We start from the raw sequence: 48692 nt of genomic DNA, 5'->3' as shown, positions 1-48692 counted from the left end.
TCGAGCAGCACCGGGTCGTCGGTGGTGACGAGCGCGAGACGTGCGGGCATGCGGTCTCCTCGGCGGCTGGGGGTGCGCGGTAGGCAGTCGCCGCCAAGGATATCAGCGCAGCGCGCTGGGAACGCTGGCCGGATCCAGCACCTCGGACCTTCGCCCCTCACCGCCCGTGAGGGTGCTCGCCGCCGAAGTGTGCCTTGGCCCATGCCTCTTGCGCCGGGTAGTTGAAGTTCACTCCGAACAGGAAGAAGTGGGCGACCGACTCGCCTAGGAAGGCGAAGCGCTTGTGCAGGTCCTTGATGAGCAGGTCGTTGTCGCTAAACGACGCCAGGTACTTGTCGACGCCGCCGAACTCGCGATCGACGTTGATCAGCTCGCCGGTGTTGCGGACGATCGCCTCGATCTTCTTGCGGTTGCGGATGATGCGCGTGTCGGTCATCAGGCGGTCGACATCGGCGGGCGTGTAGCCAGCGACCGTTAGCGGCTCGAAGTCGTCGAATGCCGCGCGGATCCCGTCCCACTTGGCGTCGATGACCTTCCAGTTGATGCCGGACACGAAGACCGCTCGGGCCATCGAGGCCACGTAGTCGGCGAGGGTGAGCTCGGTGGTTATCGGCTGCCAGTTCACGGTGACTCCTCGGCTCGGGTGCAAGGGCATGCGTGTTTCGTACCCGCCTACGGCTCGGAACCCCGCCGAGACACCTAGCGCGCCCAACCAACCCCCGGATGCGAGCCCTACCGCTGTGCGAGCACGACTGACGTCTCAACCTGACGCTCGGGGATGTCCCAGTAGCGCTTCAGCAGTCGCTCGGTCTCCTCGCGGCTGGTGACACGAAAGCCGTGCTTCTCGTAAAACGCGATCGCCCAGTCCGCTGCCGCCCACGTGCCGATGAGCACCGACTTGTCGGTCTTCGCGAGCAGCGAGCGCAACAATCGTCCACCCACGCCCCCGCGCTGCGCATGCGGCGACACGTACGCATGCCGGATGAGTGTGACGTCGTCGACGTCCTGCACGCCCATCACGCCCAGCAACTCGCCGTCGGACTCGTAGCCCCAGAACCGCACTTCAGCGGCGATCTCGCTCGCCAGATACTCCGCCGAGAAGTACGGGTCGTGCCAGCGGTCCGCCGGAATGACGCCGCGGTAGCGCTGCGCGGCATCGTTGATGATCGCCAGGACGGCGTCGTGCTCGTCGGCGCGAATCGGGCGGATGCCGCGCCGGCCATCGGCGGCGCCGACGCCGACGCCGATGGCAGCACCCGCCGCAGCACCTCGCGCGGCGGGTTGTGCACCAGCGTCCGCGCGTGGGCCGGCGAAGCTGCGGGCCTTGGGCGTCGAGCATTCTCGGGAGTTGTCGCACATGCGAGCAGGATAGCGCGACAGCGCTGCTCGGCGGACAGCCGGTGCCTGCATTCCGTCTCCGTGTGCTGGTGGGTAGGTACCTCCTGCACGCGGTCACACAGGACCGCGAACGATGAGGAAGCGAGGTGCGTGATGGCAGGTCTCAGTAGTTATCCAGCGGTGGCCGTGTTGCGGGCCGACAATCTGGACCGGGCGACCAAGTTCTACACCGAGGTGCTCGGCTTCGCACTGGACGCGGCGCAAAGCGGCAACGGCGTAGCGATCATCTCGGCGGGTATGGGTTCGCAACTCTCGCTCTACGAGCGCCCTGGCATGCCCGCGCCCGCCAACACGACGCTGGCCATCCCGGTGCCCCCCGCCGCGTTCGACTCCACCGTCACCGAGATGCGCGGTCGCGGCGTCGTGTTCGAGGAGTACGACATCCCCGAGATGGGGCTGAAGACCGTCAACGGCGTCGCCGACACGGGCAGCACCAAGTCGGCGTGGTTCAAGGACACCGAGGGCAACATCCTGAACCTGGTCTCGATGTAGCGCCGGCGCCACGCGCCAAGCAAAGGGCGGTCCTGTGGGGCCGTCTTTCGCGTTCTTCTCCCCCGGTACCAGCGCAACTCTCTCCCCCGGAGCGATGTGCCGGCCCTCGGCGAGCGGCACGATGGGACTGTCATCCACGGAAGGACAGTCACATGCCAATCATCGAGGTCGACAACCTCACCCGGCGCTTCGGCGAGTTCACCGCCGCCGACGCCGTCTCGCTCTCGGTCGAGTCCGGAGAGATCTACGGGTTCCTCGGCCCCAACGGCGCAGGGAAGTCGACCACCATCAACATGCTGTGCACGCTGCTCAAGCCCTCGGCGGGTAGCGCGTCTATCAACGGACACGACCTCGAGCGCGAGCAGCATGAGGTGCGCCGCTCGATCGGACTCGTGTTCCAGGACCCCACGCTCGACGAGCGCCTCTCGGCGTGGCAGAACATGAAGTTCCACGCGATGCTCTACTCCATGCCGGCCGCGGAGTTCGAGCCGCGTGCTCGCGAGCTGCTCGCGATGGTCGACCTCGCCGACAAGGCCACCGCTCCGGTCGCCAAGTTCTCCGGCGGGATGAAGCGGCGTCTCGAGATCGCCATCGGGCTGCTGCACCGCCCCAAGGTGCTGTTCCTCGACGAGCCCACCATCGGCCTGGACCCGCAAACGCGCCGCCGCATCTGGGAGTACGTCAACGCGGTGCGCGAGACCGAGGGCCTGACCGTCTTCCTCACCACCCACTACATGGACGAGGCCGAGATCTGCGACCGCATCGCCGTCATCGACCACGGCAGCATCGACGCGTGCGACTCGCCCAGCACGTTGAAGAGCGCCATCGGTCGCGACCGCGTGAAGTTGTGGACCGACGGCAACGACATGCACGACGCCGCCGCGCTGCGCCTCGCCGAGATGGGCGCGACCGTGCTGCCCGACCGCGTAGACGGCGCGCTGGCGCTCGAGGTGGCCAACGGCGATCGCTTCGTGCCCGAGGCGATTCGCGCGCTGGACGCCGCGCTGGGCACCGGCTGCGTCTCGGCGATCTCGCTGGAGCACCCAACGCTCGACGACGTATTCGTCCAGCTGACCGGCCGAGCCATCCGCGACGAAGGCCCGAGTGCGAGCGACTCGATGCGCGCAGCTATGCAGGCGCATGGAAGGGGTGGCCACTAATGACGGGCTTCTCGGATTTGATGGCTGGGGCGTACACGGTCTGGTACCGCGACGTACTCGGCTTGTTGAAGGACCGCTCGCGAGTGATCGGGACCGTGGTCATGACAGCGATCATGATCATCGGGTTGGGCTTCGGCTTGGGCGGCTTGATCGGCAAGGTGGGCGCCAGCGGAGGCGGCCCGATGGGCGGCATGAGCGTTCCCGGCGTGCCCTTTGTGCAGTTCATCTTCCCGGCGATGCTGGCGATGACGGTGCTGACAACGGCGATGCAGTCGACCATGTCGATGGTGTACGACCGTGAGTTCGGGTTCATGCGCAAGATCCTGGTCGCGCCGGTGTCGCGCACGTCTGTGGCGCTGGGCAAGGTTGCCGGCGGCATGACTATCGCACTCATACAAACGCTGTTGATGCTGCTCGTGGCGCCGTTCATCGGCATCCACTTCTCGTTCGACTCGACGCTGCTGGTGCTGCTCGTGCTTCTGGTACTCTCAGCGACCGTCACTTCGCTCGGCGTGCTCGTCGCGTCGCGGCAGACATCGCAGCAAGGATTCATGCTCGTGAACATGCTCGTGATGATGCCGATCATGATGCTCTCGCTGGGCTCGTTTCTCCCGTCGTTCGGGAGCGGAATGATGGCCTCGGCGTTCAGAATCGTCTCGCAACTCAACCCGGTCACATACGGCATCGATGCGCTGCGACAGGCGATGTTGGGCGCTGCGATGCCCGCGAGCCTGGTGCTGCACTCAATAGTGCTCGACATGCTGGTGCTGTGCGTACTGTTCGTAGCGTTCCTCGTGCCTGGCGTCCGACTCTTCGCAAAGCAGGACTAGACAATGATCTCGCTCGCGAAGGTCCGCTCGAAGCTGCCGCTGATCATCATGCTGGCAATCGGCTTCCTGAGCACGATTAGCATGACGATCGTGCTGCCCGTGCTGCCCTTCATCATCCAGAACCACGTGCACGACGCGAAGAACGTGGCGCTGTGGGTGGGCGTGCTCGAGGCGGTGTTCTCGGCATGTGCGCTTTTCTCGGGGCCGCTGCTGGGTGCACTGTCCGACCGCATCGGCCGCAAGCCCGTGCTGGTTGTCAGCCTGCTGGGATCGGCCGCGGGCTACGTGCTCTTCGGCCTCGCGGGCGGCCTCGGCATCCTTTTGGTGTCGCGCATCATCGACGGCATCACCGCAGGTGACCGAGCCGTCAGCATGGCCTACCTCGCCGACATCACCCCTCCTGAGGAGCGCGCGGCGCAGTTCGGGCTCGCGGGAGCCGTGGGCGGCATAGGCTTCATGTTCGGCCCGGCCGTCGGCGGCCTGCTCGCGCAGTTCGGCTACTCCGTGCCGGTGTTCGTCGCGGCAGCAATCACCGTACTCATCGCGCTGATCTCGATGTTCGTGCTCCCCGAGACCATCACCGCCGAGAAACGCGCCGCGAAGCTCGAGGTCGAGAGCCCGCACCTGCTTCAGACGATCCGCGACGCGTTCGACCATCCCGACTTGCGCCCGCTCCTCTTCGCACTCACCCTCGCCGCGGTCCCGTTCGGATTCTTCGCGCTGAACGCCTCGGTTCTCGCGAAGGACGCGATTGCGTGGGGCCCGACGCAGATCGGCTTGCTCGTCTCAGTGATCGGCATCCTCGACATCGTCATCCAAGGCGGCCTCGTCCGGTTCCTCGTCCCGAGGATCGGCGAGCACCGCGTCGCGATCGGGGGGCTCTTGGGCCAGGTCGTCGGTTGTGGACTGCTCGCGCTCGTGGGGTCGTTCCTGCCTCTCCCGATCGTCTTCATCGTCGGCGTGCTGCTGTTCGGCGCTGCCGAGGGCGGGACGACCGCCGCCGTGCAAGGGCTCATCTCCCGCTCGGTCCCCGACGACGAGCAGGGCGCGCTCGCCGGCGGCCTGGGCTCGATCCAGTCGCTGATGGGGATGCTCGTTCCGCTTCTAGGCGGCTGGGCGTACTCGCGCCTCGGCGAGTCGGTGCCGTACGCGCTTGGCGTGTTGTTCCTGCTGTCCGCGATTGCCCTGATCTGGCCGCTGCTGGGCAGGGCAAGCTCGATGCCGCCCAAGCCCGAAAGCGCTGTAGCGTAATCTTGAGGACACGATGATGAACGATCACCCCAAACCCAGCCGAGCCGAACGCCGCGCACTGCGTGACGCCCAGCACCGCGCCAAGCACGAGGCCGACCGAGAGTCCGTGATAGACCGGCTTGAGAACCTGGCGACCGACGACGACATCGACAATCTCGTCTTGGAGGGGCGTCAGGATCACCGCGATATTGGGAGCGCCATCGCGCTTGCCGTACTCGCGGTCATCCAGATCGCCATCGTCCGCTCGCTCGCGTCGTACCCTGCGATCGCGACCCAGCTGCATCTGCAGCTCCATCCCGGGCTCTGGCCGTACGTGGCTGCGGTCGCCTGCTTCCTCCCTCTGATGTACCGGCGCCGCTACCCCGGTCCCGTCTTGCTCGCAACGGCCATCTTCACCGGCCTGTATCTCGCCATGCCGTGGCCACCAGCCATCGTCATCCTCGCGCCGATGACCGCACTGTTCACGGTCTCCGAGCGCTACGGCGGCCGCCGAGCAGTGCCGATCGGCATCGTGCTGGGCGCCATCGTGCTTGGTGTCTCGGCGATGACCGTGTCGGTCTCCTACACGGTGGCGCAGGTCGTCGCGATCCTCGCGCTGCTGGCACTCTCGGCGGCGCTTGGGCATACGGCGCAGACTCGCCGAGAGCTCTTCGTGGAGGTCAAGCGCAAGCGCGAGGAGGAGTCGCTTCGCCGCGTTGAGGAGGAGCGCCTGCGCATCGCCCGCGACGTGCACGACATCATGGCGCACTCGCTGACGCTCATGACGCTGCAAGCCGACGCCGGATCGACCACCGTCGACGACGCCGAGAAGTCGCGCGCCGCGTTTACCGTGATTGGGGATACCGGCCGAGCCACCCTGCGCGACCTGCGCTCGATGCTCTCGGTGCTCGCCGGCGACTCGGGCGACGACTCGCCGCGCCAACCCGTGCCGGACCTGGGAGAGCTCGACACGCTGGTGCGCTCGGTGCGTGAGACCGGCCTCGATGTGGCGCTGGCAACGAGCGGCGACTTTGAGTCGGTGCCCAGCGCGGTGGCCGTCTCGGCGTACCGTATCGTGCAGGAGGCGCTCACCAACGTGGTGCGTCACGCGCACGCCGAGCACGCGACCGTGCGCGTGGACGTGAAAGACGACAAGCTGGCACTGCTCGTGATCGACGACGGCGCTGGTGCAGCCGCCGGCGCTGCGGCGAGCGCGGGCACGGGTCGCGGGCTTATCGGCATGCGCGAGCGGGTCGACGTGCTCGGCGGTACGATCTCGGCTGGGCCGGGCGAAAGCGGCGGCTTCGAAGTGCGGGCAACCATCCCGCTGACGAGGAGCAAGCGGTGACGATTCGAGTAGGCATCGCCGACGACCAGGAACTCATTCGCGCCGGGCTTCGCGCGCTCGTGGAGGCTGGCGGCGACATCGAGGTCGTGGGCGAGGCTGCCAACGGCGAGGAAGCCGTGGCTCTGGCACGGACGACGCCACTCGACGTGCTGCTGATGGACATCCGGATGCCGGTCATGGACGGCATCGAGGCGACCGTGGCGATTGCGGCCGAGTTCGGTGAGGCCGGACCGCGCATCGTGATCCTGACCACATTCGACACCGACGAGTACGTCTACGAAGCGCTACGCGCCGGTGCAAGCGGCTTCCTACTCAAGGACGCCGGCCCTGCTCGGCTGCTCGACGCGATTCGCGTCGTGGCCCGCGGCGATGCGCTGCTCGACCCGCTCGTGACTCGCAGGCTGATCGCGCACTTCACGCAGCGTGCGGACGTGCTGCGCGCGCACCCGGAGGCGCTCGCGTCGCTCACCGAGCGCGAGCTCGAGGTGCTGCGGCTGGTCGCCGAGGGGCTCTCCAACGACGAGATTGCAAGGCAGCTGGTGGTCTCGGAGTCGACCTCGAAGAAGCACGTGAGCAACGTGATGCTCAAGTTGGACGCCCGCGATCGCGCCCAACTTGTGGTCATGGCGTTCCAGAGCCGCTTGGTCGTGCCGAGCGACGTGGAGTAGTGCGCGACCGCGCCGGACTCCGGCGACCCGCTACTTCGCGCCGAGCTTCAGGCCCTTCGCCAGCTGTGAGTGGCAGTCCTCGTAAAACGCCTTCTTGTGGCATGTCGAGCAGTGCTCGACCGGCCGAGCAACCCGCTCGGGGATGCCCTCATCGGTGAGGTCCTTGGACTCGGCGGTTGCGATGCCGAACTCCTTGAGCGACTCGGCGGCGGCTGCGGCATGTCCGCCGGGGAGCCAACCGGCGGCGCGGCGACTCGCCGGCGTGAGATCGAAACCAGGAGTGTGGCAGGTGGCGCACTCGCCAGGCGCGTCGTGCTTGCCCTCGAGGGCGTGGCAGCGGAAACACGCGTCCATCTGCAGGAAATCGGCGTGCTTCTCGTTGCCTGCGAGCTTGAGCGTCAGCCCAAGACGATCAGCCAGACGCCGGTCCACATGATGGCGCGCGGACGAGACTTCGGGTTGCGAAAGACGGCGAACATCCCGGCGCGCTTCTTCACGGATTCCCCCACGCTAGGCAGATCTGCTCTTTGCGCGGGTGCGAATCGCGTCTGGTGTCTCTTTCGCCGAGAGGTCAGGGAGTTCCTTCCAGCCGCGTCCCCTACTCGGCTGGGTCGAAGACGCGCACGCCGAGATCCTCGACCAGCGAGACGGCTTGGCGGGAGGTCAGGATGACGCCGTAGGGGCCTCGACGCAGGTCGAGCCCGCGGATGCGCGAGCCGCTCAGGTCGGTGCCGCGCGTGGTCGCGCTGCTCCAGTCGGCGTCAGTAAGGTCGCACTCGACCAAGCTCGCGTTGGCGAGGTCGGCTCCAGTGAAGTCGCACTCGCGCATCGAGCAGCCGGTGAACTCGACGCCCGCTAGATCGGCGGCGCGGAAGAGCGCGTAGTCGAGGTTAGTGCGCACGAACGTCGCTGCGTCGAAGCGGGCGCCGCGGCCGAAGTCAAGGCCCATCATCTTGCACTCCACGATGGTGGCCGCGAAGAAGCTGATGCCCTGGACGCCGGCGCCCGCGAACTCGCATGCGCGCACGGTCGAGGTGTTGAAGCGGGCATCGGCAAGCAGGCAGTCGCGAAACGAGCACTCCTCGATCACGCGGTCGGAGAAGTCGTAGCCGGCGAGGCGCAGCCCCTCAAACGAGAGTCCGCGAAGCTCGGACTCCTCAGCGAGGCTGGCGAGATCGGATTGCGCGAGCTGCTTCACGAGTTGGTGCCCCATCCATGTGGCGGTGCCGGTCGGTCACCCGATTCTAGCGCGACTCGAGCCCAGACAAAGTTGGATCCCGCGAGGCGGTGACCTCCGGGATCCGTGGCCATCCCCGGGCGAGCGGTTCAGGCAGGTGGAGTGTAGCAGGTGGAGCGGCTTGCCGCCCCCGGGGGCACCGGCGCGAGGGGGGACGCGCCGGTGCTTGGAGGGAGGTCAGCCATGGACGGGCTCGGTCGCCGGTGCGTACTCCTTGATGAAGGCCAAGGCGCACTCGGCGACGTCCTGCCATCCGTGATCGATAACGAGTGAGTGACCGCGGTCCGGAATCTGCCGGATCTCGGTCTCGCCAGGATTGCGCAGCTGACGCTGGTACGCCGCGCTCACCACGGCCCACGGCACCGTGTTGTCCTTCTCACCCGAGATCAGCAAGATCGGCCCGCGATCGGGATTTGTGGTGTCGACGCGGTCCTCGGTCCACGGGTTGATGTTCGCGAACGCCGCCGAGAACAGCGGCCGTCCGGAACCAGGAACGTGGAACTCTTCGAAGAGCTCTCGCGCTTCTCTCTCGTCGAGTTCGTTGGCCCAGCCGTACTTGAACTGGTCGAAGCTCAGCGAGACGGCTCTCGCGTAGTTGGCCGGGTTGTTGAGCACCGCCGCCGAGCTCTTCAGCGACGAGGCGGGCACCGGCAGCACGCCTCTGAACGGCGCCGGATCGATGGCCACGGTGGCCGCCGAGAGCCCCTCGCCCGCGAGTTCCTCGGCAAGCATGCCACCGAAGGAGTGGCCCACAAGAACGGGCTCGATCGTAAGAGCGCGAATCGCCTCGGCGTAGTGGGCGGCGATGATCTTCAGCGACGTCTTGGCGAACACCTCGGGGTGCTCGCGTGCCTCGGCAACGGTGTCGGGGTCGTCGGGCCAACCCGGTGCGATGGTGGTGTAGCCGTGCCGCTCGTAGAGTTCGCGCCACCGGTCCCAGCTGCTGGGCAGCAGCCACAGGCCATGCACGAAGACGACAGGTTGCAGACCCGAATCGTTCGCGCGCTCGATCTCCTGCAACTCGGTGGGCATAAGCGGCATCCTGGCGACCCCCATGTATTTCGGTAGCTAGACTGGCTTCGTCACTTTTACTTAGCCCATACTAAGCGATTCGAAACCTGCGGGTGCGCGTGCCCCGCAGTCGACCTTCCTCCCCTCGCGCCAGGTGCCGGTTGTCGCGCCTCGCACGCCCTTGCACGCGGTTTGTCGGGAGCCTAGTCTGACTGACAGTCAGTCACACACTCTCTCGCTTGGAGTCCCACATGCCCCGCGTCGTCGATCGTGCCGCCAGACGGACCGAGCTGGCCTCGGCTGCCTCTCGCGTCTTCGCCGAGCACGGCGTCTCCAACACGTCGGTAAGCGACATCGTGAAAGCGGCGGGTGTAGCGCAGGGCACCTTCTACCTGTACTTCGACTCCAAGGACGACGTTGTGCTCGCCGTGGTCGAGCAGCTGGTCGACCGGATGGCCTCGGCGATCGAGGCCGCATCCGCGGCGGGCAACGCCTCGGCGGTGGAGCGGATGCTGGGCTTGGGCGACGTGCTGTCGAGTTTCGAGCGCGACCCAGGCGCCGACGAGCTGATCGATCTCCTCCATCACGCGGATAACCGCGCCCTGCACGACCGCCTCGCCGAGAACCTCGTCCCGCGCCTTATCCCGCTGGTCGAAGCGATCGTCGAGCAAGGCGTCGTCGAGGGCTCGTTTCGCGTCGACGACACGCGCGCAGCCGCCTGGTTCGTCCTCGGCGGGCTGCAGAGCGCGGAGCTCGCTGGCACTCCGGCCGCCGAGATGCCGGCGGCGCTTGCGGTCGCCACGAAGCTCGCGCTCAGGGCGCTGGGCTACGAGGCGTAGCGCGCATCTGGCCCGTGGGCCGCGCCTGCACCGTTGTGGGAGACGAGGGCGCAATCGCCTCGCGAGCATGGACTCCAGTGACGGGCGTGTTATTATGACTGACAGTCAGTCATAACTACCCGTCGCGCAGATACCGTCTGCAATGGAGCGCCACCTGTGACAACCTCCCCCGCCATCGCCACCCACTCGCTCACCAAGCGCTACCACGACCTTCTCGCCGTCGACTCGCTCGACCTCGACGTCCGGCGCGGCGAGATCTACGGCTTCCTGGGCCGCAACGGTGCGGGCAAGACGACGACCATCCGCATGCTGCTGGGCCTGATTCGACCGTCCGGCGGCGAGGTCGAGGTGCTGGGCCGGCGCGTTGTGCCCGGCGAGACCAGCGTCTTTGGTCGCGTCGGCTACCTGGTGGAGTCCGCGACCGCCTACCCCAACCTGACGGTACGCGAGAACCTCGACATCCAGCGCCGCCTCACCGGCGCGCCTCTCACCTCGATCGCACAGACGCTCGCGCTGCTGCGCCTCGAGTCGTACGCCGACCGCCGAGCCGCACAGCTGTCACTCGGCAACAAGCAGCGCCTCGCGCTCGCTCGCGCGCTGCTGCACTCGCCCGACCTGCTCGTGCTCGACGAGCCCGCCAACGCGCTGGACCCGGCGGGCATCGTCGAGATCCGGGAGCTGCTGCGCGCCCTCGCCGACGAGCGCGGCGTGACCGTCTTCATGAGCAGCCACATCCTCGCCGAGGTCGCGCACCTGGCCGACCGTATCGGCATCGTTCACGGGGGACGGCTGCTTGAGGAGTGTTCGCGCGACGAGCTGGCGGCTAAGGCGCGCTCGTTCACCGCCGAGGCGCTGACCGAGCAGGAGCGCGCGGACGCGGCGTTGACGATGGACCTCGAGCGCTACTTCCTCTGGCGAACCGGAGGCATGGGATGAAGCTGGACAAGCTGGACTTCGTGCGTCTGACGTATTGGCTGGGCGCAATCGTCGACGCGCTGGCGGCGGTGCAGCTGCTGCTGCCGACGGGCACGACGCTGCTCGGATTCCCGGGGCTGCGCGCACCGGGCGCGGCCGGGCAACCGGCGATCATCGCGGCGGTGCTCATGCTCGGCTTCAGCGCGATTCTGGTGTGGGCACATCTGCGCACGCGGGAACGCCGAGGAGTGCTTGCGATCACGCTCGCAGTCATCCTCGCGCTCGCCGCGAACAACATCGCTCTCGGCACGACCGGCACGCTCCCTTGGGCGCAGCTCGTGCCGCCGCTCGTAATCCAGGCTGTGCTGGCGACGCTGTTCGCGTCCTCGCTCGTCGCAGCCCGCGCCGCCGCAATCGAGCGAGGTGTCGCATGATGAACGGGTTCTCGACAGCGCTCAGCACGGAGTTCCTCAAGCTGCGACGTAGCAAGGTGACGTGGGGCACGTTCGCCGCGCTCTCAATGGGACCGCTGGCGCTGGCACTGTTCATGTGGATCGTGCGCGAGCCTGGCCGTGCTGCGCAACTCGGCCTCCTGGGGACGAAGGCCAATTTGTCGGGGCTCACCGCGACGTGGCCGTCGTACGCCTCGTTTCTCACGCTTGTCATCGGGATGGGTGGGATGCTGGTTCTCTCGTTCATCGTCGCCTACATCTTCGGGCGCGAGTACGCCGAGGGGACCGAGAAGAACCTGCTCGCGCTGCCGGTCGCGCGCCACTGGATCGTGGTGGCGAAGTTCGTGGTGGCGGCGGTGTGGTGGGTCGTTCTCGTGCTGGCCGTGGTCACCGAGGGGCTGATCGTTGGGCTCGCGCTGGGACTGCCGGGGTTCTCGGCGGGAATCGCGATGGGGCTGGTCGGCAACTCGCTGCTTGCGGCGGGAATCGCATTCCTGCTGGTGCCCGTGGTGGGGTGGATCACCACACTTGGGCGCGGGTACATGCCCCCGCTCGCGTTCGCGCTGGCCGCGCTGGCGCTGGGCAACGTCTTCGGCAAGACCGGATGGGCCGAGTGGTTCCCGTGGTCGATCATCCCGCTGCTGATCGGCGCGGTGGGACAGCCGGTCGCGGGGCTTCCCGCTGGCAGCTACCTGGTGCTGGCCGCGACGTTCGCGGCAGGTGTCGCGGCAACGATCGCCCAGGTGCGCTGGGCCGACAACGCGCAGTAGCGCGGCGTCCGCGAGCGAGAGGAGACGCCGCGGCGCGGCAGGCGCGACCAATCACGAGCGCGTCCCGCAGCCAGCTGCTTGGCCGCGCGGCAGCCCGCCGAGCCTCTCGACGACGCGCACGGTGCCTGCCGGCAGGAAGGCGCGCCAGTCGCCGTCCTCGGCGAGCAGCGCCCGGACCTGCGTGGCGGTTATCGACTTGGACCGCCCGGCGTCGATCTGCACCACCTCGTAGCCGTGAGCGCGTAGCTCGGCGGCCTTGCGCTCCTCCCACTCCGAGAAGAACCGCATGAAGTGGGTAACCGTCCCCGGCTTGGGGATGTAGTACGGCCACTGCTCGGGGTCGAGCACGTGAAACGGGACGAAAGCGATGCGCGACAGGTCCACGCCTTCGTCGACCAGGCTCTCGCGGATCATCAACTGGCGCTCGTTGTACGAGAACGGGTTGGCCTCACGCAAATGACGGTGGTCGCTTTCCTCGGCGGCCACGAACTGGCTGGCGTCGGGGTTCGTGATCCCGATGACCAGCTGATCGCAGCGCTCCAGTGCGTGCAGGACATAGCTCAGGTGCTCGAGGTGGAACAGCTGAAAGCGCCCGTGCACCATGCCGGTGGAGACCGTCGCGCCGGTTGTCTCGGGTGCTGCGCCCATCGGATTCCTCTCGGCCTAGACGACTCTCGGCATTGTAGGACGTTGTGGTCGGGCGCGGCAGCAGCGCGTCTCGGGGCACATACCCTGTACGCGCGGCCGTCGCTGTTCGCCGCAAAGCTGTACACTCGCCAACCCGGCCCGCTCGGCGAATGACGCCAGCGAATGGCCGCCACACCTTAGGAGAACCCCCGTGTCTGCATCCGACGACCGTCAGCCCGCATCGCTTCGCAAGCCCACGGCGAGGACGCCGCAGATCGTCAAGGTGCCGACGACGCGCTTCTTGATGATCGACGGCACCGGCGACATCGGCAGCGAAGCGCATCGCGAGGCAGTCACCGCGCTCTACGGCCTCGCCTACCCCGTGAAGTTCGCGGCGCGCAAGAAGCTGCACCTGAGCTACAAGGTCGCCGAGCTCGAGGGCCTCTACTGGCACGACGGGGACTCCACGGGATTCAACCCCGCCGACCGCCGCGCGCTAGCTTGGACGCTCATGATCTCTATCCCGGACGAAGTCACCGCGGAGTTCGTCGAGGAAGTCCGCGCTAAGGTCGCGACCAAGAAGGACATCGCGCGCCTGGCCGATGTCCGCGTGCAGACGTTCTCGGAGGGCAAGTCGGTGCAGATCTTGCACGTCGGCCCGTATGCCCAAGAGGCGCCGACCATCGCACGACTGGTCGCGTGGGCCGCCAACGGCCACTTCGAACTCACGGGTCGCCACCACGAGATCTATCTCGGCGACCCAAACCGCGCGACCGCCGAGAAGCTCAAGACGATCGTGCGCTACCCGGTCCGCAAGGTGAAGAAGTAGGCGGACGCGAGACTCGGCGGCAGCGGGCCGAGAAGTGCCGGCGTCGGTTGCAGCTACGCGGGGGTAGTAACTTCCAAACCCCTCGGCGAGGAGCAGCCATGGACATCAGCAAGTCCTACTTCATCGACGCGCCCGCCGAGAAGGTCTGGGCCGCCCTCACGCAGCCCACAGTGATCGACAGCTGGGGCGGCGGCCCGTCCGTCATGGCTGCCGAGCCGGGCTTCGAGTTCACCCTCTGGGGCGGCGACGTTCACGGCACCGTGCTTGAGGTCGACGCAGGCAGGCTTCTTGTCGAGGAGTGGTACAGCGGTGAGTGGCCTTCGCCGTCGATTGCGCGCTTCATCGTGCGCGCCGAGCCCGACGGCGGTACGCGACTCGCGCTGCTCCACACCGGCGTTCCCGACGACGAGGCGGCTGACATCGACATCGGCTGGGGCGAGTACTACCTGGGGCCCATTCAGACGCTGCTTGAAGCGACCCCCGCCTAGCAACGACGCGGGCGCACAACTCCGCCGCGCTATCATCAACGTATCGTCCCGCTGCCAGAGGAGATCCTCGCATGAAGCGAATCGCACTGCTCGGCGGGATGAGCTGGGAGTCGTCGATCGAGTACGAGCGCGTCATCAACACCGCGGTGCGCGAGCGGCTGGGCGGGGCGCACTCGGCGGATCTGCTCGTGCGCAGCTACGACTTCGATGCGATCGAGTCGATGCAGCAGCACGGCGAGTGGGACGCGATGGGCGAGTTGCTCGCAGGCGACGCGCGACGGCTCCAAGACGCAGGCGGCGAGTTGCTCGTCATCTGCACCAACACCATGCACGTTCTCGCGCCTCAGATCGAGGCCGCAATCGACATCCCGCTCCTACACATCGCCGACGCCACCGCCGACGCCGTCCACGCCGCCGGGATTCGCACGGTTGCACTGCTCGGCACGCGCTACACGATGGAGATGGGCTTCTATCGCGATCGACTCGCCGAGACCGGCATCACCGCGCTCATCCCCGACGAGCCCGACCGCACCTTGGTGCACGACGTCATCTACGACGAGCTGGTTCGCGGCATCGTCTCGCCCGAGTCGCGCGCCGAGTACCTGCGCATAATCGAGGAACTGGTGGAGCGTGGCGCCGAGGGCGTCGTGTCAGGCTGCACCGAGATCGAGCTGCTGGTGCGCGAAAGCGACCTGGACGTCCCGCTGTTCCCTACCGCGAAATTGCACGCGCTGGCGGCTGTCGACGCGGCGCTCGCCGAGTAGCTCGGCGCGGCTTTACGCCCGCGCTCGGAACCACTCCACGGTCTCTCGCATGCCCTCGTCGAGCGGTGTTGCGATCAGCCCGAACTCGCGCTCGATCGCACTCGAGTCGACCACAAACGGCTGGGTGAACTCGTAGAGCATCTCGAGCGACTCGCGCGCCACAGGCATGAACAGCGCGCCGATGCGCATCGTCGTTGGGCCGATCGCGCCCACTCTTTCTGGCTTGCCAGCGGCGGCGAACGCGCGCGCAATCGTCGCACGGCCCGTGCGAGCCGGCGCGTGGGGCAGGTTCCACACGCGCCCGAACGCCGCGTCGCTCGTGCCGAGCACCGCGAGCGCCCTGCCTACGTCGACGATGTAGGCGTAGGAGTGCGGCACGTCGGCGCTGCCCACGAGCGAGACCTTCTTGCCGGCGATCAGCGGCTCGAAGATCATCGCGCCCATCGCCGAACTCGTCACACCAGGCCCGTAGTAGTCGGCGGCTCGGCCGGTCGCGATCTCCAACTCGCCAGTCTCCGACAACGCTCGCAGCTCCTCGGCCATCGCGGCGCGCGTCGCGCCCTTGCGCGAGTTGGGCCGCATCGGCAGGTCCTCGGTCATCGGCCCGTCGACCAGCCCCAGCCCGTACAGGTTCTCCAGCGACACGTAGCGCGCGCCCACCGCTCTGGCCGCCGAGACAACGCCGCGTTGCAGCGGCGGGAAGAGCTCCGGCCAGCGGTGATACGCGGGGTTGAGACACTGGTAGACCACGCTGGCACCATCGGCGGCTTTGGTCGCAGCGGCGGCATCGGTGGCATCTGCGACGGCGACGACCTCGCACTCGGCGGGCAGGAACTCGTTGCGCGCACCAGAGCGATTCACGGCCCGCACGCGACAGCCGGCCTCTACGAGCGAAGCTGCCGTGCGCGAACCGGCCGGGCCGGTCCCGAAGACTACGTGAAGGTCCGACATGGCGGCTCCCTGATCGACGTCGGGCGAAGCGGGCTATCGAGCAGCCGGGGCGTAAGGAGCGTTGAAGCGCCGGTCCCACGCGCCGTTCTTCTTCAGCTGGCCGGTCCAGTAGAACTGCCCCACCGGCAGCTTGAGCGCCAGCGCCATCGCTGGCGCCGTGACCGCCGAGAACCGCTCGTTCCCTGCGACGCGCGCGAGCGTCTGCGGGTCGAAGCGGTCGTCGCTCTTCAGCTGCCCGCCGAGCTCGGCGAGCTGCGTGAACAGGCCGCGCAACGCCTCGTCGGGCATCATCTGGAGCGACTCGCCGCCGCCTCGCACGATTGTTCCCGCGTAGGCACAGCCCAAGCGCACGGTGAGTTTGGCCAAGTAGCGCTCCAGACCGCGCGAGTGCAGCGGCTCCATGAACCCGGACTGCACGAGGAAGCCCATCCGCGGGTTGTCGCTGCGCCCAACGCGCGGCTCCAGCGCCTCGATGAACTCGGCGACAAGGCCGGGCATCGAGTCGGTGTAGAGCGGCATGCCGAGCAGGACGGTTTCGGCGCTGGCGAACTGCGCGACCGCTCGCTCGAAGTCGGCGCGCTTGGCGAGATGCAGCACGAGTGGATCGGCGCCACCTGCGACCTGCCAGCCCTCGGCGACGCGTGCCATCATCCGCATCGAGTTGGAGCGAGGGCCTCTCGGCGAGCCATTAAGCAACAGCAGCGAGTTCATCTGCGGCCTCCTTTGCCGATGTGGTCGGCGCGATGGTGGTAAACGCGATCGACGACTTCATGTTGCGCGCCATCCGCGCCCACAGGTGCGAGGTGATCTCGAGGTCCTCCGCGTCGGCGTCGGCCCCCGGCGCGAGCAGCAGCCCCATCAGCGGGTAGCGGGCGTAGCGGGCGCGATGGTGCATCTCGCCGTGCTCGATCACGATGTACGGGTGGACGAGCGGAATCATCTGGTCGGCGGCCCGCTTGAGCAGCGAGCTGGTGAATCCCATGCGCATGGGCGCCGCCATCACCGCCACGTCGCTGTTGACGAACGCTCGGCACACCCGGGCGCTACCGTCGTCCTTCACGCACTCGCCGGGTGTCTTGACCCAGCAGCCCCAGCATCCCGAGCAACCCTTGAGCTCCAGATCGCGCAGGTCGAGGCGCGTGACCTCGTGGCCGTTGGCGACAAGCTGCGCGGCGTACTCGCCCACGTAGCCATCGAACGCGCTGGTCGCGTCGGGTTCACCGTTCAGGATCGTGATACGCATAACGACCTCCCTCCCGTTGGCGGCTTCGCAGGAACATCTCGCTCCGGCTCAGCCCGCCGCCTTGGTTCTACGCTGTAGAACATGACATACCCGCATTCTACGATGTAGAATCAGAGTGTCAAGTAGGAGGTGCGCACCGGCCGCCCGCATTGAGCGCCACGACCCGACCCCACGCCGAGGAGCCCCGCATGACCGCCGCACGCAAGAAGTCGCCCGAGACCCCGCTCAGCCGAGAGCGCATCGTGAGTACGGCACTCGCGCTGGTCGATCGCGAGGGACTCTCGGCGCTCTCGATGCGACGCCTAGGCGCTGAGCTGGGCGTGGACCCGATGGCGGTCTACTACCACATCCCCAACAAAGACGCCCTGCTCGACGCGATCGTCGAGGCCGTCATGGCCGACATCGACCTGACCGTCGACATCCCGTCCGACCCCGCCGAGGAGCGCATCGTGTGCGCGGCACGCGCCTATCGCGACACCATGCTCGCCCACGTCAACGCGCTACCGATCGTGCTGTCTCGCGGTCCGCGCACGCCGGGGGCCATGCGTCCGGTAGAGCTGCTGATCGGCATCCTTCGCGACGCCGGACTACCGCCGTCACAGGCGATGGCCGGCATGAACGCGATTGCGGCCACCGTGCGCGGCACCATCGCGATGGTCGCCGATGATGCAGCGGCGCCGCCGCAGCCCGAGGAGCTCGCGGCGCTGGCAGCCGAGTTCCCGCCCGAGGAGTTCCCGCACCTGCTCGAGGCCGCCGCCTGCCCCAGCGACTTCCTCAACGAGGACTTCGAGTTCGGAGTGCGCGCGCTTTCGCGAGGGCTGCTCGGCAGCGTCGAGAGGCAGTAGCTCCCGGCGCCAGGCTCGCGAGCTACTTGCGAACGACGACCTTCAGCCGAGACACGCCCGTCACTCCGAGGTCGCTACGCACCTTCACCACGAGCGTGTACGTGCCTTTGCGCGCGTAGGTGTGCTTGAGCAGGAAGCGCTTGTACCTGGAGAACGACAGCCGCTTTGTTCCGTGACCGTCGCCATAGTTGACGGTCGCCGTCCACGTCTTGGCTGCCGAGTCCGAGAATCGACCCCAGCGCGAGAAGGCGTGTTTCGCTCGCGAGCGGACAGCCGAGCCCAAGCTCACGATTGGCGGGAGGGGCTTGGCTGCGGCGGGGGGCTGCGGAAGCGCCGCCGTGCCTGTTGTCTCAACAACCTCGAAGTCGCTGCCTTTGACCTGCGAGATCGCGTGCAACGCGTCGTCGTTCCAACGTGAGTCCGGCGCGCCGCTCACGTACCACGCGCTGCCATTGTCCGCCACGATCATGCCGTACCTCTTGAGCGCCCGCAGGATGACCTGGACCTCCGCTGGAAAGCCGGAGACGTCGTAGTTCGCCTTGAGGCGGACGCGCAGGCCCATCGGCGGAAGGCTCGGGTCGGTCGACGAGCTGGCGTAGTGCGTCGCCGGATACACGTACGCGCGCTGGGTTCTCGGCACGGTGAATCGCAGGGCGTGGGTGATCTCGCCAGCTTGGACTTCGTCGTAGCGGACGAGCCCGGGCAGGATGGGTAGGCCAGCCGCATCGGCCGAGGTCCAGCCGTCGGGGCGCAGCGCATTGCTGTCGAGATGCCAGATCGCGCCGGAGCCCGCCGTCCACGAGCCCGTAGCAGCATCGTAGTGCGCGTCGTAGACCTCGTAGAGGATGTGATTGTCGACGTCGAGCGTCAGCACGTGGCGATCGCCGTCGCTGCTCGCTCCGCCTTCGATGGGAGCGCCGAGCGGTATCGGATAGGGACCGGGATCGCTCTCGTCGGCGTAGTAGAAGGTGATGGGCACCTTGGGCTGAGTGCCGCGCACTACCACGTACGGGATGCCGATTGGCGCGCCGTCCCACACCGTGCCGAAGTCCGGGTGCAGGCCGGTGCTAAGACCGATGCTTGCAAGATACGCGGCCGAGTTGCGCTCGACCGGCAGCGCCGAGATGTCGGTATTCCACGAGTTGTCGGCCGGAAAGAGCTGAAAACCGATGGGGGCGCCGGGCCCGGTTGGCGGAACCATCGCAACGGCCGAGCCGGTTGGGGTCGCCGAGGCCTGGCTTGGCGCCACGCCCGTCATCATGGCGAGCGTCGCGCACGCGCACATCGCCAACCCGAGAGAGAAGGCCAGGATGCGCGGCGCGCGTCGGGTAGCTTGCTCGGTCGTTCGGCGCATCATCGGGTCACAGCCTCCTCTTCCTCGTTCTCGGCATCGGTGCGCACAGGCAGTATCTTGACCCATCGCGCGGCGGCGCATGTGACCTCGGATACATGAGTCGGACGGGCGTCGCCCATGGCAGCCACGGCCCCAAGCCGGGTAGGAACACTCGGCACGCACCGATGACGGGAGGCACGGATATGGAGCGCACGAAACCCGGCTCGCTGAACTGGGTGGACCTGGGCGCGTCGGACATCGAAGGCCAGACGGTGTTTTACGAGGGACTATTCGGGTGGACTCACACCGACGTCCCATTCGACCAAGGCCCCGTGTACAAGATTTACGCGCTGGACGGCAAGACGGTCGCGGGCGGAACGCAGATTAATCCCGCCGCTGCCGCAGCAGGCGCACCCACGGCGTGGAACACATACATCCGCGCCGACGATGTCGATGCGACTGCAAAGGTGGCCCAGGAGCTTGGCGGCCAGATAGTCATGCCGACCATGGACGTGCCGGGCCAAGGTCGCATCGTGGGCATCGCCGACCCGACCGGCGCGACGTTCTTCTTGTGGAAGCCCCTCCAGCCAGACGCCACGACGCAATACATGGAGGCTGGCACGTACGGATGGGCGCAGCTCAACACGCGCGACCCGCAAACTGCTGTCGAGTTCTACGAGAAGCTTTTCGGCTGGGAGCTGGTGCTCATCGACTGGGATCCCACGCATCCCTACTGGCAGGTGCTCGTCGATGGCGAGGGGCAAGCCGGAATCGCGCCCATGCCCGAGGCAGTCCCCGCTAGCATGCCGGCATTCTGGCGGCCCAACTTCATGACGGCAGACATCGACGTGTCGATCACGCGAGTGATCGAGCTGGGCGGCACCATCATCTCGCCCAAGGCCGTCATCCCCGGTCGACTTGCCACTGCGGAGGTCCGCGACCCGGCCGGGGCCATGTTTACGTTGCTCCAGCCGTACGGCCAGATGTAGCGGCGAGCGCCACCGCTCAGACAGCTCCGCCCCGATGGCTCGGCACATTCGCCGGGCCATCGCCGCGCTCGCGCTCGCGCTATCATCGAGTTCGAAACACATCGCACCAGCCGCTGCCGACGAGGAGTCCCCATGGCCGAGACCCGCTCCACTTCAGATCTGCTCGCCGCTTACGTTGTCGGCGCCGAAGTGCTGCGCTGGTCGATTGCCGGTCTTGAGGCCGAGGCGCTTCGAGCCCGACCGATCCCGGGGAAGATGAGCTCGCTGGAGGTCGTGGCGCACATCGTCGACTCCGACCAGTTCATGTGCGACCGGCTCAAGCGCACGATCGCCACGGAGCGCCCGCTCCTCGTTGGCGTCGAGTCTGCCGACTACCCCGAGCCTCTGCGCTATCACGAGCGCGATCCCGACCTCGATATCCATCTGCTCGAGGTGCAGCGCGAGCAGATGGCCGCCGATCTCGCTCGGCTCGCTCCCGAGGCGTGGACGCGTGTCGCGATCCACTCCGAGATCGGCGCCGTTAGCCTGCTCGACCTGTTCGAGCACGCCGTCGACCACCTCGAGTCGCACGTGGCAACCATCGCCGAGAAGCGAGCGGCGCTGGGGCTGTAGCGCCAACGTCGATTCACACCGCGGATTGGAGTTGCGCGCGTCGCGCACGCGTCGATTCGTGCGCACGACGCCGCCTTTCAGTCGTCCGACAAGTCCCTGCCACGCGCGTCGAGTTCGAGCAGGTTGGTTGGGCAAGGGTTCTCGGCGAGCACGCCAGCCATCCAGACGAGGTTGTGCGCCATGTAGAGCGCCGTGCGGTTGGTGTAGCGGTGACGGTCTCCGTGCGCCTCGATGTAGCTCGGGCCCGGCCCCGCGTCGCCAACCCAGTAGCTGTCGACGTTCGGTGGGATCGTGCAGCCGAGGTGCGTGAGATTGAAGAGTGTGTTCGCGCAGATGTCGTGCGCCCCGTCCTCGTTGCCGGTCACGATGCACCCCGCCACCTTGCCGTAGAGCGGGTACTGCCCGGTGACGGAGTCGCCCTGACGGTAGGTGCCGTCGAGGCGCTCGATGGCCATCTGGCACACGCTGCCGCGCACGCCGAACCAGATCGGCGTTGCAACCACGAGGATGTCGCACGCACGAATCCGCTCCAGGACGACTGGCCATTCGTCGCCGTCGCCCATGTCCGACTCGACGCCGAACAGCACGTTGTAGTCGACGACCCTGACGGTCTCGGTGGTCGCACCCAACTCCTCCATGAATCCGGCGACCTTGTCGACGAGAGCTTGGGTGTTGCTGATCTCAGGGGACTTCTTCAGGGTGCAGTTGAGGAACAGCGCGTGCGGCATGGCGACTCCTGGGCAATCGGGGACAGCAGTGCGTATGTGCCCCGATTCACCGCGATGGACGTGGGCAATCCGCAGCGTATGGCGATCACCCAGGCCCTGCCTTGGCGTACCATCAGCGCATGTATGAGCACATCTCGCCCTTCCATCGGCTCGCCGTCACCGACAACAACGGTGTCCGGCTGCTGAAGTTCGAGCGCAACCAGCAGTCGTCGATGCGGCTCGACGACCCCTTCGACACCGACATCGAGTACGTCGCATACTTCCACATCGCACTGGCCATCCAGCCAGCCGCCACGCGAGTCCTTGTGCTCGGCCTGGGTGGTGGTACGGTGGTCAAACGCATGTGGCGCGACTATCCCGAGATGCGCATCGATGCCGTCGAAATCGATGCCGAGGTCGCCTTCGAGCTGTTCGAGCTGCCGCGCGACGAGCGCATCGCGGTGTTCGTGGGCGACGGGCGCGAGTACGTGCGCACCACCATCGAGACCTACGACATCATCATCGTCGACGCCTTCGACGACGATCACGTCCCGCCACACCTGCTTACCGAAGAGTTCCTGCGCGAACTGCGCGATCGCCTCGCCGAGAAAGGCGTCGTGGCGTTCAACCTCATCGGCAGCGTTCACGGCGAGCACAGCAAGCCCTTTCGCAGCTTCCACCGGACGATCTCCAACGTGTGGCGCAACGTCTGGATGTTCCCCGTGGGGCTGTGGGCCAACGGCCCGATCCAGCTCGCCTACGGCTGCAACATCGTGCTCTTCGCCTCTGACGTCGAGCTCTCCGCCGAGGAGCTCTTGGTCCGAATCGCCAAGCGCGTCGATGGACGTGTCAGCGTGAAGAGCTTTGCGTTGCTCGGCAAGGATCTGTATCAGGGACAGATTCGCAGCGGAGACGTAGGGCTACTGCTCGATCCGCCGAGTCGGCGTCGATAGCGCGTACCCCCCTGGCGTGGACGCGCCGCTAGACGCTGAACTCGCCGCGCGCGACGACCGCCGCAACGCCGCCGACTTCCACCCGCGTGATCGTGTCCCCGTCACCCTCGGCGCTGGCATACAGCGTGCTCGGACGTCCGATCTCGGCGCCTTGGGAGATGGTGATCAGCGTGCCCCAAGGGATGACCCCATGGCGTGCAAGATGCGCGGCGAGCGGGCCGGCTGCCGAGCCGGTCGCCGCGTCCTCAGCCGATCCAAGTTCGGGCGAGAACATGCGCGTCTTGACCTTGCCGTCCTCGACCGCAAACGTGTTCACCGCGGCGTCGCCGATGATGGCCCCGACCCAGCCGATGTCGGGCTTGACCGCGGCAACCTCGGCGAAGCTTTCCAGCCCGACGTAGACGTGGCGGATGCCGTTGTCGTACTCCTCGACCGGCAGCGTGCTGCCTGGGACCCCAAGTGCCTCGAACAGCTCGATCGCAGCCGGGCCCAGCGGCTTGATCGTCGGAACCGGTTGCTCCATGCGCCCGTAGACGAGCTTGGCGCCCTCGCGCTCCATGGCGACCGGCACGATTCCCGCACGCGTCTCAATGCGGAGAACCACGCTTTGCAGCGGACCGGCCAAGGCGAACGCCGTCCCAAGCACGGGATGACCTGCGAACGGAAGCTCCTGTTTGGTCGTGAAGATACGTATTCGGAAGTTGCCGCCGTCTTCGGGCGGCAGCACGAACGTCGTCTCGCTGAATCCCATCTCGGCGGCAAGGCGCTGCATCAACTCGTCCGACATGCCCGTAGCGTTGCTGAACACCGCGAGTTGGTTTCCGGCAAGAGGCGTGTCAGTGAACACGTCTACGATCATGAACCGGTAGATGGTTGCCACGGGTCAGGCCTCCTGTATCAGTTCGATCTCGACCCCGTCGGGGTCGTTGAGGAAAACGAGTTTGAAGCCGATGGGAACGACGCGAATCTCCAGATCGGCAGGGACGAATCCGAGCGTCTTGAGCTCGCCTAGGGCGGCGGCGAGGTCGTCCGTATGCAGCGCAAGATGCCGGAAGCCGAGCTGCCCCTTGCCCGCCGGCGCTGGCGCTGGCGCGGGTTCGTCCGGCTCGGCGTACCAGAAGAGTTCGAGCGAGAAGCCATCGAGCTCGAGAAAGCGGATGGCCCGCGAGCCATCCTCGGAGGGAAGATCGGAGGCGACGCCAAAGCCGAGGGCCTCGTAGAAAGCGGTCGAGCGGGCAAGATCGCTCACCACCAATCCAACATGGTGCGGCCGTAACTTCATTCGACCTCCCGGTCCTTTGCGTCTGACACGAAGCATCAGTCTACGCGTTCGACCGGAGGTGTGGCAGGAGTCGTCGGACCGCCGACGAACGCCGCCTTAGGAGAGTTCGTACATCCTTGGAGGTGCGGCCGTGGCCAAGACATCGCAGTTCGCGGACGACCCGATGCGCGCCCACGTGATCTCGCTGGGAAACGACGGACATCTGGAGTCCGACTCCTCCAAGACGCGCTACGCCACTACTCCCGACGACGTCGAGGCAATACTCGCCGAGTACCGCGCGGCTACCCGCGACTGGGCGCATCCGCGCCTGGCACTGCTCGCGCACGGCGGGCTCGTGACCGAAGAGCAAGCCGTCGACAACCTGCGCGAACATGTGGTGCCATCGTTGCTCTCCGCGCATATCTATCCGCTCGCGCTCGTGTGGCATACCGACGTTCCGACCACGCTCTTCAACCTCGCCGACGACGCGGCTGGCGCCGTGCCACTGTCGAGCGCCGCCGAGCTGCGCGCTCAGGCCGAACGCGCGACTGCCGCCGTTCAGGACGAACCGTCCCCGGCGCCCCCAGAGCCCGGCGAGAAGGTCGCACCCCGCCGCTCGCTGGCTGAGTCGCTGTTCGACCTTGCGGCCGACATCTCCGACGACCTTCGAGAGCACCACACCGGCATCGCGAAGTTCAAGGACGAGACCGTGGAAAGCGTCGCCCACGTCGGCGCGTTTCTTTGGGACAAGATGAAGCAGAACGCCGAGACCTCTACGGTCGACGACGACGGAGGGGCCAGGTTCCTGATCGATCGAATCGTCGCCAACAAGCTCGGCGGTCACCTCCATCTGGTCGGGCACAGCGCGGGCTCAATCATGCTCGCCTACCTGGTCGCACACTGCGTCGACCAGCGACTCAAGCTGCGCAGCTGTACTCTCTGGGCTCCCGCCTGCTCTGTCGACTTGGCGCGCGGAACGTACCTGCGAGCTTTCGAGAACGGCAAGATCGGCTACTTCCAGCTCCAGACGCTCACGCCCGAGGCCGAGATCGAGGACAACTGCAAAGGAATCTACGGGCACTCGCTGCTCTACTTGGTTTCGAACTCGTTTGAGCACTGGAGCCACCGCGACCGCGACTACGCAAAACCTCTGCTTGGGCTGACTGTGTGCGTCGAAGGAGACCAGGCGTTCTCGGAGATGTTCACCAAGCCTCATGCCTCGTGGGTACAGCAGCCGTTCTTCCCGACGGGCGACACAAGCGCTCACGGGCTGTTCAGCGGCTCACCGATCGTCTTCAACGAGACGATTGACTGGATACACAAGTCCGACAGCTGAAGATCTCGGCGCACCTCGATCGGACTCTGCGGGCCGCAGCTGGGACCTCGTCGAAGACGATCCGTCTCACGCGGCGACTATGGAACCTGCGGCGCGAGCCCACTCCTCGATGGCCATCCAGTCCCTCTGGTCCCCTCGCGGCGCGTTCATCAGCCTCATGGCTACGCGGTCAACCAATGAGAAGTGTTCGGGCTTGTTCCACCCGGCAAACACGCCGACATCAAACGGATGCACGCCCGTCTCGGCGATGAGCGCATCAGTGAATCGACGAACTACCGCAATCTTGTCGGCGCCTTTGGTGACGAGGATGCTGACGGTGAAGAAGGCGATCTGCTTTGTCTTGAGCGTCTCGGCGTTGGCCACAACCCACGCTCGGGCGGGCTCGTGCCATCGACCGGCGCGGATTCCGCTGCCCACGAGGACGGCATCGTAGTTCGCTGGATCGGGGGCGTCGGTTGCCTCGGCGATCTTGATCTTGACGCCCGGCCTAGCGATGGTGCTGGCGATCTTCCCCGCCACTCCTTTGGTGCACCCGCTCTTGGTGGCGTACACGATCAGTACTCTGCGCATTGGCCCTTCCTCACACGTGGTCGCGCATCCGGCCCGTCGTCCGTCCGCGCCAACCATCGAGAGTCCACGCGTCCTTTATCGGCAGGACTCCCAAATCGCACAACGTCGCAGCTCAATCCTCAACCTACTGAGCCGAGAACGCCAGTCCCGGATGACTACTTAGTACACAGAAACTGGTCGTCTTCGGCGACTTTGCACTAACGGGCGAACGGGACTATCTTGGTCTCCCGACGCACTAGGAGAGGAACAGCCGATGGAGTCCTGGGACGAGTCGCTGGAGACGGGTGACCCTCTGGTCGACCAGCAGCACCGTCGCATCTATCGGATCTTCTACGAACTCGAAGTCGCCGATGACACGCCCGGCGAGATCATGCTCGTCTTGGATCGGCTCACGTCCCACGTCGCGCTTCACTTCCGTACCGAGGAAGACCTCATGCGTCGCGAGGAGTTCCCGGCGCACGAGACGCTCCTCCACCAAGCCGAGCATCGGCGCCTCACCGAGCAGACGCGGGCGTACGTGCTCCAGTTCCGTACCGGCGAGCTGTCGAGCACCGCTCCCCTCATCGCCTTCCTGCGCGAATGGCTCCACAGCCATGTCGAATCCTGCGACCGAGTGCTCGTCGACCACGTCCGCGCGCGCGGTGGAGCGGCTAGGCTGCCCGCCGAGATCGCCTCATCCCACCCACAGGACAACGTCGCCTCGTAGGCACCCCTAAGCCTCGGTCAGGCGCGCTTCACGGAATCGTCATCCCTGCGGCACAGGCGCTGCACGCTGGGCGGATACCTTCGTTCTACGGACACGGACCGCCACCGAAGTCCCCCGAAGCCGGCTCTTCACCGGCAGAGGAGTTGAAGGAAGATGTCAGCCCGTGAACGCCTTGCTCTGGACCTGACGGTCTTCGCGATCGTCGTCGCAGCAGCCAATCCCGTGTTTACCGGCATCACCCTGCACGAATGGTTGGGTGTGGTTCTGATCGTCCCGGCGCTCGTCCATCTGATCGTGAACTGGGAGTGGGTGACGAGAGCCGTCTCGGCCTTCTTCGGCCGGATTCGCACGGCCGCCCGCATCAACCTGGTCGTGGATGCGGCGCTGTTCCTCTCGGTGATCGGCGTGACGCTCTCTGGGTTCATGGTCATCCCAGGACTCGCCTCGGCTCTGGGCCTGCAGGCCGCCACACTATGGCACCCGGTGCACCTGATCACCTCGAACTTGACGGTCGCGTTCACGCTGCTCCACTTCGCGCTGCACTGGAAGTGGGTCACCAGCGTGGTGCGGCGCATGATTGCCGTACCGAGCACGCCGGCGCACGTCCCAGCCCGAGCGCCACTGGGCGCCACCGCGCCTCGTCCCGTGACCGCTCCCACATCCTTCGACCGCGGATAACCAGCCGAGAGGAGGCGCCATCATGCGCACTCTGAGGAACACCTTGGGGGTCCTGATCGCGACCGCTCTGACCGCCATCGCTCTCTACGCCGGCGTCCAGATCGCGTCCGGCTCGACCAATGCGACCGGCACGTCGACGCTCTCGGCAACCGCAGTCGCCGGGCAGACGTACGTGTGCCCCCAGACCGGCTGCACGTCGACCTCGTGTCACGCCATCAATGACACAGCGGCGCAAACCTCACTCAGCTCATCGGGCGGCTCATCGGCGTCCGGCAGCGGCGGCACGATGACGTGTCCCCGCACCGGATGCACGGCCTCGACCTGCCACGGCGCGACGCATTCGCCGCCGCCAACTACCGGCAACTCGAGCACGGGCGGTAACGTCATCTACGAGTAGCTGCAGGTCGGCGGTACCGCCTGGCCTGTGGCCGAAACGAACAGGGCCGCCCCGGTTCTTCCCCGTGGCGGCCCTGTTCTCGCCGACGCTCGAACGCTAGTGCCGGAACGTGGCACAGTCTGCGTGGCCCGAATGCGTAATCATCGTTACGCCCGCGGCCATGCAAGACTCAGAGGAGTTGAAGTGGCAGTCCATGACCTTGCAGTCCCGGACACCCGGCTCGGCTTGCCGGATCTCGACCGCCCCAGTCGTGAACGTGTCGCACGCCGGATGATCCTCTCCAACCTCCACAGCCGGGGCGCAGCACACCTCGCGGCAGTTGTAGGAGCAGTCGTCGGCAAGGCATGTCAGTACGTGACCCTCTGCCATCTGCATGAGATACACCTCCCTCCAATTAGCCTTCGCTAAGTTCTTCCCAGCGAGGGCCGGACGGTAATCCCTGCCAGTTGTGCAGTAGGGAGGTGCCTTGCGCCAGGCGCCTGCCAGACGCGTTAGAAGCTCTTCGCAACCCCGGCGGCAAAGGCATGCAGGCTCGACGCCGAGCTTCCGATGCGCCAGTCGTGCTCCTTGTTGACGTTGAACCAACACGCGCCAGTTAGGCGCGGATAGCTCGTCGCGATCTGCGCGAACATGTCGGCGATCCAATCGGCCTTGCGATTGCCCTCGGCGCAGGAAGTCTCGGCGATGAAGATCGGCTTGGGCGTGATAGCCGCAACCTTGGTGTAGGTCTTACCGAAGACGCTGGAGAAGCTCCTCCAGGGCAACCCGGTGTTGTAACCGTCAATTGCGGCGTAGTCCACGTAGGCATCGCCCGGATAGAACTGCACCACGTTGAAGTCGACGTTGGGGCACCAGACGAACTTCACATTGGTGGCGCCCGCCGAGGCGAACACGTCGTGCACGTGACGGTAGGCGGCGATGAACTGCGCCGGCGTGTTGCCGCCCGTCGTCCCCCACGGATACCAGTCGCCGTTCATCTCGTGGAAGGGGCGCAGCCAGACCGTCTTGCCGTAGGCCTTCGCGGCTTGGGCAAAGCGAGTGAGGTAGGCGTCGTGGCTTCCGTCGAGGATGGCGGACAGACCGCCCGCGTCTTTGATGGACCAGAACTCGAGCGTGACGAGCGGGGTTGCGCCAGCAGCATCGGCGTTGGCGCAGCGCGGCGCGGGGAACGCCTCGCTATCGGCGATGAAGAAGTTGACGACAGACGCATGCGCGCCTATCTGTTTCTGCAGCTTGTCCAGCGAAGTCATGCTGTCCGGCACGCCCGGCATGTAGAAGCCCACCCAGCGATGAACGACGGGTACGCGTACCTGTTTTGCCGGCTGCGCGCGGTCAACATCTGGGGAGTCCGGCTCGTCCGAGGTGGACGCGGCCGCATGGCCTGTAGCCGGTGCGAGCGGCGCAGCGGCCGTGGTCGGTGCGGGCGTCGGCGCGATCGCGGGAGTCGGCGCCACAGATGGGCTCGCTGGCGTGGAGGTTGGAATCATCTCGGCTGACGTCACTGCCTCGGGTCGTGGGGCCGGGCTGACGTCTGTCGCGAGCGGTAGCGGGGCGCGATGCTGGGTGCGGGCTAACGCGGAACTGGTGAACCCCGCCGTCGCCAGCAGAGTGAGGAACACGAGCAGAAGCAGTGCCTTGTTACGCATTGACGCACGTCCAACCCTGCATTCGACAGCGGGCGGAGCCCATCGTCGTCTCAGTGCCTTAGCGCAAACGTTATGCCTGCTTAATGAGCCGTCTGTGAGAGAAAGATTAGAAACCTCTCATCGGTGCGTCTGACCTGCGCCCTAGCCGTCCAGGTACGGCAAGATTACCCCGAGGCGCCCACAAGAAAGGGGGAGGCGAGCCCGCGTGCAGGCTCGCCTCGGCAGATCTCTTCGTGGCGCGTCGCCCTCGCTGGAGCAAAGGTGACGGCGCGCGTGCATCTCGGGCTAGTACTGGGCGGCGACCGCGGCCTTGAACGCGGCGGCGCTCGCGGCCGACGAATCGAGTCGCCAATCGTAGGTCTGGTTGGCGTCGAACCAGCACACGCCGGTCAGACGCGGGAACTTCGAGGGGATCGCCGCAAACATGTCGTGTATCCACGCGGCCTTGCTGCCGCCCTGCTCGACCGAGCTTGTCTCGGCGATGAACATCGGCTTGGCGGTGAGTGCAGCAACCGTCTTGTACGACGAAGCGAAGACGTCGGCAAATGGGCGCCAGCTCGACCAGCTCTGCGTCGTCCCGGCGTTGTAGCCGTCGAGCGTCGCGTAGTCGACGTAGGCATCGCCCGGCCAGTAGCCCGCGACCGAGTTGGCCGAGGTGTTGGGGCAGTTGTCGTTGTTGACGCACCACACGAACTTCACGTTGGTAGCGCTCTCGGCGGCAAAGATGTCGTGGACGTGCTGCCACGCCGCGACCAGCTTACTAGCCGAGTTGCTGCCAACGGTGCCGCCCCACGGATACCAGTCGCCGTTCATCTCGTGGAACGGTCGCAAGTAGACGGTGCCGCCGTACGACTTGGCGTCGTCGGCGAATTTCTTGATGTAGGCGTCCTTGCTGCCGTTGGTGATTGCCGAGAGTCCCGAGCTACCGATCGACCAGAACTCGAGCGTAACCATCGGAATCGAGCCGTGGCCGGCCACGTTCTGACAGCGCGGAGCCGGGAAGCTCTCGGAGTCGGAGACGAAGAAGTTGACGACGGCCGTGCGCGTGCCCGTCAGCGACTCGGCCGCCTGCAGGGGTGCCAGGTCCTGCGGGCTCCCCGGAACGTAGAGCCCGATCCACCGGTTGCCGATCGTGACAGGTGCCGACGTCACGAGAACTGTGCCGCGCGTGACCTTGCGGCTCCCGCTCGAGACTGCCGTGACCGTGTATGCGTAGGTACCGGCCGCGACGCTGCTGCCGGTCCAGTTCGCCTTGTAGGTTTTGCCGGAGCGATGCGCGCCGATCTTTCGTAGCTTGTGCCCTCCACGGAAGATCGTGATCTTCACGCTAGCCCGCTTCGACGACTTGGCCGTGAAGACGACCTTGTGCATCTCGCTTTGATTGGCCGACGCGCTGACCCTGAACTTCACAGCGAAGGCCGGCGTGGCCGTGAACGCGAACACTGCGAGTGCGATTACCAGTAGGAACGAGAGCTTCTTCATTACCGTCACCTTCGGCGGCCAGGCTGTCTGCGAGAGACCCTTGGCTTTGCGCCCCCGCCTCGCGACGGGTTTGCCTTTCTCGGAGTGCACGATGCTGGCAGTCACGCCACCTGAAGCCCGAACTACGGCATGAAGGTGGTACCCCCGTTATCGGTGCTTGAAGGGCCGACTTGACCGCTGTGGGCGCATTGGCAAGCGCGCCTGTGACTCATGTCACAAAGGTTCTGACGGGCGGTCAATGTGGAGTGCCGCGCGGCCCTTAGTAGACCGGGCGCAGCGATCTGAGATAGACCCAGTTGGCCGTGGTCAGAGAGCTCTTCCACGCCGCCAACGTGTACGCCGGCGCGGCCAGGAAGTACGGCGACGCCACCGAGGCTTGGAATGCTCGCAAGCTTGTTGGAGAGCTAGTAACCCTCCAGTTCTGCATCCCGCCGTGCGAGTACTCGAGTTTGTCGTAGTAGACGACGGCCTTGACGCCGGTGTACACGGTCTCGAACTGGTCATAGGCGTCGCGGATCCACTCCGCCTTGTCGCCGCCATTCTCGACCGAGCCGAACTCCGAGACGATGATGGGCTTGCCGGTCGACTGTAGGTAAGCCATCGGCTTCTGATACCAGAAGCTCAGCGGGTGCCAACTGGTCGTCGTCGTTGACGTGCCCCAGTTGAATCCGCTTATGGAGACCCAATCAACGTACTGGTCGCCGGGATAGTAATCGGCAAAGGAGTTGCCAGCCACCGCGGGCACGCTCTCGTGATTGATACTCCAGACCCACGTGACGTTGGTCGCTCCTTCAGCGACGAAGATGTCGTGCACGTGCCGCCACGCGGCTATGAACTCGGCCGGAGTGTTGCCGTTAGCGGTGCCTGACCACGGGTACCAGTTCCCGTTCATCTCGTGCATCAGGCGAATCATCACCGGCCCACGAACCGACTTCACCGACCTGGCGAACCTGCGAATGTACGGGTCGAAGTTGCCGTTGACGATGTTCGCTAGCCTATAGGCGGGCTGATTCGCGGGATCGCCAGATGCGTTTGCGCCCAGAGTCGGGTCCCATGGCTCCCACGTCACCATCGGGACTACGTTGCGCTCGTACAACGCAACGACGGACGCAGGGTCGAAATCGGCTGGCCCAGTCTGCGCCCAAGGCTGGTACCACATGAGAATCGCCGGAGGCTTGTTCGAGATACGGTTGTACGTGTCGAGCGCCGAAAGTGCGAACGGAGCGGGCGGCTCATAGACGCCGATGTAGGCGCCATTGACTGGCGCCACGACTTGACCGGCAAGCGCTGGCGGCACCGACACCCCCGGCTGCAAGATCGACGAACCCCGGTCGGTCGTCAAGGTGGTTCTGGCCTTGTTCTGCAGGGCGGGGCCGCAACCAGCTACTGCCACCGCAAGGCACATCAAACCAACGACGAGTGCGCGCGTCGCAATCGTGCTGCCTTGCGATCGAATCTGTGCAGCGCTTGCGTGCAATACCTCGTCCTTTCGACCTACCCCGGGCATCTGACTACGTCGTCACTTCAGCGGTTCAAGTTCACTGGCTAGCACGGGCCCAATGGCGGCCATGTCTGTCTCATCCGTTGTGTCCTCCTCGGCGTCCTTGGGCTGGTCGGGCCAGAGTGCGTATCGAATGAAGCCCTGCAAGACTAGAACGTGCCCCAAAGCGAACGCGACGTTGTTGAGCACCGCGGGATTGAACCCCATGTGGGCGAGTCCATAGACCACGGCGCCGAGCAGCACGAGGGCTGTGATGACTTGGACGACGACCGGCCTCAGCGAACGCTTGGAAGCTCCCTTGGACGTGACCACGAACTTGGCGTCCCGGCCCAGCAGCGCCGAGAAGACCGCTCGGAAGGCGACCGGGAACGAGGCGAGCGTGAACCACAGCGTTCGGAAGCGGATCTTGCGGTTGGAGGCGTACACCATCGTGGTGAGCGTGAGAATGATGTACGGCAGGAAGTAGGCAGGGTACTGATTGGGCGCATGAACTGGGCGCAGTCCGAAGACCAGGAAGGCGACCGGGAGTATCAGGTAGAGAGAGAACACCGGTCCCGTGAACCAGTACACGAAGCTGAGAATGTACTGGAACCGCGCCGAGAGCGGCATCTCCTTGAAGAAAGGCTTGCGGCGGAACAGGATCTCCAGACCGCCGCGCGCCCATCGCAACTGCTGGCTGAAGTAGCCGCCGACGTCGACTGGCCCCATGCCGTGGGCCAGCACCTTGCTCACATACTCGGCGGTATAGCCTGCTTTGAGCAGGAGCAGTGAGACGCGCAGGTCCTCGGTGATCGAGTCCTCGGGCATTCCGCCGATCGTTTCGAGTGCAGAGCGGCGGAAGACGAGGTTCGTCCCACAAGCGAAGACAGCCTCGCAGGAGTTGCGCCCCCGCATGATCGGGCCGTAGAAGAGCTGCTGCTGGTCGTGAGCGCCTGCCGCCACGCGGTTGTCGGCGCGGTTCTGGTAGGACTGGGGCGTCTGCACGAATGCGACTTTGCGGTTGTGGAAGACGCCCATCGTCTCCTCGAGGAAGGTAGGCAGCGGAACGTGGTCGGCATCGAAGATGGCGACGAAGTGGCCGTTGGTGCGCTTGAGCGCCTCGTTGATGTTGCCGGCCTTAGCGCCTCGGCGATTGGGCCTCGTCAGGTGGCCTGCGCCGTGCTTGCGTGCGAGCGCCTCGACCTCGGTTGAGTGGCCGTCGTCGAGCACCCAGACCGACTTGCGCGGGTGGCGGATCGCCATCGCCGCCTCGAGCGTGCGCTCGATCACGGCCAACGGCTCGCCATACACGGTGATGAAGATGTCGACGCGTTCGTGCGTGCCGGCAAAGTCGACCATCTCAGGCTCGGTCCAGCGCTGGCGCGAGATGGTCCACCAGAAGCCGGCCGCCTGCGCGATGTTGAAGACTTCGGCGACTACGAGCATCGCGAACAACCACAGGTTGTCGGGCCGCGCATCGACGAACAGCCACTTCAAGTAGACCACCGCAGCGATCGCCGAGAGGACTGAGAGGATCCGACAGGTCAGGAGATACGCCGCCCGTCTCGAAGGATCGATTTCAATCATGGCGTCACACCCCCCGTCGTTACGACTGATGGCGTGGGCGTGGGCAGGGTGCTGTCATAGCGCACCCACTCGTCTTTGTTCATATACACGTGCTGGGTGATCCGGAACCCGTGCGCCTTGAACCAGGAGTCCGTGAGGAACGACTGATAGCCGATGTCCGGCACGTTTTGGAAGCCACGGATGATCCAGACGCGCCGAGCCGGACCGACGATGCGCGACAGGTCCTCGAAGAGCTCCGCCTTCGTGTCGCGGAACTGGCCGTTGGCTCCAAATCGAGGAAAGCCGTATGCGACGAACTGCCGCGGCAGGTAGTAGTTCACGATGACGTCGATGTAGAACGGCTCGTAGAGGATCAGGTCATCCGGCTTCGCCTGGGCGGCGACGCTTTGCACGACTTCACGCGTTTGGTAACGCAGAATCGAGTTCGGGTCGAACGACTGCGACGTGTACGCGACAAGGCACAAGACCACGCCAACCGAGATGGCGATGCGCCGAGCTTTGGTGCGCATCTGCGCAACCACGCTCGCCAGCAAGATGAGCGCGGGCGCAGCCATGGGCATGAGGTAGCGCGACAGCAAGACGACGCCAGACCACTGGCCCAGTCCCCACACCACGAGCATCCCGCTGGCCGAGCACAGGAGCATCGTGGTGCGCCGCGTGACGTATCGGCCACCGCCCATCACGAGCATGCCGAAGTAGATGGCCAGTGGCCACATCGCCACGAGGCCGTAGGCGACCGCCGGGTTGTGCGAGCCGAAGATCAGCTCCACGACCGTCTCGATCACGTCGTTGAACCGGATGGCCAGACTCGGGCTTGGCGCACCGTAGCCCAGCCCGCTATTGATGACCGCCCCCACGAGAACCGCGTTGTGGCTCGGGGGGAAGAATACTGCCCAGTCCAGCCACATGAAGACAGGAACCGCTAGCGCAAGTACGACGGCCGAGTACGGAATGAGCGTGGGCACGTCTCTCATAAGCCCACGCGGGTTGCCTCGCGAGTAGTGTCGCTCGCCAGCGCGCTCTAGCCGTATCTCGCGGTCGAGGACCTCGAACACGACGTAGTAGATGCCTTGGCCGATAAGGAGCAGCAGGAACAGGTAGTGGGTGAACGCCCCCAACAGGGAGACGGCGAAGTACGCGTACCAGTGCCGACGCTCGTTCGTGTCCAATGCCTGGGCGAAGCACCCCACACACAGAAGCGCGAAGAACATCAGCATCGTGTACATGCGGGCTTCTTGGGAGTACCAGATGTGGTACGGAGAGAGCGTCAGTATCCCCGCCGCCATCAGACCTACTCGGCGATCGTAGAGAACGCTCCCAGCCCAAAACGCCGCTGGGATCGCCAGAACGCCGAACAGCATCGCAAACGAGCGAATCGATATGACGCCGGGTCCGAACACCTCCATCCAGTAGTGCATCAGTATGTGGAACAGAGGCGGATGCGTCCCACCGAGTTGGCTTTGAATCGTTTGAAGAAGCGTCCCGGAGGCCTGCAGGATCGAGCTGGTTTCGTCGACCCAAAGTCCCCGCGTGTTGATCGTGGCAGCGCGCAGCACCATCCCCACCAGCATCATGGCAAGCACCGTGAATCCGTCTGCGCGATTAGCGAACGGCCGAGATTCGGCGTGAGGTGCGGACAGCTTCTGGGTCATTAGCGTGGGCTGCTGGGCCCGGCTGGTTCTTTCCCGGCGTGTGGTCACACGCGACCCCTGCACAAAACGCGCGATTGGGATGCCGACCTGCGACAGGGGCTATCCTGGCAACCAACAAGGGTTGGCTGCGCGCAGGGAAGAGCGGGAGCAGACAGGCCGATCGCCGTCGCGTGCTCTGTGAGATTGAGGCGGTTCACCGAACTGTCACCCCCAAAACCGTCGGTCCATCGGGCTTGGCGCCGCTACCTTGGCAGATCAGGTCGGAACGGCTCGCCGGTATGGTTATTCCCGTCGATGTTGTCGAGCACTTCACACCGACGGCGGCTGAGTCCCTCGCATTGGCTAGTATCGGCGTGGTGCTGCGCTTTGCCAATCGCGTGAGTTCTTCATCTGGCGCGCGCAAGCGATCGCGACTGTTGGCGTCCGTGCGTCCTCGCTCTAGTCAGCGCTCGCGACCGCTCGGCGAAGCGAAGCGAGGTCGTCACGGTCGATCTCGCCGAAGAAGCGGAGCAGCACCGCGTATACGAGCGCCGCAACGATGTACGCCGGGATCAGCCACAGTCGTGAGGGGTGCGCCAACGCGAGCCCGGCGCCCACGATCGCGGCAGCGAGTGAGGCGCGTACGACCGTCCACACGATGCGCCAGCCGAGCAGCTCCCGCAGCACGAGGCAGGCCGCAGTGCCCGCAGCAAGCGCGGCGATGGCGGCGCTGGCCGCGGCGCCAATCTGACCCAGAGCCGGCACGACCGCCGCAAGCAGCACGATCTCGGCGATGGTCATCGCGACGACGATGGTGAGCGCTTGCCGGCGCTGCCCACGGGCCATCATCACGTCGGTGCAGGTCGCGCGAACCGTGCGCCCCACCGCTGCCACCATGAGTACCGTAAAGGGGATGGCTGAAACGGCCCCTGCCGCACCGTATACGAGCGCCAACGCCGTGCCGCCGGTCGCGTAGATCACCGCCACGCCGAGCAGCGTCACCAGCAGCGCCAAGCGAACCCCCTGCGAGGCGTACCGGGCAACGAGACCCTCATCGTTCTCGGCTCCGGCCTTCGCAACGGAGGGAAAGAGTACCCGGCTCAGCGCAGCGAACAGGAAGGTTGGGATCTCGGCGAGTGCGGCGGCGGCACCATAGAAGCCGGCAGCTGCACTTCCGCGCATCGCTTGCACGAACCAGAGGTCGGCGTCGGTGGAGACGCCGGAAACGAGGCTCTGCGCCAAGAACGGCACCGAAGCCAGGCCCATTCCGCGCGCCTCGTCGACGGCATCGCGAACCCGCACGCCCGTGCCTTTCCACGGCACGAACAAGACGGCGAACCCGACGATCGACGCAAGCGCGTTGCCGATGAGCGCGCCCTGAACCGAGAACCCCACCCACACGAGCACGCCGATCGCCACAAACGTGGCTGTGGCGTAGACGAACATGCCCACAACCTGCCGAGAGAAGTGCTGTCGGCCGAGCTCGAGGTGGCCCGCGATCATGAACGCAGCGACTACCGGTATGTCGAGCGCAGCGATTCGGATCAGCGATTCGAGGTAAGGGGCTCGCAGCGCCGCCGCGATGAGCCCGGCGCTCGCTTCGAGCAACAGGAACAGGCCCGTGGCGAGGACCATCTGCGCCAAGTAGGCGCCGCGCTCGATCCGTGGCGCGTTGTCCGGGTCCTCGGCGAGGCGCTTCGCGGCCACCTGCACGAGCCCGCCCACAACCAGCATCTCGACGTAGTTGAGGATGGAGAGCGTCACCCGCCACTGGCCGAAGCCAGCGGCGCCAAGCCGCGTGAAGATGAAGTGGTAGAGGAGGAAGGCGGTGATTAGCTGCCACGCCTGCGCGACGACGCCCAGAACCGTGCCGCGCGCCAAGCTGGTCTTTTCCGCCACTGTCCTACCCTCCCCCTTCCGGTCTCGATGGTTTGGCTGACAACGCGATCAGCTCTCGGCAAGCGCACCCTTCCGCGCTGAAGCCCGAGCGTACTCGGAGAAGACGGACTGCAGCGTCGAGTCCAGACTGTACTTGCCTGTGAGCACGAGTGCTCGGCCGTTCTCGGCGAGTTGCTTCGCGAGCTCGGGCTGGGCCAGCAGCCGGTCTATCGCCGCGGCCATCACAGCCGGATCGCGTGCGGGGACGAGCAGACCGCTGTCCTCGTCGTGAATCACCTCTGCGGTCCCCCCGACGTCAGTGCAGACGCAGGGTAGCCCCATCGCCATGGCCTCCAGGATGCTGATGCTCAGCGCCTCAGAGTGGGACGGCGAGACGAAGACATCCAGCTGCGCCAGAAGCGGAGCAACCGGGTCGACGAACCCGAGGAAGTGGACGCGATCGCCAACGCCGAGGGTCTCGGCAAGCTCCATCAGAGGTTGCCTCTCCGGGCCGTCGCCGGCGAGAAGCAGCGTGGCCGACGGGTGGGTCTTGGCGATCTCGGCGAAGGCCGCAATCAGGTCGTCGATGCCCTTGAGCTTCTCGAGGAATGCGGCGTAGCCGATTCGTGGCCGGCCGGATGGCAGCTTGAGTGGCAGCTTCGCTTCCGAAGTGAGCCTGTCGACATCGACCACACCCGGGATCGAGATGATGCGTCCCTTGATTCCCACGGCCGCCAGTCGCTCGGCAATCGTGTCCGAGGCTGGAAAAATCGCATCCAGATGCGGAGCCTCCATGCGCGAGATCGAATTGCGGACCCAAAGCCTCAAGCCTCGAAACCTCGCCGAGGCAACCGGTAACGAAGACGTCGGATCGATGCTGACGCACGAGAAGAAGGCCACCGTCCGGTCGAGCGGAACCATCCGCAACCGGCGGATAAGCGCGACGGGGAAGATACTCATGCCGTGGATGATGTCCGGGCGAAGCTCTCGCAGCGTGGACCTGAGGCTCTTGATGTGCCGAGGAGCTGGACTGAATTCGGCAACGATGGACGTGACGCCTATCTCGCGGCAGACGCCGTGGACCGCCGAGGCCTGCGGAGCCAGAACCGACACCTCGTGACCGTGGGATTGCCCGTACCGGAGGAAGGCGAAAAGCAGCCGCTCTGCTCCTCTGATCCTGGGCCATCTCGAATTCACTAGGTATACGATGTGCAAGAAGTCTCCTGAACAGCTGCCAGCAGCTAGCGGGCGCCCTTTTGGGCCATTGTACAGTCGTTTCGTTGGGGGAGGTCGCCTGTCGTGGCCGTGCAAGAACCACCGGCGGATCCCTCTTGGGGTCTTGCGTCGGCGAAGACGAAGTTCCTCCTGTACCACGACCTCGCCTCGCTACGCGCGGGCGACAAGGCCGAGGCGCGCGAGCTGTTTCGCCGACAACTGTCGCTCATGGCTGGTTGGGGCTTCTCGTTTCGAAGCATGTCGGAGTTTCTCGCAGGCAACGCCTCCGGACACAAAGACGTGGTAATCACCTTCGACGATGGCGGCAGCTCGTTTATCGACTGCGCCCTCCCAGTGCTCGCGGAGTTCTCGGCCCCAGCGACGATGTACGTCGTTGCTGGTTTCGTTGGCTGCCACGGCCGAGTCATGGAGTTCCTCACGTGGGACCAGATCGAGAAGCTCGCCGCCCAAGGCGTCGATATCGGCTCGCACACACTCAGCCATCTGCTGCTAGGGGACATGAGCGCTGATGCAGTTCGATTCGAGATCGACTCCGCCGCCGAGCTCTTCCGCGCGCACGGCATCTCTCCCACCACACTCGCCTATCCCTACGGCCGACGCTCGGACGCGGCCAAGCAGATCGTGCGCGAGTCCGGCTTCCAGGCCGCGTTCATGATCAAGAAGGGTGGACGCGACGCGTTCGAGCTTCGCAGACGACTCTTCACGCTCACCGAGTCAGAGCCACTGGTGAGGTTCTTCCTCGCGGACAACTACTTCCCGGTGCGCAAGGCGATCGTCTCTGTCGTTCCCGAGAGGTTCCGCCGAGAAGGAAAGCCAATTCCGCCCGAGTTGCTCGGCGCCAACGCGTTCGGAATCGATGCGTGGCAGCCGCCCGAGTCGCTGCGCGGGCGCTGGGCTGTGGCTCACGGAACTCCCGGGTAGTCGCGGATGGACCTGGAGATCTACACAGGGAGTGACGGCTTGGCCCAGATCAGGGGCGACTGGGAGGCGCTGGAGAACCGGACCGAGTGCTACATCTTCCAGACGTTCGCGTACGCCCAGATCTGGCAGAAGACCGTTGGAGAGCCGAGCGGTGCGACCCCACTCATAGCGGCGCTGCGCCAAGGAGATGCGGTCGTCGGCATCTTCCCAGCGTGCCGCGTTCTCGTTGCCGGCGTGCCGATTCTCGCGTGGCTGGGTGGTCCCGGGCTGCTGGACTATGGCGATGTCCTGTTCGACGCGACCGCCTCGAGCATCGACGTAGACGAGTTCGTCGGCGACGCGCTGGATGCCTTGCGTCGTGAAGTCCACGGGGCGCTGTTGTATCTGACGAACGTTCGCAACGACGCGAAGGCGTTCGGCGCTCTTCACAAGCGACTGCGGGTCTACAAGCAGACCGCGGCGCCGTACGTCGAGATTGGCGACGACTACGACGCTTATCTGCTGTCCTTGGACAAGAATGTGCGTCATGGGATCCGGCGACTCGAGCGCAGGCTTGCCGAGGCAGGGGAAACCGAGTATCGCATGCTCGCGCCGGGCGACCCGGATCTCAGCCCAACCATGCGTCGGCTCATCGATCTGCAGCACGCGCGATTCAAGAGGCATCTGGGGGACACAAAGTCTCGGCAAACGCGATACGCCGCCTTCCGCATGGAGCAGGCGTCCCAGAATCCACACAGCCGAGTCGCCACTCTCCGCCTGAACGGGACGCTCATCGCCGCCTCACTCCATATGGTGTATCGAGGACGAATGTACTGCCTCATGCCCGCTTTCGACCCGGAGTACTTCCAGTACTCGCCCGGCATGCTGCTGCAAGCGCGCGTCATAGAGACGTGCTTCGCTGAGGGATTGAACCCCTGCGATTTCTGCTGGGGCGACGAGCCCTACAAGTATCAGTGGACGAAGCTCGACGTGCCTCTGACAACCTTCGTGAGCGACCGAACCGACGGCGCGCTTCTGGTCGCAGTCGCCAAGATAGCGCGACGCATCCTCTAGCCGAGCCCGACCACTCGTCTCGACCAGCGCTGCGTGATCCTGAGGCGGAACTGCTTCACGCCCTTGCGCGACGCACACGCGCCTTCTGCCTCGCGCGAAACGCTCGGACCATCCGGCGAATCGGGCCGAACCGCAGACGCAGTCCAGCCAAGAGCGCCATTCCCGACACAGGCCGGAGAGCTATGTAGTCAACGCGAAGTCCATCCGACTCTGGATGCCACAGATCAAGCCACTCGGCGTCGCTCATCTCGTTCGCATACTTGATTCGGGGGTCCTCGCAGCACGCCTTGAGCCCCAGATTCAAGACGAGCTTGCCAGGCATGATTCGCGAGTACGCCTCGTCATAACCAGCCTTCGGCGCATCGCACTGCCCTCCCGTGAACACGCAGAACTCGGACGCGATGCAGCGGCCCTCGGCATGGAGCGAGTGAATCTCGCACCAGCCATCTTCGACCATGGATTGCGTCATGGCGCGGTAAAATGCCTCGAGCTCGGGATTGGACTTCACTGCGGTCCCTTGCTCGCCTTTCCATCCCGAGGCCTCGACGTCGAGGAAGTGGTCGAACTCCTCGGCAAGCTCGGCGGGCTCCTTGCAGCTGACGTAGCGTGCGCCCGGGAGCGACTCAAAGTGCTGTTCTGCAACGCGCAGCTTCTTGCGACCCGCGCTCGAGAGCCGACCCATGAGTCCCTCGAAGCTGTCCGTCCGAATGAGGTAGACCGCGCCATCGGGAAACGTGAACACGTCGCGCGGACCGAGCTGACCCGCTGCGTCCCAAAGCCCCGAGGACTCGGGCAGTCGGCCCAGTACGAGAAGCGATGGGCGATGTGGGTCCCGGCGCAGGTGAGCGAGCACCTCCGCGAGCAGTAACTCCCTCGCGTCGTCGTCAGGCCCTATCGCGTCGGAGATCCTCCACCACTCCCCGCAGGGCAACCCCCACACCCGGAGCGGGATTCCCAGTGCACGATCGATGCGCTCCTCGAGCGGCAGGATGGCTCGGACTCGCGTCCCGTCGTCCAGCGCGAGACACCGAAACTGCTCGGGCGATGGACACAGATGCTCGAGGTAGGCCCGATTCGCTTCGAAGGAGTGCCACATGGAGGGATTGGGCATCTCGGAGTAGAGGCGCCGCCAATCCGCCTCGACCGAGATGAACCCATCTCGGCCTCGATGCTCTGTCACGCTCCAGCGCGCGTCGGACACTGCGAACTTGCCTTCCTCTCGTCTTCCCCCGCAAGCCAAAGTCGGGCTCGATTCGCCCGTTGCAGTCCCGCTCGGATGGCACTACGAGAGTGCTCGTTCGTACCCCCGGTGTAAACATCCTGCAGGCAGTCGCGTCGCAGCATCGGCGATTTGTGTTCAGCCGAGACTGGACACGCTATTGTTCTCGTCGTCGACCCGCGCGGTCTCACTCGGCAAGAGGGAATAGATTCAACATGCGCACAGACGAGCCGATCGAGGTAGACAGCCTTACTTCGCCGAGTCGGCCCATCCAAGATTTGCCATCGGCCGCGATCGACGCTCCGCTGGTCTCGCTACTCGTCGTTGCGCGTAAACGAATCCCCGAGCTCGACCGTCTCGTGAGCACGCTGCGCGAGATTGAGGGCCCGGCTCGGCGCGAGATCATCGTCGCCGTCGAGACGCCCGGTACGGACGCCCCCACCGAGACATGCGACGAGCATGGCATCCGCTGGATCGCGATTCCAGCTCGGCGCGGACTCGGGTACAACCGCAACCGCGCGTTCGAGGCATCGCAGGGCGAGATCGTCCTTGGCATCGATGACGACTGTGTGCCCGAGCCGGGCTGGATGACCTCGCTACTCCTCGCGTTCGACGACCCGAACGTGCACGGGGCTATCGGCAGCATCTGCATCCCGGCAGCGGGCTTCGTCGGGGACTCGATCTCGGCCTTGGGCTTTCCCGCCGGCGGCACCGCTGGCTACGCCAACATGTTTCGCGTGGATCCGGATGGAACGACCGACAACATCGCCGCGGGCAACTGCGCGCTTCGAGCTGCGACGTTGCGCGAGCTTGGCGGTTTCGACGAATCACTCACATACGGCGGCGAGGACACCGAACTCGCCCACCGCTTCAATCTGGCGGGGCGCCGGATCGTCTTCGTACCCGACGCCGCAATCGTGCATCCCGCGCGCACGAGCCTGCGCGAGTTCGCCCGCTGGCTTTTCGTCAGAGGCCGAGCCAAGCGGCAGTTCTCACGCAAGGTGCCAATCGCCAAGTTCGTGGGAATTCGCCTCAGGAGCATGGGGCACATCTTGCAGCGCCACGCCACAGATCCCAAGATCGTCCTGATTGCGCCTCTTCTGGCCGCGACGCTGCTCATCCAGGAAGCTGGCTTCGTCGCCGAGACGATCGTGCCCACCCTCCCGCCGACGGGAGAGTAGCGGCTAGGCCTGCTCGGTCAACGGCGATGCGGCCGACTCGGGCTCTTCGGCGACCACCGCTGCTGCCTGTCGAGGCGCTGCGGCGGGCCGACGAGCCTGACGGCGTTCGACCACGACACCTCCGTGACCAGGGCCGATAGGCACCGCCGCCCCTGGAGTGGGACCGCCGGTTCCGCGGCGACGTTCGACCTGCACGCCCGGCGCCAGCACGAGCGCCGAGCGGCGCTCGACTCCCAGCACCTGCGCGATCTTGGAGCGACCGGCATCGGCCCGTTCGAGATTGTTGATCATCTCGGCGATCAGGCCCGCTACGAGCAGCTGGCAGCCGGTGAGCACGAGCAGGGCCGCCACCGTGAACATCGGCCGACCGGCCATGTTGACGCCCGCCATGATCGAGCTGACGCCCAGGTAAGCGAAGATCGCGGTTCCCAGAGCACCCAGCGTGACCCCGGCCCCGCCTAGGAGATGGAGCGGTCGCTCCGAGTAGCCGGACAGGAAGAACACGGTCAGGAAGTCCAGCGCACCACGCATGTAGCGCTCGGCGCCGTACTTCGACTTGCCCGTCGTCCGATACAGACTCTCGACGGGGACCTCGGCCACCGAGTAGCCCCGGCGCGCGGCGATCACGACGAAGAAGCGATGCAACTCGCCATAGCCGAAACGGATCAGGTCCTCGGCGGCTTGATGGCGAAGCGCCTTCAGACCGGCGTTGATGTCGTGCAGATCGACGCCGGTGGTCATTCGGACGAAGAAGTTGAAGAACCTGGAGGGGATGCGCTTCGAAAGCGGGTCTCGGCGAATGACCTTGTACGCCGAGACAACGTCGTAGCCCTCCTCCACCTTGGCGATAAGACGAAGGATGTCGTTGGGGTCGTACTGCATGTCGGCGTCGGAGGTGACCATGATCTCGCCTCGGGCGTACCTGAACCCGTTGGCAAGCGCGCTGGCCTTACCGAAGTTGCGGCGGTGTCGAAGCGCTCGGACTCGAGGATCGAAGAAGCTAAGAGCCGCAATCTTGTCCCACGTGGTGTCGGTGGAACCGTCATCGACGAAGAGGATCTCGAACGAGTAGCCGGAGCCCTCCATCACGCGCACGACCTGCGCGTAGATGCCGTCGATGTTGTCCTCCTCCGAGTACGCGGGGAGGATGATAGAGACGTCGATTGGGTCGTCCGGCGCACCGAGACCCATGGCAACGTCGATGCTTCGATCTGATGCCTCGTGCTTCATTGCAACCCCCTGTGGTGCGCTCAGGCTTGTCGAATCCCTCGTTGCAATCGCCTGAGACACTCTCTGGCGCTCAGTGTCGGGGAGGCGCCACGCTCACGCCCATATACCCTGTATCTCGGCCTAACTATGCATTAGCTTAAGCGAACGTCGACCAAAGGACCCACCTTTGATGTTCTCGCATGCTTGGAAAGCAGCCTCTTTGCGGCATCGCGGACCCGGCATTGGGGCGCCTACTCGTATGCGATAGCCTCGGCGACGCTCACTCGCGCCGCGCGATACGCGGGCAGCAGACTCGCGAGCACGGAGATCACAATCACGAAGACGAGCCACGCCACGACGCCGAGTGACGAGTACGCGAACGACAGCGGGAAGCTCATCGCCTGCCCCAGTGCGTCGGTGAGCAGAATGCCGATCGGCAGGCTGACGATCACGCCCAACACCCAGCTCACGAGCCCCACGACCACACCTTCCGTGATGAAGATCTGATAGATCGAGGCGTTCGAGGCGCCTACTGCGCGCATCACGCCGATCTCGCGGGTCGACTCGAGCACGTTGATGCTCATCGTGCCCGAGAGACCGATCCCACCGACCGCCGCAAGCAGCGACGCCATGATGACCAGGAAGACCACGATGATGTTCAGCGAGTCACTGATCGTCTTTTGGAGCGCCTTCTGAGTCATCGTGTCGGTCACGCGCATCTGCCTCGCCGAGAAGTCGTCGGACAGCTTGGCCGCCGCCTCCGTCTCTGAAGCCGCATCGTGCTGCACAGTCCCGAGCATCAGCGTGTCGACCGTGCCCTGCGCGTTGAGCACGCGGTCCAGATACGGCTGGTTCACGTAGCCGAACTGGTTGAGCAGGTCGCCTCGGACGATGCCCACCACATGGAAGGTCTCGTCGACGTTGCGAATCTTGAAGGTCAGCGTGCTGCCGACGACCGCGTCGGGGTCCTTCTTCAGGAAGCTATCGTCCAAAACGATGGCGTCCGTGTCGTTGGCCGCGAGCCACCGGCCCGACTTGAGCTCCGGCTTGAGGTACTTGGTCTGCGCGGGAAGCCCGTAGATGTAGAGGACGCCCGACTCGCTGCGGTCGGGCCGCAGCCGCACGGCGGCCCGAAGCATCCAACCCTCGACCCCGCTGATCCCGGGGACGCGCATGGCCGCCGTGCTGGCCGCAGCCAGCGGCTGCGCGGGATAGAGGTCGGCCCACACGTCCATCGCGCGATGCTCGCCCACGCGCTGCACTGTCAAATCGATTGACGTGCGCACGCTGGCTACCGCCATGAACACACCAGCCGCCAGCGTCAGCGTGACAAGCGTGAGCGCCAGTCTCCCCTTTCGCAGGAACGTGTTGCGCAGCGCGAGTGCAACCGGCCGAGGCAGCCCCCGCAGTTTGCTGAGCAAACGGTCGATGATGCCCTCGCCAAACTCGCCGCTGCCCGTCCCGGTCGAGTACAAGGCATGACGCACAGGCATCCGCATGCCCAACACCACCGGGACCGAAGCCGCAATCAGCGGCACGAGCAGCCCAACCGAGAGCTCGATGGCCAGGATCGAGGCGGGCGCGCGGTAGTCGGCAACCAGGAAGTCGAGCTTGCTCGCGCCAAAGTCTGCGAACGCGTTTGAGCCGAGCTGCCCGAGCGGCAACGCCACCACCACGGCGAGCACGCCGTACGCCATGACCATCGCGAAGAACATCCCGATGAGCTGGCCGGATCTGGCGCCGATCGCCTTCATCACTCCGAGCTGTCGCGTCTGTTGGGTGACCAGCGCTCCAATCGTGTTGATCACGAGAAAGCCGGAAAGGGCGAGCGTCATCGCACCGACCAGTACCAGCAGCATGCTCACGGCCTTGAAGATATCGGCGATGTTCTGCACGCCAGGCTCGTGGGCGAGCATCCGCAGCACCGTCACGCCCTGAGGTTCAATCACGTTGTCTCGCAGCCGAGAACCCACCGCCGAGACCTCGCCGAGCGACGTCGGGTGGCCGGCGGCGGCCACGTCGAGCTGGTTGTACGCCGGCTGCTCGTCGAAGGCGGAAAGCTCGTCCCAGTTGATGTAGCCCACGGCGCGACCGGTCATCATCGGCACCATGGCGTTCAGATCGTGCACCGTGCCGGCGACAGTCAATGCCGGATGCTTGGTGTTCGAGGTCTCGAACTCGAGACTGTCACCTGTCCCGAGCCCGAAGAACGAAGCCGTCCCCTTCTCAATCAGGATCTCGTCTCGCCGAGGCGGCTGTGCCCCACCGAGGAACGTGAGCTTGCCCACACTGATGTTGGAGTAGTCCTTGAACGCATAGAGCGTGATGTTCTGCCACGCCCCGCCGTTGCGTCGGAAGCTGATCTGAATCGTGCGACGCCCTTGGGCCGCGGCGACTTCTGGATCTCGCGCCACGGCCATGACCAGGTGGTCGTCGAATGCGGTGGTGAGGAAGGTCACGCTGGGAGGGCGTGTCGCCGGGAAACCGGTGTCCAGTGCGCGTATGAGGACTGCTCGGCCGCCCATCATCACGGCTACGGCGAAGATGCCGACCGCAATCGAGAGCACCACAAGCACAGTTCGCACCTTGTGCGCGAGAAGGTCGCGGTAGACCTTCTTCCAGCGGGGACGGATCGCAGTTCACCTCCTGTGGGCTCTCGGATGGGTCGGCGCACCAGCTCTCGCTGCTCGGCGACCAAAACGACGATAGCGCAAACGACCGGCCAGCTGGCGCGCGAACACCACCCCGCGCTCCCACCTCGGCCCGGCACAGACACTACTGGTAAGGTGGAGGCATCCCCCCGACCAGGAGATCGAATGCCGTCACCAGTACCCTCCGCCGAGACCCGCTCGGCAGGCTCGCCCTGGCTCGCCATGCTCTGCCTGATCGGCGCCGTGATCTTCTGGGGCATGAGTTTCATGGCCACCAAGACCGCGCTGGAAGGCGGCTTCTCGCCGATGACGGTGGTCTGGCTGCGCCTGGTGATCGCCTGCCTGGTACTGGCACCGTTCTGGGCGCGCATCCCCAAGCCCGACTACCGCCGAGGCGATATCGGCTGGCTCGTGCTTGTCTGCCTGCTGCAGCCCGGGATCTACTATCTGTGCGAGAACTACGCGATCGGGCTTACGACGTCATCGCAGGCGGGCGTTATCTCGGCGCTCGTTCCACTCCTCGTGGCGGCCGGTGCGTGGGTCTTCCTGCACGAGCACATCTCGGCAAGGACGCTGGGCGGCATAGCCCTTTCAATCGGCGGCGTGGCTGCCCTGTCGCTGGGGGCGACCGCCGGAGTGCACGCGCCCAATCCTGTGCTTGGAAACGTCCTTGAAGTCGTCGCGATGGTCAGTGCGGCCGGGTCGATGATCGCGCTGAAGCACCTCGTGCAGCGCTACGACCCGTGGATGCTGACCGGCATCCAGGCGCTGGCGGGAGTTGCGCTGTTCTTGCCCGGCGCGCTGGCCTCGAATCCACGCACGTGGCTCGCGATGCCAGCAAGCGCTTGGTGGGGCGTCGCCTACTTGGGCGCATTTGTGAGCCTGGGCGCTTTCGGCCTCTACGCCATGGCGCTCCGCAAGCTTCCCGCCAGCCGAGCAGCCCTCGCGATCAACGCGGTGCCCGTCGTGGCGCTGATCACCGGCTGGTTGGTTCTCGGCGAGTCGCTCGGGGTGCTGCAGGCAATCGGATGCGTGGCCATCGCCACCGGTGTGGCGTTGGGGCAGAGCTTTGGCGGTCAGCGACCCGAGATCGACACGGGGCTTGGCGAGGGGTAGCGCGCTAAGTTTTGTGGGATGTCATAGCTCTCGATCTCGGCCGTGCGTCCTGATTCCCAACGCTCCCAGACACGGCAACTGTGACGACCGTCACACTTTCACGGCATCGCCTTGGTCGGCTCTCACTTGGCAGGGAGACGCGCCCACGACGCGAAATCACCATCGAGATGTGCGTACCGACACCGGAGGGTCGCGCATGACCGGCGCCACCTCGAGCCTCATCGACACCGTGAACCGCCGCGCCGAGGGCGACGCGTCGCTTGCGGCCGCCGCTCTCGCGATGCTGCTGGTGCCACTGCCTGCTCTGCTGGCGGCAGGCAGCAGCGGCGGCGCCATCTCCCACCTCGGGCTGGCGGCCACAGTCGGAGTTCTGGGCGCGTTGCTGGCGGCAACACCGATCTTTGCGCTGCCGCCGTTTGTGATGGGCTGCGCCGTAGGCACGTTGATGCACTTCGCACTGACCGCTACCGAGCGCTTTGAAGCGCTTCGAGAGCACCGCGAGGTTCACTTGCGTGGGCGGGCGCTCGTCGCCCACAGCCTGATCGTCGGCGGCATCTTCGCAGCCACCGGCCTAGTTGCCGCTATCGCCATCTTCCGTCTCGGCTGAGCTGTCGCGCCCCACCCACCACCGCCACCCGGGTACCTACCTACTATGGACTCCAGGTCTGACATCCCCGATGCGACGCTCGCCTGGCTCAAGGCCGCCGAGAACCCCGCCGTCGCCGCGATGACTCGCCGCGAGCTGCTCGGCGAGACGCCGTCG

The 48692-nt window shown here is 65.6% G+C and carries 51 protein-coding genes and 1 riboswitch; of the genes, 26 read left to right on the top strand and 25 right to left on the bottom strand.

Going from position 1 to position 48692, the window contains the following annotated elements; genetic code table 11:
* Window positions 1-157 precede the first annotated feature (157 nt).
* Both P4L93_06445 and P4L93_06440 read right to left on the bottom strand, forming a co-directional pair.
* Entirely contained in the window at window positions 158-625 is a 468-nt protein-coding gene (locus tag P4L93_06445) for a DNA-3-methyladenine glycosylase I (GenBank protein MDR3686575.1), read from the bottom strand.
* A 107-nt stretch (window positions 626-732) separates the two neighbouring features.
* Window positions 733-1209 (bottom strand): GNAT family N-acetyltransferase, encoded by a 477-nt coding sequence (locus P4L93_06440; protein ID MDR3686574.1) that lies wholly within the window; start codon window positions 1207-1209, stop codon window positions 733-735.
* Between the two features lie 279 nt (window positions 1210-1488).
* Between P4L93_06440 and P4L93_06435 the strand changes: the two genes are divergently transcribed.
* The 6 genes from P4L93_06435 (at window position 1489) to P4L93_06410 (ending at window position 7126) form a co-directional block, all read left to right on the top strand.
* Window positions 1489-1890 (top strand): VOC family protein, encoded by a 402-nt coding sequence (locus P4L93_06435; protein ID MDR3686573.1) that lies wholly within the window; start codon window positions 1489-1491, stop codon window positions 1888-1890.
* Window positions 1891-2042: 152 nt separating this feature from the next.
* On the top strand, window positions 2043-3050 hold the full coding sequence (locus P4L93_06430; protein ID MDR3686572.1) for an ATP-binding cassette domain-containing protein: 1008 nt from the start codon (window positions 2043-2045) through the stop codon (window positions 3048-3050).
* Window positions 3050-3880, top strand: a complete 831-nt coding sequence (locus tag P4L93_06425; GenBank protein ID MDR3686571.1) for an ABC transporter permease — start codon at window positions 3050-3052, stop codon at window positions 3878-3880. The genes P4L93_06430 and P4L93_06425 overlap by 1 nt, the downstream gene beginning before the upstream one ends.
* Before the next feature lie 3 nt (window positions 3881-3883).
* Window positions 3884-5131 (top strand): MFS transporter, encoded by a 1248-nt coding sequence (locus P4L93_06420; GenBank protein MDR3686570.1) that lies wholly within the window; start codon window positions 3884-3886, stop codon window positions 5129-5131.
* A gap of 16 nt (window positions 5132-5147) precedes the next feature.
* Window positions 5148-6458: a histidine kinase gene (locus tag P4L93_06415; protein ID MDR3686569.1), complete on the top strand. Its 1311-nt coding sequence runs from the start codon at window positions 5148-5150 to the stop codon at window positions 6456-6458.
* On the top strand, window positions 6455-7126 hold the full coding sequence (locus tag P4L93_06410) for a response regulator transcription factor (GenBank protein ID MDR3686568.1): 672 nt from the start codon (window positions 6455-6457) through the stop codon (window positions 7124-7126). Before P4L93_06415 ends, P4L93_06410 begins: the two co-directional genes overlap by 4 nt.
* A gap of 30 nt (window positions 7127-7156) precedes the next feature.
* Here the strand turns inward: P4L93_06410 and P4L93_06405 are convergent, their stop codons facing one another.
* The 3 genes from P4L93_06405 to P4L93_06395 form a co-directional block, all read right to left on the bottom strand.
* On the bottom strand, window positions 7157-7558 hold the full coding sequence (locus tag P4L93_06405) for a hypothetical protein (protein ID MDR3686567.1): 402 nt from the start codon (window positions 7556-7558) through the stop codon (window positions 7157-7159).
* A gap of 166 nt (window positions 7559-7724) precedes the next feature.
* Window positions 7725-8324, bottom strand: a complete 600-nt coding sequence (locus P4L93_06400; GenBank protein ID MDR3686566.1) for a pentapeptide repeat-containing protein — start codon at window positions 8322-8324, stop codon at window positions 7725-7727.
* A gap of 216 nt (window positions 8325-8540) precedes the next feature.
* A complete protein-coding gene (locus P4L93_06395) occupies window positions 8541-9395 on the bottom strand; it encodes an alpha/beta hydrolase (GenBank protein ID MDR3686565.1) in 855 nt (284 codons plus the stop codon).
* Window positions 9396-9625: 230 nt separating this feature from the next.
* On the opposite strand from P4L93_06395, the gene P4L93_06390 reads away from it, so the two are divergent.
* The 4 genes from P4L93_06390 (at window position 9626) to P4L93_06375 (ending at window position 12350) form a co-directional block, all read left to right on the top strand.
* Entirely contained in the window at window positions 9626-10213 is a 588-nt protein-coding gene (locus P4L93_06390; protein MDR3686564.1) for a TetR/AcrR family transcriptional regulator, read from the top strand.
* A 156-nt stretch (window positions 10214-10369) separates the two neighbouring features.
* Window positions 10370-11149, top strand: coding sequence for an ABC transporter ATP-binding protein (locus P4L93_06385; protein ID MDR3686563.1), 780 nt, complete (start codon window positions 10370-10372; stop codon window positions 11147-11149).
* Entirely contained in the window at window positions 11146-11562 is a 417-nt protein-coding gene (locus P4L93_06380) for a hypothetical protein (GenBank protein ID MDR3686562.1), read from the top strand. The genes P4L93_06385 and P4L93_06380 overlap by 4 nt, the downstream gene beginning before the upstream one ends.
* Window positions 11559-12350: an ABC transporter permease gene (locus tag P4L93_06375; GenBank protein ID MDR3686561.1), complete on the top strand. Its 792-nt coding sequence runs from the start codon at window positions 11559-11561 to the stop codon at window positions 12348-12350. The genes P4L93_06380 and P4L93_06375 overlap by 4 nt, the downstream gene beginning before the upstream one ends.
* A gap of 51 nt (window positions 12351-12401) precedes the next feature.
* Here P4L93_06375 and P4L93_06370 read toward each other — a convergent pair whose 3' ends face one another.
* On the bottom strand, window positions 12402-12998 hold the full coding sequence (locus P4L93_06370) for an adenylyltransferase/cytidyltransferase family protein (GenBank protein MDR3686560.1): 597 nt from the start codon (window positions 12996-12998) through the stop codon (window positions 12402-12404).
* A 190-nt stretch (window positions 12999-13188) separates the two neighbouring features.
* Between P4L93_06370 and P4L93_06365 the strand changes: the two genes are divergently transcribed.
* From P4L93_06365 to P4L93_06355, 3 genes are all read left to right on the top strand, one after another.
* Window positions 13189-13806 carry a GyrI-like domain-containing protein gene (locus P4L93_06365; protein MDR3686559.1) on the top strand — a complete coding sequence of 206 codons (618 nt, stop codon included), beginning with the start codon at window positions 13189-13191 and terminating at the stop codon, window positions 13804-13806.
* A gap of 98 nt (window positions 13807-13904) precedes the next feature.
* A complete protein-coding gene (locus P4L93_06360; protein ID MDR3686558.1) occupies window positions 13905-14294 on the top strand; it encodes an SRPBCC domain-containing protein in 390 nt (129 codons plus the stop codon).
* A gap of 71 nt (window positions 14295-14365) precedes the next feature.
* On the top strand, window positions 14366-15058 hold the full coding sequence (locus P4L93_06355; protein ID MDR3686557.1) for an aspartate/glutamate racemase family protein: 693 nt from the start codon (window positions 14366-14368) through the stop codon (window positions 15056-15058).
* A gap of 12 nt (window positions 15059-15070) precedes the next feature.
* Here P4L93_06355 and P4L93_06350 read toward each other — a convergent pair whose 3' ends face one another.
* From P4L93_06350 to P4L93_06340, 3 genes are read right to left on the bottom strand one after another with little or no spacing between them, the layout of a single operon-like run.
* Window positions 15071-16009, bottom strand: coding sequence for an NAD-dependent epimerase/dehydratase family protein (locus P4L93_06350; protein ID MDR3686556.1), 939 nt, complete (start codon window positions 16007-16009; stop codon window positions 15071-15073).
* Between the two features lie 33 nt (window positions 16010-16042).
* Window positions 16043-16720 carry an NAD(P)H-dependent oxidoreductase gene (locus P4L93_06345; GenBank protein ID MDR3686555.1) on the bottom strand — a complete coding sequence of 226 codons (678 nt, stop codon included), beginning with the start codon at window positions 16718-16720 and terminating at the stop codon, window positions 16043-16045.
* Window positions 16698-17252, bottom strand: coding sequence for an NAD(P)H-dependent oxidoreductase (locus P4L93_06340; protein MDR3686554.1), 555 nt, complete (start codon window positions 17250-17252; stop codon window positions 16698-16700). The genes P4L93_06345 and P4L93_06340 overlap by 23 nt, the downstream gene beginning before the upstream one ends.
* A gap of 188 nt (window positions 17253-17440) precedes the next feature.
* Here P4L93_06340 and P4L93_06335 point away from each other — a divergent pair, with 188 nt between their 5' ends.
* Complete coding sequence (locus tag P4L93_06335; protein MDR3686553.1) at window positions 17441-18097, top strand: TetR/AcrR family transcriptional regulator C-terminal domain-containing protein; 657 nt, start codon at window positions 17441-17443, stop codon at window positions 18095-18097.
* A 22-nt stretch (window positions 18098-18119) separates the two neighbouring features.
* Here the strand turns inward: P4L93_06335 and P4L93_06330 are convergent, their stop codons facing one another.
* Window positions 18120-19454 carry a PKD domain-containing protein gene (locus tag P4L93_06330; GenBank protein MDR3686552.1) on the bottom strand — a complete coding sequence of 445 codons (1335 nt, stop codon included), beginning with the start codon at window positions 19452-19454 and terminating at the stop codon, window positions 18120-18122.
* A gap of 179 nt (window positions 19455-19633) precedes the next feature.
* Between P4L93_06330 and P4L93_06325 the strand changes: the two genes are divergently transcribed.
* Window positions 19634-20419 carry a VOC family protein gene (locus tag P4L93_06325; protein MDR3686551.1) on the top strand — a complete coding sequence of 262 codons (786 nt, stop codon included), beginning with the start codon at window positions 19634-19636 and terminating at the stop codon, window positions 20417-20419.
* A 132-nt stretch (window positions 20420-20551) separates the two neighbouring features.
* Window positions 20552-21031 (top strand): DinB family protein, encoded by a 480-nt coding sequence (locus P4L93_06320; GenBank protein ID MDR3686550.1) that lies wholly within the window; start codon window positions 20552-20554, stop codon window positions 21029-21031.
* A gap of 77 nt (window positions 21032-21108) precedes the next feature.
* Here the strand turns inward: P4L93_06320 and P4L93_06315 are convergent, their stop codons facing one another.
* Entirely contained in the window at window positions 21109-21759 is a 651-nt protein-coding gene (locus tag P4L93_06315; protein ID MDR3686549.1) for a flavodoxin family protein, read from the bottom strand.
* 119 nt (window positions 21760-21878) lie between these two features.
* On the opposite strand from P4L93_06315, the gene P4L93_06310 reads away from it, so the two are divergent.
* Window positions 21879-22691 (top strand): fused MFS/spermidine synthase, encoded by an 813-nt coding sequence (locus tag P4L93_06310; GenBank protein ID MDR3686548.1) that lies wholly within the window; start codon window positions 21879-21881, stop codon window positions 22689-22691.
* Window positions 22692-22719: 28 nt separating this feature from the next.
* Here the strand turns inward: P4L93_06310 and P4L93_06305 are convergent, their stop codons facing one another.
* The gene (locus tag P4L93_06305; protein ID MDR3686547.1) at window positions 22720-23562 is read right to left on the bottom strand and encodes a PhzF family phenazine biosynthesis protein; all 843 of its coding nucleotides are present in this window, start codon (window positions 23560-23562) and stop codon (window positions 22720-22722) included.
* Window positions 23563-23574: 12 nt separating this feature from the next.
* Window positions 23575-23973 (bottom strand): VOC family protein, encoded by a 399-nt coding sequence (locus tag P4L93_06300; GenBank protein ID MDR3686546.1) that lies wholly within the window; start codon window positions 23971-23973, stop codon window positions 23575-23577.
* Between the two features lie 130 nt (window positions 23974-24103).
* On the opposite strand from P4L93_06300, the gene P4L93_06295 reads away from it, so the two are divergent.
* A complete protein-coding gene (locus P4L93_06295) occupies window positions 24104-25288 on the top strand; it encodes a hypothetical protein (GenBank protein ID MDR3686545.1) in 1185 nt (394 codons plus the stop codon).
* 66 nt (window positions 25289-25354) lie between these two features.
* Here P4L93_06295 and P4L93_06290 read toward each other — a convergent pair whose 3' ends face one another.
* Window positions 25355-25858 carry a flavodoxin domain-containing protein gene (locus P4L93_06290; protein MDR3686544.1) on the bottom strand — a complete coding sequence of 168 codons (504 nt, stop codon included), beginning with the start codon at window positions 25856-25858 and terminating at the stop codon, window positions 25355-25357.
* Between the two features lie 253 nt (window positions 25859-26111).
* Here P4L93_06290 and P4L93_06285 point away from each other — a divergent pair, with 253 nt between their 5' ends.
* The 3 genes from P4L93_06285 to P4L93_06275 all read left to right on the top strand — a co-directional run bounded on the left by P4L93_06285 (window position 26112) and on the right by P4L93_06275 (window position 27639).
* A complete protein-coding gene (locus tag P4L93_06285) occupies window positions 26112-26564 on the top strand; it encodes a hemerythrin domain-containing protein (GenBank protein ID MDR3686543.1) in 453 nt (150 codons plus the stop codon).
* Window positions 26565-26717: 153 nt separating this feature from the next.
* Window positions 26718-27242 (top strand): DUF4405 domain-containing protein, encoded by a 525-nt coding sequence (locus P4L93_06280; protein ID MDR3686542.1) that lies wholly within the window; start codon window positions 26718-26720, stop codon window positions 27240-27242.
* A 22-nt stretch (window positions 27243-27264) separates the two neighbouring features.
* Window positions 27265-27639, top strand: coding sequence for a hypothetical protein (locus P4L93_06275; protein MDR3686541.1), 375 nt, complete (start codon window positions 27265-27267; stop codon window positions 27637-27639).
* A gap of 96 nt (window positions 27640-27735) precedes the next feature.
* Here P4L93_06275 and P4L93_06270 read toward each other — a convergent pair whose 3' ends face one another.
* From P4L93_06270 to P4L93_06235, 8 genes are all read right to left on the bottom strand, one after another.
* Window positions 27736-28014 carry a DUF1540 domain-containing protein gene (locus P4L93_06270; protein ID MDR3686540.1) on the bottom strand — a complete coding sequence of 93 codons (279 nt, stop codon included), beginning with the start codon at window positions 28012-28014 and terminating at the stop codon, window positions 27736-27738.
* A 116-nt stretch (window positions 28015-28130) separates the two neighbouring features.
* Window positions 28131-29285 (bottom strand): glycosyl hydrolase, encoded by a 1155-nt coding sequence (locus tag P4L93_06265; protein ID MDR3686539.1) that lies wholly within the window; start codon window positions 29283-29285, stop codon window positions 28131-28133.
* A 285-nt stretch (window positions 29286-29570) separates the two neighbouring features.
* Window positions 29571-30767, bottom strand: a complete 1197-nt coding sequence (locus P4L93_06260) for a glycosyl hydrolase (protein ID MDR3686538.1) — start codon at window positions 30765-30767, stop codon at window positions 29571-29573.
* Between the two features lie 10 nt (window positions 30768-30777).
* Window positions 30778-30852: riboswitch (cyclic di-GMP riboswitch) on the bottom strand.
* A gap of 174 nt (window positions 30853-31026) precedes the next feature.
* Complete coding sequence (locus P4L93_06255) at window positions 31027-32109, bottom strand: glycosyl hydrolase (GenBank protein MDR3686537.1); 1083 nt, start codon at window positions 32107-32109, stop codon at window positions 31027-31029.
* A 177-nt stretch (window positions 32110-32286) separates the two neighbouring features.
* Window positions 32287-33834 (bottom strand): glycosyltransferase, encoded by a 1548-nt coding sequence (locus P4L93_06250; GenBank protein MDR3686536.1) that lies wholly within the window; start codon window positions 33832-33834, stop codon window positions 32287-32289.
* Window positions 33831-35486 (bottom strand): glycosyltransferase family 39 protein, encoded by a 1656-nt coding sequence (locus P4L93_06245; GenBank protein MDR3686535.1) that lies wholly within the window; start codon window positions 35484-35486, stop codon window positions 33831-33833. The genes P4L93_06250 and P4L93_06245 overlap by 4 nt, the downstream gene beginning before the upstream one ends.
* A gap of 438 nt (window positions 35487-35924) precedes the next feature.
* Window positions 35925-37364, bottom strand: coding sequence for an oligosaccharide flippase family protein (locus P4L93_06240; protein MDR3686534.1), 1440 nt, complete (start codon window positions 37362-37364; stop codon window positions 35925-35927).
* A gap of 48 nt (window positions 37365-37412) precedes the next feature.
* Window positions 37413-38540, bottom strand: a complete 1128-nt coding sequence (locus P4L93_06235) for a glycosyltransferase family 4 protein (protein ID MDR3686533.1) — start codon at window positions 38538-38540, stop codon at window positions 37413-37415.
* Between the two features lie 102 nt (window positions 38541-38642).
* Between P4L93_06235 and P4L93_06230 the strand changes: the two genes are divergently transcribed.
* Together P4L93_06230 and P4L93_06225 are read left to right on the top strand one after the other, a co-directional pair.
* Window positions 38643-39500, top strand: a complete 858-nt coding sequence (locus tag P4L93_06230; protein MDR3686532.1) for a polysaccharide deacetylase family protein — start codon at window positions 38643-38645, stop codon at window positions 39498-39500.
* Between the two features lie 39 nt (window positions 39501-39539).
* Entirely contained in the window at window positions 39540-40553 is a 1014-nt protein-coding gene (locus tag P4L93_06225; GenBank protein MDR3686531.1) for a GNAT family N-acetyltransferase, read from the top strand.
* 55 nt (window positions 40554-40608) lie between these two features.
* On the opposite strand, the gene P4L93_06220 is transcribed toward P4L93_06225, so the two are convergent.
* A complete protein-coding gene (locus P4L93_06220) occupies window positions 40609-41733 on the bottom strand; it encodes a GNAT family N-acetyltransferase (protein MDR3686530.1) in 1125 nt (374 codons plus the stop codon).
* A 254-nt stretch (window positions 41734-41987) separates the two neighbouring features.
* Here P4L93_06220 and P4L93_06215 point away from each other — a divergent pair, with 254 nt between their 5' ends.
* The gene (locus P4L93_06215; protein MDR3686529.1) at window positions 41988-42953 is read left to right on the top strand and encodes a glycosyltransferase; all 966 of its coding nucleotides are present in this window, start codon (window positions 41988-41990) and stop codon (window positions 42951-42953) included.
* A 3-nt stretch (window positions 42954-42956) separates the two neighbouring features.
* Here the strand turns inward: P4L93_06215 and P4L93_06210 are convergent, their stop codons facing one another.
* Entirely contained in the window at window positions 42957-44183 is a 1227-nt protein-coding gene (locus P4L93_06210) for a glycosyltransferase family 2 protein (protein MDR3686528.1), read from the bottom strand.
* 230 nt (window positions 44184-44413) lie between these two features.
* Complete coding sequence (locus P4L93_06205) at window positions 44414-46738, bottom strand: ABC transporter permease (protein ID MDR3686527.1); 2325 nt, start codon at window positions 46736-46738, stop codon at window positions 44414-44416.
* A 240-nt stretch (window positions 46739-46978) separates the two neighbouring features.
* Here P4L93_06205 and P4L93_06200 point away from each other — a divergent pair, with 240 nt between their 5' ends.
* Window positions 46979-47929: a DMT family transporter gene (locus P4L93_06200; protein ID MDR3686526.1), complete on the top strand. Its 951-nt coding sequence runs from the start codon at window positions 46979-46981 to the stop codon at window positions 47927-47929.
* Between the two features lie 196 nt (window positions 47930-48125).
* Complete coding sequence (locus tag P4L93_06195; GenBank protein ID MDR3686525.1) at window positions 48126-48536, top strand: hypothetical protein; 411 nt, start codon at window positions 48126-48128, stop codon at window positions 48534-48536.
* Window positions 48537-48692 lie beyond the last annotated feature (156 nt).

It is taken from the genome of Coriobacteriia bacterium, from assembly GCA_031292615.1.
In the GTDB taxonomy this organism is placed as follows: Bacteria; Actinomycetota; Coriobacteriia; order Anaerosomatales; family JAAXUF01; genus JARLGT01.
This window is presented reverse-complemented; position numbering and strand designations above follow the sequence as displayed.

Bases quoted from the DNA above. Each gene is read 5' to 3' on its own strand.
- P4L93_06355 (MDR3686557.1), top strand. From the start codon at position 14,366: ATGAAGCGAATCGCACTGCTCGGCGGGATGAGCTGGGAGTCGTCGATC.
- P4L93_06300 (MDR3686546.1), bottom strand. From the start codon at position 23,973: ATGAAGTTACGGCCGCACCATGTTGGATTGGTGGTGAGCGATCTTGCC.
- P4L93_06325 (MDR3686551.1), top strand. From the start codon at position 19,634: ATGGAGCGCACGAAACCCGGCTCGCTGAACTGGGTGGACCTGGGCGCG.
- P4L93_06380 (MDR3686562.1), top strand. From the start codon at position 11,146: ATGAAGCTGGACAAGCTGGACTTCGTGCGTCTGACGTATTGGCTGGGC.
- P4L93_06280 (MDR3686542.1), top strand. From the start codon at position 26,718: ATGTCAGCCCGTGAACGCCTTGCTCTGGACCTGACGGTCTTCGCGATC.
- P4L93_06350 (MDR3686556.1), bottom strand. From the start codon at position 16,009: ATGTCGGACCTTCACGTAGTCTTCGGGACCGGCCCGGCCGGTTCGCGC.
- P4L93_06270 (MDR3686540.1), bottom strand. From the start codon at position 28,014: ATGCAGATGGCAGAGGGTCACGTACTGACATGCCTTGCCGACGACTGC.
- P4L93_06320 (MDR3686550.1), top strand. From the start codon at position 20,552: ATGGCCGAGACCCGCTCCACTTCAGATCTGCTCGCCGCTTACGTTGTC.
- P4L93_06360 (MDR3686558.1), top strand. From the start codon at position 13,905: ATGGACATCAGCAAGTCCTACTTCATCGACGCGCCCGCCGAGAAGGTC.
- P4L93_06395 (MDR3686565.1), bottom strand. From the start codon at position 9,395: ATGCCCACCGAGTTGCAGGAGATCGAGCGCGCGAACGATTCGGGTCTG.
- P4L93_06215 (MDR3686529.1), top strand. From the start codon at position 41,988: ATGCGCACAGACGAGCCGATCGAGGTAGACAGCCTTACTTCGCCGAGT.
- P4L93_06330 (MDR3686552.1), bottom strand. From the start codon at position 19,454: ATGATGCGCCGAACGACCGAGCAAGCTACCCGACGCGCGCCGCGCATC.
- P4L93_06285 (MDR3686543.1), top strand. From the start codon at position 26,112: ATGGAGTCCTGGGACGAGTCGCTGGAGACGGGTGACCCTCTGGTCGAC.
- P4L93_06275 (MDR3686541.1), top strand. From the start codon at position 27,265: ATGCGCACTCTGAGGAACACCTTGGGGGTCCTGATCGCGACCGCTCTG.
- P4L93_06265 (MDR3686539.1), bottom strand. From the start codon at position 29,285: ATGCGTAACAAGGCACTGCTTCTGCTCGTGTTCCTCACTCTGCTGGCG.
- P4L93_06340 (MDR3686554.1), bottom strand. From the start codon at position 17,252: ATGCGTATCACGATCCTGAACGGTGAACCCGACGCGACCAGCGCGTTC.
- P4L93_06345 (MDR3686555.1), bottom strand. From the start codon at position 16,720: ATGAACTCGCTGCTGTTGCTTAATGGCTCGCCGAGAGGCCCTCGCTCC.
- P4L93_06290 (MDR3686544.1), bottom strand. From the start codon at position 25,858: ATGCGCAGAGTACTGATCGTGTACGCCACCAAGAGCGGGTGCACCAAA.
- P4L93_06310 (MDR3686548.1), top strand. From the start codon at position 21,879: ATGTATGAGCACATCTCGCCCTTCCATCGGCTCGCCGTCACCGACAAC.
- P4L93_06200 (MDR3686526.1), top strand. From the start codon at position 46,979: ATGCCGTCACCAGTACCCTCCGCCGAGACCCGCTCGGCAGGCTCGCCC.
- P4L93_06425 (MDR3686571.1), top strand. From the start codon at position 3,050: ATGACGGGCTTCTCGGATTTGATGGCTGGGGCGTACACGGTCTGGTAC.
- P4L93_06260 (MDR3686538.1), bottom strand. From the start codon at position 30,767: ATGAAGAAGCTCTCGTTCCTACTGGTAATCGCACTCGCAGTGTTCGCG.
- P4L93_06420 (MDR3686570.1), top strand. From the start codon at position 3,884: ATGATCTCGCTCGCGAAGGTCCGCTCGAAGCTGCCGCTGATCATCATG.
- P4L93_06375 (MDR3686561.1), top strand. From the start codon at position 11,559: ATGATGAACGGGTTCTCGACAGCGCTCAGCACGGAGTTCCTCAAGCTG.
- P4L93_06250 (MDR3686536.1), bottom strand. From the start codon at position 33,834: ATGATTGAAATCGATCCTTCGAGACGGGCGGCGTATCTCCTGACCTGT.
- P4L93_06315 (MDR3686549.1), bottom strand. From the start codon at position 21,759: ATGCCGCACGCGCTGTTCCTCAACTGCACCCTGAAGAAGTCCCCTGAG.
- P4L93_06390 (MDR3686564.1), top strand. From the start codon at position 9,626: ATGCCCCGCGTCGTCGATCGTGCCGCCAGACGGACCGAGCTGGCCTCG.
- P4L93_06370 (MDR3686560.1), bottom strand. From the start codon at position 12,998: ATGGGCGCAGCACCCGAGACAACCGGCGCGACGGTCTCCACCGGCATG.
- P4L93_06430 (MDR3686572.1), top strand. From the start codon at position 2,043: ATGCCAATCATCGAGGTCGACAACCTCACCCGGCGCTTCGGCGAGTTC.
- P4L93_06335 (MDR3686553.1), top strand. From the start codon at position 17,441: ATGACCGCCGCACGCAAGAAGTCGCCCGAGACCCCGCTCAGCCGAGAG.
- P4L93_06195 (MDR3686525.1), top strand. From the start codon at position 48,126: ATGACCGGCGCCACCTCGAGCCTCATCGACACCGTGAACCGCCGCGCC.
- P4L93_06245 (MDR3686535.1), bottom strand. From the start codon at position 35,486: ATGACCCAGAAGCTGTCCGCACCTCACGCCGAATCTCGGCCGTTCGCT.
- P4L93_06210 (MDR3686528.1), bottom strand. From the start codon at position 44,183: ATGAAGCACGAGGCATCAGATCGAAGCATCGACGTTGCCATGGGTCTC.
- P4L93_06415 (MDR3686569.1), top strand. From the start codon at position 5,148: ATGAACGATCACCCCAAACCCAGCCGAGCCGAACGCCGCGCACTGCGT.